Here is a 56608-nt window from a genome sequence, read left to right on the forward strand (position 1 = left end):
ACCAGGCCATTGCCGATTTCATCCGCGCGCACCAGCTGGCCGCCGATGTGGATGTGGTGGATGCGCCCTACTGGAGCGATGCGCAGCGCCAGTTCCTGGCCGAGCAGCTCAAGGCCGATGCCTCTTGGGCCATCGTGGTCGACCAGCTCAGCGAGTCGCTGCACGAGGACGCGGTCAGGCGGCGCGCCGAAGGCCTGAGCTGAAGCGAGGCTGCCTGTCCACCCCGATGGCCTGCATGGACGGCAGCCCCAGGCCGCGAACGGCCATGCCGCGCCAGGACGAAGGCTGTCGGCTCACAGTCCTCCAAAGAGGTGCCTGCCCCTCAGGCCCATCCGCGTCACAAAACTGAAACAGGGAAATCGTAACATTCCCTAACAATTTTGCGATGTGCATTCCATGGATGAGTCCCGCGCCTACCTGAGCGATTCCCGGCCCCGTTTCCGCCCACCCAGCGCCGCGGACCTGTGCACCCCCGTCCCCTGCATGACCGCCGACGAGACCAACGAGAAGGTGCTCGAGGTCTTCACGCGCCACCGCGATCTGGCCAGCCTGCCCGTGGTGGAGGGCGACCGCCCCATCGGCCTGATCAACCGCAGCATCTTCCTGTCGCAGTTCAGCAAACCGTTTCGCATGGAGCTGTACGGCAAGAAGAGCTGCATCGCCTTCATGGACAAGGAGCCGCTGGTGGTCGATGCCTCCACCGACATCGACACCCTGACCGTGAAGACCGTGGAGTACGGTGAAAAGGCGCTGACCGACGGCTTCATCATCACGCGCGGCGGCCTGTTCGCGGGCGTGGGCCACGGCCTGCAGCTGATGCGTGCGGTGGCGGACATGCAGGTGGCGCGCAACCGCCAGATCATGCACAGCATCGAATATGCCAGCGTGATCCAGCAGTCGCTGCTGCGCAGCTCGCGCGAGGCCCTGGCTCGCGCCTGCCCCGGCGCCGACCTGGTCTGGGAGCCGCGCGACGTGGTCGGCGGCGACTTCTACCAGTTCAGCCAGGACGGCGACGGCTGGTTTGCCACCGTGGCAGATTGCACGGGCCACGGCGTGCCCGGCGCCTTCATGACGCTGATCGCCACCAGCAGCCTGGGCCAGGCCATCAAGGAACACGGCCCGCGCGACCCGGCCGCGCTGCTGGGCCATGTGAACCGCAGCGTCAAGCAGATGCTGGGCCAGCTCGACGGCAAGGACGGCACGCCGGGCTCGGACGACGGGCTGGACGCGGCCTGCTTCTGGTTCGAGCCCGCGCACCGGCGCCTGCGCTTTGCAGGCGCGCGCCTGTCGCTGTTCCTGCTGCGCCCCGGCGCCGAGGCGGTGGAGGTGGTGGACGGCCAGCGCAAGGGCGTGGGCTATGTGGACAGCGAATTCGACTTCGCCTGGAACAACATCGACCTGGAGCTGCCCGCAGGCACCCTGGTCTTCACCACCACCGACGGCCTGATCGACCAGGTCGGCGGCCCGCGCGGCATCACCTTCGGCAAGAAGCGCCTGCGCGAGCTGCTGCTGGAGCAGGCCGGCCGCACGCCCGCCGAGATCAACCGCGCCCTGCTGGACGCCCTGCAGGCCTGGCAAGGCGAGCACCACCGCCGTGACGACCTGACCTTCTTCTGCTTCAGAACCTGAATGCCTCCCATGCCCCAAGCACAGATCGCCGACAAGTACGGCAGCTTCTTCCACCTGGCGCGCCAGCACCAGGTGATCTTCTACTACGTGGGCTACTTCTCGCAGAACATCGTCGCGGCCATGGCCGAGGCCGTGCGGCTGCAGCTGGAAGTGGCCGGCGTGCCCGGCCCCACGCGGCGCAAGCTGTTCTCGTCCTTCGTGGAGATGGCGCAGAACATCATCCATTACTCGGCCGATGCACTGACCCCGCCCCACCAGGACGATGGCGAGCTGCGCCACGGCGCGGTCTGCATCCGCCGCGAGGACGACGGCAGCTTCGTGCTGCTGTGCGCCAACCCCATCGAGCCCGGCATGGGCGAGGCGCTGCGCGCCAAGCTCGACGCCCTGCGCAGCATGACCCTGGACGAGATCAAGAAGGCCTGCCGCCAGTCGCTGCGCGACGACGCGCCCGAAGGCAGCAAGGGCGCGGGCATGGGTTTCCTGACCCTGGCCCGCGATGCGCGCGAGCCGCTGCAGTTCGACTTCGATCCCGCCCAGACCGTGGACGGTCGTCCCGTCTTCTACCTGAAAGCCACGCTCTGAGCCGCACCGGCCAGCCAGGAACGCTCCGGCACCGGACCTGGACAGGCCGGGCGCGCAGGCACGGACAACGCACCGAGATCACGCATGGACAACCTCTACATCGCTCCGACCCCCAGCTCCCCGGAAGTGGACTTCCGGTTCGACACGCACACGCTGCACCTGCGTGGCGAGTCCTATCCGGAGAACGCCGCCGCCTTCTATGGCGGCATCCTCACCCGCCTGCAGGACTACCTGGCCCTGGCGCAGCCCGCGCAGCAGCAGGCACCGATCCAGGTGCACATCGCGCTGGCCTATTTCAACAGCTCCAGCACCAAGATGCTGTTCAACCTCATCGAGGCGCTGAGCGAGGCCGCCGAGGCCGGCCGCACCGTGGCCCTGCACTGGTACTACGACGAGGAAGACGACACCATCTGCGAATTCGGCGAGGAGCTGCGCGACGACTTTGCCGCCATTGCCTTCACCGGCCATCCCGTGAAGGCCGCGTGATGGACACCGTGGCAGCACCCGCCGCCTGCGCCGCTCCTGCAGATCTTTTCGATGCCGAGCACCGGGCCCTGCTGGCGGCCCGCGCGGCCCACGAGCTGGGCGAGGAGGCCGGCGCCCGGGCCTGCCACCAGGCCCTGGGCGCGCTGCTGGCCGCCTATGACCGCCTGCTGCGCGAAACGCGCCGGCTGGTGCGCCGCAGCGACCGCGCCGAGCTGGAGATGACCCAGCTCAACCAGCGCCTGCAGGAGCTGGCCGGCGAGCTGGAGTACCGCGCCACGCACGACCCGCTGACCGGCGTGCTCAACCGCGCGGCCATCATCGAGCGCGTGAACCGCCACTTCACCCAGCAGGGCCTGGCCCTGATCGTGCTGGACATAGATCACTTCAAGCGCGTGAACGACAGCTTCGGCCACCCCGTGGGCGACAGCGTGATCCTGGGCGTGGTGCGCTGCCTCAAGGCCGCCGTGCCGGACACGGCCCACATCGGCCGCGTGGGCGGCGAGGAATTCACCGTGCTGCTGCCCCAGCACGACAGCGACGGCGCCGTGCGCGTGGCCGAGCAGGTGCGCGCAGCCATCGAGGCCCATCCCTTCGGCCTGCCCGACGCCAGCTGCATCACGGCCAGCTTCGGCGTGAGCTGGCGCCCGAGCGGCGGCCGCTTCGACGAGGCCTACAGCCTGGCCGACGAGGCGCTGTACGCCGCCAAGCGCAGCGGGCGCAACCAGGTCGTGCGCGCGGCAGACCATGCCACGGCCTGAGCGGCGCGGACACAGACAGGGCTGAGGCATGAGTTTCGTGATGCGCGCACGGGCGCCCAGGGCGCCCGCCCCTGCTTCCGCCCTCCTGCAGCCGGCTCTGCAGCCGCCCCCGCCATCGCCCGTGCCCGGGCCTGAATGGCGGGTGCTGATCGTGGACAGCGACCCCGATGTACACGCCGCCTTCCGCCTGGCGCTGGAAGGCCACAGCCTGTTCGGCCGGCCGCTGGTGTTCCTCTACGCCCGCTCCGGCACGCAGGCACGCAACCTGCTGCGCAGCGAGCAGGACCTGGCCGTGGTGGTGCTCGACGCCGTGACCGACGGCACGGGCGCCGGCCTGGACCTGGTGGACTTCATCCGCTACACGGCCGGCCTGCGCAACAGCCGCATCGTGCTGCGCACCGGCCGCCCGGGCCAGGCGCCCGATCTGGAAACCCTGCTGCGCTACGACATCAACGACTGCCGCACCAAGACCGAACTCACGCCCGACCGCCTGCTGGCCATCGTGGTGACCGCCGTGCGCTCCTACGAGCAGCTGTGCGCCATCGAGGCCAACCGCCGTAGCCTGGAGCTGATGGTGCGCTCCAGCGCCTCGCTGCTGGAGGAAACCAACCTGCACGCCTTCGCACGCGGCGTGATCACCCAGCTGGCCACCTTGCTGGGCGTGGCCAGCGAAGGCCTGGTCTGCTCGGAGGGCACGCACCCGGCCGAGCCCTACCGCGTGCTCGCGGCCACGGGGCCGTTCGCCCGGCTCATCGACCAGCCCATCGCCACCGTGCTGGCATCGAGCGGCCTGCGCCTGCTGCGCCAGGCGCTGCAGACCCGCCGCAACATCTATGGCGTGCAGCGCGGCGTGGCCCTGTACATAGGCCGGGGCGACGAGCAGGACATGGCCGTGTTCATCGACGCGCCGGCCTCGCACAGCGCACTGGACCGCCAGCTGCTCGAAGTCTTCTGCGCCAACCTGCGCACGCTGCTGCACAACCGGGGCCTGCTGGAGCGCCTGCACCAGTCCGCCTACTTCGACCCCCTGGTCTGCCTGCCCAACCGCGCCCACTTCGTGGAAAAAGTGGACGAATGCGTGTGGCGCGGCACGCAGGACCATGTGCTGGCCCTGGTGGACATCGACGACTTCAGCGCCACCAACGACGTGATGGGCCACCGCTTCGGCGACCGCCTGCTCGAAGCCATGGCCCGCCGCCTGGCCGGCGCCCTGCCCGCCGGCGTGCTGCTGGCGCGCGTGGGCTCGGACACCTTCGGTATCCTGGGCCCCACAAGGGAAGTGGCACTGGGCCAGTTGCTGGACTGCGCGCGCCAGCCCCTGGCCGTGGACGGCGTGCCGCACAAGGTCTCGCTGACCTGCGGCTACGTGCACCTGCCCCGTGAACGCCAGGCCGGCACCGACCTGGTCAAGGACGCCACCATCGCCCTCAAGCGCGCCAAGCGCGACCACCGGGGCCAGCTGCTGGAGTACTCCGAGCACATGGGCATGGAGGCACGCGACCGCGCCCTGCTGCTGTCCGACCTGCGCGCGGCCATCGACGGCGCCCAGCTCTTCCTGGTCTACCAGCCCCAGGTGGACCTGGAAACCCATGCCCTGGTCGGCCTGGAGGCCCTGCTGCGCTGGCCACGGCAGGACGGCAGCTTCGTGCCGCCCGACCGCTTCATTCCCGTGGCCGAGCATTCGGGCCTCATCGTGCCGCTGGGCCAATGGGTGCTGGCCACGGCCTGCCGCACCATGCGCGAACTGCTGGACGCCGGCCGCGCGCCCCGGCGCATGGCCGTCAATGTCTCCACCGTGCAGCTGCAGGACCCGGGCTTTCTGCAGACCGTAAGCAACGCCCTGGCAGAGCACGGCCTGCAGGGCGCGCAGCTGGAGCTGGAGATCACCGAATCCGTCGCGGTCCTGCCCACCCAGCTGCTGCAGGCCACGCTCAGCGCCCTGCGCACGCTGGGCGTGACCATTGCCATCGACGACTTCGGCACCGGCTACTCCTCCCTGAGCTACCTGGAGCGCCTGCCGCTGGACCGCATCAAGATCGACCGCAGCTTCGTGCGCCAGCTTGGCGAATCACAGGAGGCGCGCATCGCCGAAATGATCGCCCAGCTGGGCCGCAAGCTCGGCCTGCAGGTCCTGGCCGAAGGCATAGAGGACGCCAGCGCCTGGCAGGCCCTGCGCGCCATGGGCTGCCAGGAGGGACAGGGCTATCACATTGCCCGGCCGATGGACAAGGGCCAGTTGCTGGGCTGGCTGGGCCAGCGCAATGAAGCGCTTCAGCGGCAGCCTGGCACCTCTCAGTTCCCCTGAGGCGGGCAGGCCGCGTCCTGCTCCCTCCCTACCTACCTGCACACCGCAGGGAACCCATGCCGCCTGGCCGCCCACACCACGGCCAGCGATGCGCCCAGCAGCGCCAGCAGCACGGGCGTGAAGGCGCCCACGCCCATGCGCGCCAGCAGCAGGCCGCCCACGATGCCGCCGCCGGCAATCGCCATGTTCCAGGCCGTGACCAGCATGGACTGCGCCACGTCGGCGGCCTCGCCCGCCGTGTGGGCAATGGCGGTCTGCAGCAGCGTGGCGGCGCCGCCAAAGGCCAGGCCCCAGACGGCCACCGCCGCATACACCAGGGCCGGCGCATCTGCGGCCACGCCCAGCATCAGCGTGGACAAGGCGAACAGCGCAATGCTGGCCAGCGTGAGCGCACGCAGGTGGCGGTCGATCAGCACGCCGGTGATCCAGATGCCCAGCACGGAGGTGGCGCCGAACACCAGCAGCACCAGGTCCGTGCGCGCGGCCATGCCCGCCTCCGCCAGGAAGGGCGCGATGTAGGTGTAGAGAATGTTGTGCGCCAGCACGAAGGCCAGCACCACGAACAGCACGGGGCGCACGCCCGCCAGGGTGAACACGCGCCGCAGCGGCAGGTGGCGGCCTGCCGCCTGCCCTGCAAAGTCGGGCAGGCGGGCACGCACCCAGACCATGAGCGCCAGCGCCAGCACGCTCATGAGACCGAAGCACAGCCGCCAGCCCACCCACTGGCCCAGCACGGTGCCGGCCGGCACGCCCAGCGACAGCGCCAGCGGCGTGCCCACCATGGCAATGGCGATGGCGCGGCCCTTGAGATGGCCGGGCACCATGCGTGCCGCGTAGCCGGCCAGCAGCGCCCAAAGCAGCCCGGCCGAGACCCCCGCCAGAAAGCGCGCCACCAGGGTCAGCGCAAAGTGCGTGGACAAGGCCGTGACCGTGTTGGCGACGACAAAGCCCGCGATCGCCGCCAGCAGCAGGGAGCGGCGGCGCATGCCCTGCGTGGCGGCCGTCAGCGGTATGGCGGCCACCAGGGAACCTATGGCGTAGAGGGTGACGGTCTGGCCTACCCAGGCCTCGGTCACGGCCAGGCCCTGGGCCATCTGCGGCAGCAGGCCCGCCGGCAGCGCCTCGGTCAATATGGTGATGAAGGCTGCCATGGCCAGCGCCAGCAGGGAGGCAACGGGAAGGCGGTCCTGGCGTGTTCCGGTCATTGCGGCTCTCCCGAAACCCCTTGGACCTCACAAACCCCGTAGACCGCGTCGCGCAAATCGTTGACGAAGCGCCCCGACATGCCCTCGTACAAGGTGTTGGTGAAGGCCACGACACTGAGCTCCTGCGCCCGGTCCACGAACCAGGAATGCCCATAGGCCCCGCCCCAGCGCCAGGTGCCCACCGACTCCGGCGATGCCGCCTGCGCCGCATCGCGCAGCACGGAAAAGCCCAGGCCAAAGCCGAAGCCCGGCGCATTGGGCAGGGCCAGCCCGCCGGTCTGGTCCCGCGCCATCTCGGCGACCAGGGCGTCGGGCAGCAGGGTGTTGCCGCCCTGGCGCAGGGCTTCCAGCAGCCGCAGGAAATCGCCTGCCGTCCCCGCCATGCCGGCGCCGCCGGAGGCAAAGGCCTGGGCGTCAAAAATGCGCGAAGGGCTGAAGGCAATGCCGATGCTCCCCTCGAAGGGCGACACGGTCTCGCCCTCGGCCAGCGGATGGGGCTGCGGCACATCGCTGACATAGGCCGTGGCCACGCGCTGCGCGGCCAGCGCATCGGTGACGGCAAAGCCGGTATCGGTCATGCCCAGCGGCCCGGTCACCAGCTCGCGCACGGCCTGGTCCAGCGGCCTGCCGTGCACCTGTTCAATGAGGGCGCCCAGCACATCGGTGGCCAGCGAGTAGCCCCAGGCCGTGCCAGGCTCGTACCGCAGCGGCACGCTGGCGATGCGGCGCAGGTTCTCCGCCAGGCTGATGCCCGAGCCATCCATGCCGTCCGATACACCGGCCAGCGCATAAGGGCCCTGTGCGTCGGCCTCGAAGAAGCGGTAGCCCAGCCCCGCCGTGTGGCTGAGAAGCTGCCGCGCGGTGATGCGCGCCGGCCGGCCATCGGCCAGCCGGGGCCGGAACTGCGGCAGCCAGCGGTCCACGCCCTCATCCAGACCGAGCCGGCCCTGCGCCACCAGCACCAGGGCCGCCGCCGAAACAATGGGCTTACTCGCCGAAGCCAGGCGAAACACCGTGTCCACGGCCATGGGCAGGCCGCGCTCGCGGTCAGCCCAGCCGGCAGCCTGGCGGTGGACCAGGGCGCCGCCACGCGCCACCAGCACCACGGCGCCGACCAGGCGCTGCGCCTCAAGCGCCTGCCGGACCACGGCCTGGATGCGGTCGGACAGGGGCGAGTTCAACGGGGCTGCAGGCAGCGCAGCGGGTGCAGCAGATGCCGCAGAAAGAGCAATCGTCATGGGAATTCCCGGGATCAATGAACAGGGTCCTGACGATAGAAACCCCTCGATTAAAGAAAAAGTGGGGTAGATTTCCGGGTTATGCGGAGCTTTCTGTCCGCAATGAAGGAGTGGCCTTGGACAGCCTCAACGGTTTCCTGGTGTTCGTGCAGGTCGCCGAGACCCGCAGCTTCGTGGCGGCAGGCCGGCTGATGGGAGTCTCGGCATCGGCCATCGGCAAGAGCGTGGCAAGGCTGGAGGACCGGCTGGGCGTGCGCCTGTTCCACCGCAGCACGCGCAGCATCACGCTCACGGCAGAGGGCGCGCTGTTCCTGGAGCGCAGCCGCCGCATCCTGGCCGAGATCGAGGCCGCGCAGCTGGAGCTGTCGCAGGCCAGCACCGCGCCGCGCGGCCGGCTGCGGGTCAGCCTGCCCCTGGTCAGTTCGCTGGTGCTGCCGGTGCTGGGCGAGTTCATGCGAGCCTATCCCGAGATCGAGCTGGACCTGGACTTCACCGACCAGCTGGTCGATGTGATCGAGGAAGGCTTCGATGCCGTGGTGCGCACGGGCGCACCCGCCGACTCACGCCTGTCCGCGCGCCGGCTGGGCGCCTTCGGCTACCTGCTGGTGGCCTCGCCCGGCTACCTGGCGCAGCGCGGCACGCCCCGGGTGCCCGAGGATCTGCTGCAGCACAGCTGCCTGCACTACCGCTACCCCCACAGCGGCAAGCTGGAGCCCTGGGTGCTGCGGCGCGCAGCGGGCGCGCCCGAGCTGCAACTGCCCACCTCCATGATCTGCAACAACATCGAAACCCGGCTGTGCTTTGCGCTGCAGGGCCTGGGCATCGCCTACCTGCCGGAGTTCTCCATCCGCGAGCCGCTGGCCGACGGCCGGCTGCAACCCGTGCTGGCGGACTGCATGGAGCACACCAATGTCTTCCACGTGCTGTGGCCCGCCAGCAAGCACCCCTCGCCCAAGCTGCGGGCGCTGGTGGACTTCCTGTGCGCGCGGGTGTTTCCGCAGGCGCAACCCGGGCAGGCCCAGGACGCTGCCAGGACCGGCGCGCCCAAGACACCCAAGACACCCCAGACATCCGGGACGCGCAGATAGGCTGCCCGCCGGCTGCTGCCCTGACTTGCTGGCTATCGCGCGGGCCCCTATCTGAGTTAGCATGCTTATAGAGCGACGTATTCACAGAGTCATATCGGTTGCTCTGGCCCACCGGCAGGCAGGACCTGCGTCTCGAACGCTGTGGCGTGCGGGGCGCTGTATCGGTGGGCCATTGCGGTTGACAGCTGGCGTTGCAGATCTTTTTTCTTGTCTCGCTGCGTTGCATGTCTTCTCGTTCCACCGCTATCCATCGTCCCGCCCTTTCCTCGCGCTCGCACGCAAGAACATCGTTGGCCGTCATTGCAGGCGTCTGCTTGATGGCGCTCGCAGCGGGGCTGTACTGGGCCGCGTTGCTGGCCAGCCACCAGTACATGCAGCGCTACACACAGGATCAGGCATGGCTGCGCGTCTCGCAGATGTCCCAGGCGGTTTCCGCGCAGGCCGGGACCATGCTGTCGGGCCTGAACTATTCCCTGCGGGACCTGGCCCAGGACTACGAGTCGGGTGACTCCGAGGCGTTCGGGCGGGCCGTCGCCAGCGTCCAGGAGGCCTATCCGCCCGGCACCATCGTCCAGGTGGCCGTGGCCGATGCGAAGGGCCAGGTGGTGTATTCGAGCCTGGCAGCCTCGGAGCCGCCTGCGCAGGGCGTGTCCATTTTCGACCGCGAACATTTCCAGGCGCATCTGAAGGGCCTGACGCAGGGAACCTTCATCGGCCGTCCGGTACAGGGACGGGTTTCCGGGCAATGGGGTATCCAGCTGAGCCGCGCCCTGCACCACCGTGGCGCGTTTGCGGGCGTGCTGGTGGTGTCGCTGTCGCCGCAGTACCTGTCACGGCAGTTGCAGGCCATCTTCGACAGCCCGCGCGACGTGATCTTGCTGCTGCGCGAGGACGGCACCTATCTTGCACGCTCGCAGAACCAGGACCGGGTGCTCGGGCGCCAGTTGCCCGCGAAGCGGGTGGCGCTGTTTGCCCCCGATGTCACGCATGGCACCTACGAGGTGCTGGCGAGCACCGACGGAATACAGCGCATGTATGCCTGGAGCCGCGTCAGCGGCTTTCCGATACTGGTGAGCACGGGGCTGGACCACGAGGCCGTGTTCGGCCCGCTCAACGAGACCATACGGCAGAGCCTGTGGCGCAACGGCATAGGCACGCTGCTGATTTTTCTGGGCGGGATGCTGACGGCCTGGCTGGCGTTCCAGCGCTGGCGGGAGGAGGACCAGCGGGTCCAGTCCGAAGAGCGCTTTCATCTCCTGTCGCAGGAAGTGCCGGGCGGCCTGTTCCAGTACAGCTGGGACCCTGCCGGCCACTACGCTCTGTCGTTTGCCAACCCCGGCTTTTATGCCATGCACTGCATCGATCCGGATACGGCCGACACTGCCTTGCAGGACCTGGCACAGCGGGTTCATCCGGAAGATATCTCCGCGCTCAGGCGGTCCATCGACGAAGCGATGCGCAGCCAGGGGGACTGGGCCTGCAAGTACCGCGTGCAGTCCGCCGATGGCTCCGTGCGCTGGCTGCAGGGCCATGCACGCCCGCAACGCACTGACGACGCAACCGTGCTCTGGCATGGCTACATCCTCGATGTCACCCAGGACGAAAGCCTGCGCAAGGCGCTTCACGAGAGCGAGGAGCGGCTGCGGCTGACCATCGGTGCCGTGCGTGACGGACTTTGGCAGTGGGACCGCGAACACGACCAGGTGCTGTGGGATGCCCGCTGCTACCAGATGCTGGGCATGCCGGACCAGGCACTCGGTTCGTTCACCGTGGCCGGCTTCATGCATCTGCTGCACCCACTGGACCAGCCTCGCGTCCAGGAACGGCTCAGGCGCCACCTCGAACACGGCGACCCATTCCGTGTCGAGATGCGCATAAGGCAGGCCGATGGCTCCTGGCGATGGATCGAATCGCGCGGGGAAGTGACCCTGCGCGATGCCGACAACAAGGCAATGCGCATGCTGGGAATGCACACCGATATCCAGGAACGGGTGGAGCAGACCCATATGGTGAGCGCCCTGCTGGAGCGCGGAAGCGCCCTGGTGCTTGTCGCCAGCCATCGCCGCAGCATCGTCTACGCCAATGCCCGGGCAGCCGAGTGCTTCGGCCTTGCCGCGGGCGCGCTCGAGCCGCAGTGCTCATTCCAGCAGCTGCATCCGTCCAGCGACAGTTTCGACAGCTTCGCATCGCTGTACGAGCGCCTGAGCCTGAAGGGCACGGTGCGTACCGAGTGGGCACTGAAGGTCAAGGGCGGACACATGCGCTGGTTCGACATGCAGGGGGCACTGCTGGACCCCGAAGACCCCCAGGGCAATGTGATCTGGACACTGTTCGACGTAGATGCCCGCCATCAGGCGGAAAGCGCATTGCACCAGGTACAGCAGCGGCTGGAGGCCATCATCGAGAAATTTCCGTCGGGCATCCTGGTGACCGACGATGCGGGGCAGTGCATCAGGGCAAGCAACGCAATGCTGGTGGACCTGTTCGAGCTGCCGCTGTCCGCCACGGACCTTGTGGGGAAAAGCCTGCAGACCTTGCTGTCCTATTTGCCCCCGGCCATGGCAACGGCCTTGCAACCTGCACCGCAACCGGGGGGAGGTGCCCTGTCGCAACGAACGATCTTTGCCCTGTCCAACGGCCGCCATATAGAAACGGAGCTGCTGCCGCTTCGCAGGCAGGAGCGGCTGCTTGGCTACTGCTGGGTATTCCACGACGTGACCGACTACAAGAGGCGCGAAACGCAGCTCGAAGCCCTGGCATTGACCGATGCGCTCACGGGTGCCAGCAATCGGCGGGCCTTCATCACGCGCATGGAGTCGGAGCTGGAGCATCTGCGCCTGGGACTGAGCCATCCGTCGGCACTGATCATGCTGGATATCGACCATTTCAAGCGCGTCAACGACAGCTTCGGCCATGGCGTGGGCGACGAGGTGCTCAGGCATCTGGTGATCGCGGTGTCCAAGCAGCTGCGCCAGGGAGACATGCTGGGCCGCCTGGGCGGCGAGGAATTCGCCGTCTTGCTGACGGACGTGGACGCCCCGACCGCACTGCGGCGCGCGGAGAACCTGCGTGAGGCCGTGGCGGCGCTGGCCGTGTCCGTACAGGGCCAGGACAGCCCGATCCGCTTCACCGTGAGCCTGGGCGTATGCCTCATGGACGAGGGCGAGGCATCGGTCGAGCGCTGCCTGGAGCGGGCCGACGCCGCCATGTACTTCTCCAAGCGCAATGGTCGCAACCGCACCACGTGCTGGACGCCCGATACCCCCGTGATTTCAGACGCCAAGTGAACGCGATGCCAGTGCCGCGACACGCCCGTGCGACCGGGCAAGGCGATGTGTCAGCTACCCGGCCGCCTCATTCATCTCCCGGCACTCCGTAGCTGGGCGCGGCCGTGGGATCGATGGCGCGCGTCTGGTAGTCCTGCATCTGCGGCGCGTAGGCGGCCCAGAGGCCTTGCAGCGCGCCGATGGGATCGTGCTCCGACCAGTCCACGCGCAGGTCCGCCATGGGCCAGCTGTGCTCGCCCGCCACCTTGAGCGCGGCCGAATGCACGGGCCCGGCCTCGCCGCCCGCGGCCATGGCGGCCTGCATGGCGGCCAGCAGGCGCTCGGCCAGCGGCAGCGCCGCGCTGCGCTCGAAGGCCGGCACCATGGCCTCGATGGTGCGTTCGCTGGCCAGCAGGTTGCCGGCCGCCACGCACTGCCGCCCCACGGCGCTGGTGAAGATGCCCAGGGCCTGGCTGCCGCTGAAGACGCCGGCGCGGCCCTGCGCGTCCACCACGGTGACCTGGCGGTACTGCGGCCAGCTGCCGTCGTCCAGCGCCTGGCGCAGCGCGGCCTGGGGGTCGGCGCCCTGCTCCAGCAGGTCCAGCACGCGCGGGCCCAGGGCGGGCAGCGTGATGTTCTGCGTGGACACCACGCCCACGCCCGCGCGCACCCAGGGGCAGCGCGCGCCCACCGCAATGCTGGACGAGCTGATGGCCACGCCCAGCTGCCCGGTGCGCTCGCAGCGCCCCACAATCGAAAAAGTCATGGTTTCTTCCTCCTGCCGATGCGGCTGTACCAGGTGCTTGCTGGGGTTGACGCTCAGGCGCTGGCCGGCGGCTGCCAGTCATCGGGGATGACCGCGATCACGTCGATCTCCATCAGCCACTGCGGCTGCCCCAGGGCCGAGATGCACAGCCCCGTGGAGATGGGAAACACGCCCTTGAGCCACTTGCCCACTTCCCGGTAGACGGGCTCGCGGTAGCGCGGGTCGATGATGTAGGTGGTGGTCTTGACGATGTGCGACAGGTCGCTGCCCGCTTCCTCCAGCAGCTGCTTGACGTTCTTCATCGCCTGCTCGGCCTGCTTTTGCGGATCGCCCAGGCCGACCAGGTTGCCCTCGAAATCGGTGCCGATCTGGCCGCGCACATAGACGGTGTTGCCGGCGCGCACGGCCTGGCACAGGTCGTTGTCCAGCGACTGGTTGGGATAGGTGTCCTTGGTGTTGAACATGCGGATGCGGGTATGGGTGGGCATGGTCTGGCTCCTGCAGGGGGTGGATGGGAAGGTGTCTCAGAGCGCGCTACCTGCTACCTGCTGCGGGCGGCGGCGTCGTAGTCGCTGTAGCGGCGCTGCTTGGCGATGTGGTCGGCCACGAACTTGGCGTCATGCCACACGCCCCAGATGAAGGACGAGCCACGGCGCGACAGCCAGGGCAGGCCCAGGAAGTAGATGCCGGGCTCATGGCCCACGCCGCGGTGGTGGCGCGGCTTGCCGCCGGGCTCGAAGCTGTCCACCTGCAGCCAGCTGAAATCCACCCTGTAGCCCGTGGCCCAGATGATGGATGTGATGCCTGCGGCAGCCAGGTCGAGTTCGCGCAGCGGATGGCGCACGCACTCGGGATCGGGCAGGCGCCTGCGCGCCTCGGGCTCCTCGGGCAGGTCCAGGCCGTTGCGGCGGATGTAGTCGTCGGCCGCATCCAGCATGGCCAGGTAGTTGGCGTCGCCGTTGGCGATGTTCTCGGCCAGGTCGTCCCGGAAGCGCACACTGCCATCGGCGAAGGACTCGGTCAGCCCCACCAGGGTGATGCCCTGGTGTCCCAGCGCGCGAAAGTCCACGGTGTGGCCGCCGCGCGCGCCGCTGACGGCAATGGTCACATGCTCGCGGCCGGGCTTGGCAATGGCCGCATCCCATTCGCCCAGCACGCCCAGCCACCAGCAGAAATCACGGCCGCGGTAGGCGCGCGGCGGCCGGTCATGGGCGCCCACCGACAGGAACACCTTGCGGCCCGCGCGCTGCAGTTCATCGGCAATCTGCACGCCCGAGGAGCCTGCGCCCACCACCAGCACGGCGCCTTCGGGCAGCTGCGCGGGGCGGTGGTAGTGCGCGGAATGGATCTGCAGCAGGCGGCCATCGGCGGGCGCAGCCGGCACTATCGGCGGGATCACCGGCACCTGGAACGGCCCCGTGGCCGCGATCACGTTGCGGGCCTCGATCACGCCCTCGGACGTTTCCACCGTGAAGCCCGGCCGGCCCTGGTTGCGCGTGACCCGCCTGACCTCCACGCCGGTGCGCACGGGCGCCTTGATCTGGCGGACATACTCCTCGAAGTAATCGGCCACCTCGTCCTTGCCGGGAAAGCCGTCGCGGTCGCCCTTGAACTCCAGGCCCGGAAAGCGGTCATGCCAGGCCGGCCCGTTGGCCACCAGCGAGTCCCAGCGCCCCGTGCGCCAGGCCTGGGCGATGCGCTGGCGCTCCAGCACCAGGTGCTCTACGCCAAGCTGGCTCAGGTGTTCGCTGGCCGCAATGCCGGCCTGCCCGGCGCCGACCACGAGCGTATTGATGGTTTGGATTTCAGCTGTCATGGTGTGGGTCTCTCAGGAAAAAAAGGCGCAGGCCGTCCCGCATCGGCGCGGTGCCGACTGCCTTGGTGTGGTCCGCAACAAAAAAGGGAAGGAGGTGAAGGCCGCCCGTGCGGCGCTACAGGTACAGGTGCTTCACCACGTCGTTGGCCAGCAGCTCGCTGGCCGTGCCCGAGGCCACCAGCTGGCCCTTGAGCAGCAGATAGCCCGTGTGGGCGATGGACAGCGCCGCCTCGGCGTTCTGCTCGATGAGCAGCACGGTGATGCCTTGGCTGTGGATGCGCTGCACCGTCTCGAAGTACTCCTCGATGAGCTTGGGCGACAGGCCCAGCGTGGGCTCGTCCATCACCACCAGGCGCGGCTCGCCCATGAGCACGCGGCCCAGCGCCACCATGGCCTGCTCGCCGCCAGACAGCGTTCCCGCGGCCTGCGACAGGCGCTCGCCCACCCGGGGGAACAGGGCCACCACGCGCTCCAGCGCCTGGGCAAAGCCCTGCTGCGGGCGCAGCGCGTCGTGGCCGATCTTCAGGTTCTCCTGCACGGTCAGCTCGGCAAACAGGCGCCGCCCTTCGGGCACGAAGCCCACGCCCAGGCCGGCCAGGTCCTCGGTGCGCATGCGCGCCAGCGGCTGGCCCATGACGCGGATGGCGCCGTGGTGCACGGGCAGCAGGCCCGCGATCGCCTTGAAGGTGGTGGTCTTGCCCGCGCCGTTGGGGCCCAGCAGGCAGACGATGCTGTGCTCGGGCACCTGCAGCGAGACCTGGTTGAGCATGTTCACCACGCCATAGCGCGTGCTGATGGAGTCCAGTTCAAGCATGGCTGGCCTTTCTGCCCAGATAGGCTTCCTGCACGCGCGGCAGCCGGCGCACCGCCTCGAAGCTGTCGTCGCCGATCTTGCGTCCGTAGTCCAGCACCATCACGCGGTGCGGCAAGGTGGCGATGAGCCGCATGTCGTGCTCGATGATGATGAAGCCCAGCGCCGGATTGCCTTCGCGCAGGCGCTGGATGTCGGCGATCAGCGCATCGGTGTCGCGGTCGTCCATGCCGCTGGAGGGCTCGTCCAGCAGCACGATACGCGGCTCGGCGGCCAGGGCGCGCGCAATCTCCAGGCGGCGGCGGTCGGCCTGCGGCAGGCTGCTGGCCAGCACGTTGCGGCGCTGGTGCAAGTCGCTGGACACGCTTTGCAGCAGCACGCAGGCGCGCTCGGCGCAGCGCTTCATCTCGGCGCGCGAGACGGCCGGGCGCAGCAGCGCGGTGAGCACGCCGCAGCGGGTGCGCGCGTGCATGCCGATGATCACGTTGTCCAGCACGCTCAGCGAGCCGAACAGCCGGCTGGTCTGGAAGGTGCGCGCAATGCCGGCGCCCGCGATGTCGTGCGCGGCCATGCCCTTGAGCGAGCGGCCTTGCAGCAGCACCTCGCCCTCGGTGGGCTGGTAGATGCCGGTCAGCAGGTTCAGCAAGGTGGACTTGCCAGCGCCGTTGGGCCCGATGATGCCCAGCACCTCGCCCGCCGCCAGGTGGATGTCCACGCCCTGCACCGCCGTCAGGCCGCCGAAGCGCATGGTCAGGCCATGCCCCTCCAGGACCAGCGGACCTGCGGGCGCGGCATGGTGGGTGGGATGGGAATCAATGCTCATGGTTGCGCACCCGTTGGGGGAAGATGCCGCGCGGGCGGATGATGAGGAAGGCGATCACCACCAGGCCGTAGAACAGGATGCGGTAGTCGGAAAACGCCCGCAGCTTCTCCGGCAGCATGGTCAGCAGGAAGGCGCCGACGATCACGCCCAGCGTGTTGTCCATGCCGCCTGCGATCACCAGCGTCATGATGGTCACCGACACCAGGAAGGTGAAGTTGTCTGGCGAGATGAAGCTCACATAGAACGCATACACCGTGCCCGCGAAGCCCGCCAGGAAGGCGTCCACCGCAAAGGCCTTGACCTTGAACCAGGTGACGTTGATGCCGCAGGCGCGTGCGGCGATCTCGTCGTCGCGCAGGGCATTCCAGGCCAGTCCCACGCGCGAGCTGTGCAGGCGCTGCGCCGAGACGATGGCCAGCCCCAGCAGGGCGACGGCCACGTAGTAGAAGTTGGCCTGGCCCGGCAGGCTGTGGCCCCACAGCGTGATGGAGTCGTTGAACGAATGCCCGAACAATGTGGGCGAAGGAATGCCCACCAGGCCGTTGGCGCCGCCCGTCCACTCCAGGTTCATCAGCAGCTGGTGCACGACGATGCCGAAGGCGATCGTCACCAGCGCCTGGTAGCTGTCGCGGGTGCGCATGGACGGCAGGCCCAGCAAAAAGCCGAAGACCGTGGCCACGGCGGCGGCCACCAGCAGGCAGATCCAGAAGCTCACGCCGAAGTGGATGGCCAGCAGGGCCGACGCGTAGGCGCCAATGCCGTAGGACGCGCCGGTGGCGAAGTTCGGTATGTTGGCGCTGCCCAGCTGGAAGTTCAGCGCCAGCGCCAGCACCGCGTACAGGCAGGCGATGATCATCAGGTGCATGGCGTAGCTGTCACCGCCCAGCACCCACGGAAACACCAGCGCCAGCACCACGCCCGTGCCCACGGCCAGCGGCCTGCACTGGCCGAAGGCGGCCACGATGCGGTCCTCCACCACCGGGCGTTTCTGCACCGCGACCAGGGCCACGGCAAAGCAGGCCAGCAGCGCCAGCACCGTGATCCAGCTTTCGGCCAGCAGGAACTGGCGCAGCAGCACGGCGCCCGCCAGGGCCACGCCCAGCACGATGGCGGCCGAGCCCGCACTCCGTGGTGCCGCCCGCGGCGGCGCCTGTATCGTCGTTGTCTGCATCACACCTTCTCCATTTTCTGAACGCCGAACAGGCCGGCGGGGCGAAAGATCAGCACCAGGATCACCAGGGCGAACACGAACACCAGGCGGTACGAGGTGCCGTTGGGCACATAGCCCTGCACGATGGTCTCGATGGCCGCAATCAGCAGGCTGCCGACAATGGCGCCCCCGAGCCGCCCCAGGCCGCCGACCACTGCGGCGGAAAAGCCGATCAGCCCCGCCTGCACGCCGAAGTCAAAGCGCACCACGCCCGCATAGCTGGCCAGGAAGATGCCGCCCACCGCGCCGGTGGCCGAGGCAATGAAGAAGGTGTTGCGAAACACCGGCCCCGGCGCAATGGAGAACAGCCGCGCGGTTTCGCGGTCCTGCGACACGGCGCGTATGCGCATGCCCATGGGCGTGTGGTGCAGCACATAGAGCAGCACGCCCACCAGCGCCATGGCCACCAGCACCGAGACCACGCTGATCAGGGGCAGCGGCCCGAACGGGGTGGGAACGGCCCCCTGCGTAATCGCCGGGAACGCGTGCGGATTGCTGCCCTGCGGGTACAGGTGGCGGATCAGCTCGCGGATCACGATGCCCAGCGCCACCGTGGCCACCAGCGGCATCATGGCCGGCGCATTGCGAAAGCGGCTGATCACCAGCCGGTCCAGGGCGACGCCCAGCCCTCCCACCGCCGCAATGGCCACCAGGCAGGCCAGGCCCAGCACCAGCCAGGTGGCCGAGCCGCCCAGCGCGGCGGCCAGGGCCTGCACGGCCGCCAGGGCGATGAAGGGGGCGACCATGGCCACGTCGCCATGGGAAAAGTGAATCACCTGCAGCACGCCAAACAACAGGCTGAAACCCAGGGCAAGCAGGCTGTAGATGCAGCCCAGGGTCAGCCAGTTGATGAGTTGCTGGAACAGCGCGTCATGCATCGATAGGGTTCCTCTTGTGTCGGGTTCGGCCGGGTTGGCGGGGCTTCGCTTGTCTCCATGTCACGCAACCATTGAAGCAAGAAACCGCACAAAACCTGCGTCGCTTTTGCCGAGGCGCTGCTTCGGAAAACGCGATCCAGTCCCGGGCCGGTGCGGCGATACATTGATCCGGCGGCGTTGCCAGACAGCGCCGGCCAGCCCGCCATGCACCGTGGCGCCCCGCCGCCCCGGGCCCCGCCCGGGCCGCCATGGCTGCCCCTCGTCTTCACCTGAACAGGACCGACCGACCATGCAAGCCTTCACGACAACCACCGCCCTCCTGCCATCGCGCAGGCGCCTTGCCGCATCCGCCCTGGCGCTGGCCGCCGCCACGCTGGCCTGCGGCGCGGCCTGGTCCCAGTCCACCGTGAAGCTGGGCTTCATCGGCCCCGTCAGCGGCGGCAACGCACAGCAGGGCCTGGGCGCGAAGAACGGCTTCCTGCTGGCCATAGACCAGTGGAACGCCACGGCCGGCGTGCCGTTCAAGGTGGAGGGCGTGGTGCTGGACGATGCCTCCGACCCGCAGACCGGCGTGTCCGCCGCGCTCAAGCTGGTCAACGACCGCGACGTGGTGGGCGCCATAGGCCACTGGAACAGCCCCGTGGCCCTGGCCACGCTGCCGGTGTTCAACCGCGTGCAGATGCCCTTCATCGTCTGGGGCGCCATCGGCCCCAAGATCACCGACCAGAACTTCGCCAACACCACGCGCGTGACGCCCACCCTGGTCAACGAGAACAAGCCCCTGGCCGCCTGGGCCGCCACGGGCCTGGGCGCAAGAAAGATCGCCATCATTGCCGACACCAGCGACTACGGGCGCGCCAACCTGGCCTCGTTCGGCAGCTTCTACAAGGCAGAAAAAGGCAGCGTGGTGGCCGAGGAAAGCTACCCCGTGGGCACCACGGACTTCCGCTCCATCCTCACCAAGATCAAGAGCCTGAACCCCGACGCGGTCTACTTCGGCGGCGTGATCACCGAGGCCGGCATCCTGCGCAAGCAGATGGCCGAGCTGGGCATGAAGCAGCCCATGCTGGGCATCAGCGGCATCTTCGATCCGCAGCTCATCCAGATCGCCGGCCCGGCCGCGGACGGCACCATCGTCGGCACGCCCAAATCGCAGACCAACCCCCGGCTGGACGCCATGAGCCGCGCCTATGCCGCCAAGGGCTATGCCGACTCCGAGAGCCCGTACACCAAGTACGCCTACGACGCCACCGGCATCCTTTTGCAATCGCTCAAGACGGCAGGCACCAAGGACCGGCAGGCCGTGGCCAAGGCCATCCGCGCCATACGCTACGACGGCGTGACCGGTACCGTGACTTTCGATGCCAACGGCCAGACGCAGGTGCCCGTGGAGCTGCAGCTGCACGAGGTCAAAGACGGCAAGTGGGCCAGCCGCTGATGATCAGGACAGGCAGCCAGTACCGCGACTCCATCCGCGATGGCCGGCGGGTCTGGATGAACGGCGAGCGCGTCAACGACGTGACCACCCACCCCATGTTCAAGCCGCTGGTGGACATCCGTGCACGCATGTACGACCTGCAGCACGAGGCCGCGCTGCGCGACGCGCTCACCTACGACGAAGGCGACGGCGAGCGCCACCCCATCGCCCACAAGCTGCCGCTGACGCGCCAGGACTGGTGGGACAAGCGCCGCGCCACCGATCTGCTGCTGGAGGACATGGGCGGCGTGGTCATGCGCGTGGGCGACGAGAGCGTGGGCGAGATGTGGTCGCTGTTCGACGGCCAGGACGTGCTCAACGAGCTGGACCCGCGCTTTTCCGCCAACATCCGCACCCACATCCGCCGCGTGGTGCGTGGCGACCTGTTCCACGTATCGGCCAACACCGACCCCAAGGGCGACCGCTCGCGCCTGCCGCAGGACCAGAACCCCGACGTGCTGCTGCATGTGGTGAAGGAGACCGATGCAGGCGTCATCGTGCGCGGCGCCAAGTACGAGACCGCCGCCGCCTATGCCAACCAGGCCTTCACCAAGCCGGGGCTGGCGCACTGGGGCGACGCTGCGCAGTCCGAATACGCCATAGGCTTCATCTGCGACCTGGGTGCGCCCGGCCTGCGCTTCATCTGCCGCCCGGGCCTGGCCGCCCGCGCATCGGCCCAGGACCATCCGTTGAGCCATCGCTTCGACGAAGTGGATGCCATCGTGGTCTTCGACGACGTGCTGGTTCCCTGGGAGAACGTGCTGTTCTACCGCCACACCCGGGCCGCCCATTTCCTGCGCGAGACGCTGCACCGCTACTCGGCCTTCACCTTCCTGCAGCGCAGCCTGAAGCTGGCCGACATGCTGATAGGCACGGCCCTGCACAACGCGCGCCAGACCGGCGTGGAGAAGCTGCAGGCCGTGCAGGACAGGCTGGCCGGCCTGGCCTGCTACCGCGAAGGCATCAACGCCCACCTCACGGCCGCCATCGCGCTGGCCGAGCGCAGCCCGGCCGGGCTGATGATGCCCAACCAGTCGCTGCTGTTCACCGGAAGGTCGCTGGCCACCGGCCAGCTGCACCACATGATGAACACCGTGCGCGAGCTGTGCGGCGGCCAGGTCTGCCTGACGCCGGACCACGCCAGCTTCGAGAACGAGGAAACCGGCCCCTGGCTGCGCAAGTTCTACACCCTCGGCCCGCAATGGCAGGCCGACGACCGCCGCAGGCTGCTGGCCTATGCGCGCGACCTGCTCGACTCCGACCACGCCGGCCACCGGCTCAGCTTCCAGCTGTTTGCGCAATGCCCGCCCTACGCCCAGACGGCGGCCGTGTACCGGCACTTCAACTGGGATGCGCCGCTGGACTTCGTGGGCAAGTCCGCCGGGCTGACGGACCGCGTGAAGGCCACGCAGGCGCCGGCCCAGGGCGACGGTGCGGTGGCGCAATGGTTTCGCAATCACAACGCCAGCGACTGAAGGCTGCCGGGGCCCGACCGCCGCACAATGCAGGAGCCTTGCGGGAAGGGCCTCTTGCAGCGCGGTCCGCCGCTTGCTCAACTACGCGGCGGATCACCCTGGCCGCCCTCCCCCTCTCCACCTCTTGCACACCGTGCTGACACGACTGACCTTCAGACAATTGGAATACTGCGTGGCAGCGGGCGAGTTCGGCAGCATTGCCGAGGCCGCCAACCGCATCCACGTCTCGCCCTCGTCCATCTCCTCGGCCATCACCCAGGTGGAGGCCGAGCTGCAGGTGCCGCTGTTCGTGCGCCACCATGCGCAAGGCCTGTCCGTCACGCCCGCAGGCGCCGAAGTCCTGCGGGAGATCCGCGGCCTGCTCGACCAGGCCATGGCCTTGTACGACGTGGCCAGCAGCGCGCAAAGCCAGGTGCGCGGCCCCGTGCGCGTGGGCTGCTTCACCACGCTGGCGGCCATGGTCGCCCCCGAGCTGTGCCAGGGATTCGCGCGCGCCCACCCCAAGGCCACGGTGACACAGATCGAGGACCACCAGGAAGGCCTGATCCACAAGCTGCGCACCGCGCAGATCGATGTCGCCATCACCTACGACCTGCTGGTGGCCGAATCGGACATCTGCTTCGAGCCGCTGGCCCAGCTGCCGCCCATGGTCATCGTCAGCGAACTCAATCCGCTGGCCAACCACCGCTCCACCACGCTGGAGGCGCTGGCCCAGCTGCCCATGGTCCTGCTGGACCTGCCCCTGAGCCGTGAATACTTCATGTCGCTGTTCCGCGAAGCCGGCGTCTCGCCCCTGATCGCGGCCCGCAGCGCCAGCCCCGACGTGGTGCGCTCCCTGGTCGCCAACGACGTGGGCTACTCCCTGGTCAACGTGCGCCCGCGCAACTCCCATGCGCTGGACGGCAAGAAGATCGTCAACCTGCACCTGAACGGCAACCACCGCCCCATGAAACTCGGCCTGGCCTGGGCCCGCGAACAAAAGCCCCGCCATGTGGTGGAAGCCTTCATGCACCGCTGCCGCAGCTTCATCTCCAATGAATACATTCCGGGGATGACGGCGCCTGGGCGCGGGGAGGCGAACTGAGCGGCGCGCAGACCGAATCAGGGGGCCTGTCAGCTCGTGCTCTTGCGCACCTCGTAATGCAGCACCGCCATGCCCTCGCCAATCTGCCGAACCGACAGCAGGCGCAGCACCGGATGTAGCATCCGGCGCGGAAACAGCGGCTTGCCCCGGCCCAGCGTGGCCGAGCCCACGCTCAGGATCATCTCGTCCAGCAGGCCCGCGTCGTAGAACTGCCCCGCCAGGTCTCCGCCCCCCATGATCCAGAGATTGCCCCCGCCGGCCGCAGCCTGCATCTGCGCATGCACGGCACGCACATCACCGCTGACAAACCGGATATCGGCACCCGGGATACCAGGCAGCGTGCGGCTGGAAAACACCCAGGCAGGCTGCGTATAGGGCCACGCCGCCCCGGTCTCCCTGGCCACCGTCTCCGCGTGGCGCAGCATCCATTCGTAGGTGGCCGACCCCATGGCCAGCGCGCCCACGCCGGCAATGAACTCCGGGTAGCCCGTGGCCTGCATGTCGCCCAGCGGGAACAGCCAGTCCAGGGAGTCGTCCTCGGTGGCCAGGAATCCGTCGAGTGAGGTGGCGGCGAAGTATTGGGTTTTCATGGGGGGGATGGTAGCCAGGCAGGCGCGGCAAGGCCATCCGCCCGGGTGTCGCGCAGGCCGCACCTGGACCCCATCGTCAAATTTCTTTTGAAGCCGCCTTCAGTCTTGCGGGTCTTTTTCAATTGAAACGCCCAGGTCAACATCGCTCCATGCCCAGACGACTTGCGAACCGGGTTTCCACCACCGCCCCAACACCTCAACAGCTCCGCCAAGGAACCGAATGACCACCGCCTCCACGCCCCTGTTTCGCCCCCTGCAGCTCGGCCCGCTCAGCCTGCCCAACCGCATGGTGATGGCCCCCATGACGCGCAGCCGCACCAGCCAGCCAGGCGACGTGCCCAACGCATTGATGGCCACCTACTACGCACAACGCGCCAGCGCCGGCCTGATCGTCTCGGAAGCCACCCAGATCTCCCGCCAGGGCCAAGGCTACAGCTTCACCCCCGGCATCTATTCAGAGGCGCAGGTGGACGGTTGGCGCCGCGTCACGGACGCGGTGCACGCCGCCGGCGGGCGCATGGTGCTGCAGCTGTGGCACGTTGGCCGCATGTCGCATGCCAGTTTTCACGCCGATGGCCTGCCGGTCGCGCCTTCGGCGCTGTCGCCCCAAGCGCAGGTCTGGGTGGTCGGCGACGACGGTGTCGGCCGCATGGTCGACTGCCCCGTACCGCGCGCACTGAGCGCACAGGACATCCAGGACGTGATCGGCGACTTCCGCAGGGGCGCGGCCAATGCGATGCGTGCCGGTTTCGATGGCGTGGAAATCCACGGCGGCAACGGCTACCTGATCGATCAGTTCCTGCGCACCACCTCCAACCACCGCACCGACGCCTACGGCGGCGGCATCGCCCAGCGCACGCGCTTCGCCGAAGAGGTCGCGGCCGCCGTGGCGGGCGAGGTCGGGGCCGAGCGCACCGGCATTCGCCTGGCGCCCTTCATCACGCAGCGCAACATGAACTGCCCGCAGATCATCGAGACCATCCTGCATCTGGCCAGCAGGCTCGACGAGATCGGCCTGGCCTACATCCACCTGTCGGAAGCCGATTGGGACGATGCGCCCGAGATTCCGCAGGACTTCCGCCACGCGCTGCGCCGCGCCTACCAGGGCAAGGTGATCGTTGCGGGCAAGTACGACGCGGAGCGCGCCCAAGCCATCCTGCACGAGGGCCTGGCAGACCTCGTCGCCTTCGGCCGCCCCTTCATTGCCAACCCGGACCTGCCGGCGCGCTACGCCGCCCAGGCGCCGCTGGCCGCATTCGATCCGAAGGCCCTGTTTGGCGGCGACGAGCGCGGCTACTCGGACTACGCAGCCCTGGCCACCGCCTGAAGCCCTCCTTGCTCTCACTTCTTCCTCTCCCCTCTTCCTCAACCGTTGAAAGCACGACCATGAAAGCCGTTGGATACCAGAAGCCCCAGGCCATCAGCCAACCCGAATCGCTGATCGACATCACCCTGCCCGATCCCGTGGCCACCGGCCGCGACCTGCTGGTCGAAGTCAGGGCCGTGTCCGTCAATCCGGTGGACACCAAGGTGCGCGCCAGTGGCGCGCCCGCCGAGGGGCAAACGCACAAGGTGCTCGGCTGGGATGCCAGCGGCATCGTCAAGGCTGTGGGCCCCGAAGTCACGCTGTTCAAGCCGGGCGACCGCGTCTGGTACGCCGGCTCCATTGCGCGCCCTGGCACGAACAGCGAACTGCACCTGGTGGACGAGCGCATCGTGGGCCACGCGCCCAGGTCGCTGGACTTTGCACAGGCGGCGGCCCTGCCCCTGACCGCCATCACCGCATGGGAGATGCTGTTCGACCGCCTGGGCATCGCGCCGGGCAAGCACCCCAGCCACAAGACACTGCTCATCATCGGCGCCTCCGGCGGCGTGGGCTCCATCCTCACGCAGCTGGCCACGCGGCTGACCAGCCTTACCGTCATCGGCACCGCATCGCGGCCCGAGACGCAGGCCTGGGTCAAGGAGCTCGGCGCCCACCACGTGATCGATCACAGCCAGCCGATTGCCGACGAACTCAAGCGCATCGGCTTTCCCACGGTGGACCTCATCGTGAGCCTCACGCAGACCGACCTGCACTTCGCACAGATCGTCGAGGCGATCGCGCCCCAGGGAAAATTCGGCCTGATCGACGATCCCGCGTCGCTGGACATCACCAAGCTCAAGCGCAAGTCGGTGTCGGTGCACTGGGAATTGATGTTCACCCGCGCCCTGTTCGGCACCGACGACATGATCGGCCAGCATCGCCTGCTCAACGAGGTTGCCGCACTGGTCGATGCCGGCCTGATCCGCACCACGCTGGCCGAGCGCTTCGGCAGCATCAACGCCGACAACCTCAAGCGCGCCCATGCCCTGATCGAGTCGGGCAAGGCGCGCGGCAAGGTGGTGCTGGAGAACTGGGGCTGAGCCATGAAGACAGAGACCATTTTCAACCTGGCCATCCTTGAAGCGAAGGCCGGCCAGCAAGACCAGCTGCGCGACGCCCTGCGCGCGCTGGTGCCATTCACCCGGCAAGAGGCCGGATGCCTGGACTACACGCTGTTCGAGCTGGCGGACAAACCCGGCACCTTCTACATGCGGGAGTCATTCAGGGACCAGGCAGCGCTGGATGCGCATTTCAGCATGCCGTACTTCAAGGCGTTCGAGAAACGCTTCGACGAACTGCTGGCACGCCCCCTGCAACTGGTGGGCCTGAAGGAAGTGCCCTGACGGGCGGTACGGATCCGGTCGACGACTAGCGCGCGGCTGCAACGCGCCGCCCCCACGCTGGCGGCAGCGTGGGGGTTGCCGCCGAAAGCTCGTCCCATACGTACTGGGCGGCAAAGCCGTGGTGACGGCTGCGTGAGCGCACCAGGCAGGCTTGCCGGCCCAGATTTCTTTCGGCCAACGGGACTGCGTCCTGCACGTCCAGGCTCATTGCCGCGGCACCGTTGAGCAGCGCAACCATGCCGTTTTCACGGGCGGCATGCACCAGGTCCTCCAGCGTATCGGACTCCAGATGCACGCCCGGCTTCAGCCCCTGCGCCGCAAAGGCGTTGTCGAGCTGGCGCCGCATGGCGTATTCGCTTGGCAGCAAGGCCAGGGGGTGGTTCGCAACCTCGCTGAGCTCCAGCAGGCGTCGCCGCCGGCGGGGCTTCAATCCCACGGCCACCACCGGCTCGTCGAAGCAGGCCAGGATCTCCAGATCGGCATGCGGCTCCGGGTCGAAGCTGACGGCGAGATCGAAATCGCCACGCAACACGCCCTCCACCAAGGCCTGTGCGGTGCGCCTGCGCAGTGCGATCGCCAGCTGCGGCCACTGCGCCTGGGCCCTGCGCACGACGGGCAGTACCCAGCATCCCGCGTAGGACTGCACCAGGCCGATGCGCACCAGGCCCGCCACGGTGCTCGCACGCGCCTGCACGTCGCGCAGCGCCGCCTGCAGCTCCCTGAGGCAGGCCGACACCCGGCGGTCGAGCTCATGTCCGGAGGCCGTGGCTACGGCGCGCCCGCTCGCACGGTCGAACAGCTGCACGTCCAGGGTCGATTCCAGCAAGGCGATCTGCTCCGACAGCGCCGCCTGCGAGATCGAGGCATCGCGCGATGCCGCACTGAAGCTGTGCGCCCGCATCGCCGACACGAAGTAGCGCAACTGGCGCAATGAGACGAGATCGAGGGGGTCGCGGCTGCGTGCGGACATGGCCATCGGATTATCCGATAGGCGCGGCCAGAAAATGCGAATTGCGAAGAAACAAGGGCCTGCCGACACTACGGCCACGAGACAACTCTGGTCACGAGAGCACCGATGAAACGACGCAACTTCCTTCAGTACGCCAGCACGGCGACGGCCATTTCAGCCATGGGCGCAAGCCCCTCGGCGCGCGCACAGGCATTCCCTTCCAAGCCCATCCGCATCATCTGCCCCTATCCGGCAGGTGCGACCACCGATGCCGTCTCCCGCCTGATGGCGAATGCCTTGCAGACGGACAGCGGCAGCACGGTGATCGTGGACAACCGCAGCGGTGCGGGCGGCAACATCGGCACGGAGGCGGCGGCACGCGCAGAGGCCGACGGCTACACGCTGCTGCTGGGCGCACTCGGCCCCATGGCCGCGAACCCGGCGCTGTACTCCAGGCTCAACTTCGATCCGGCCAAGGACTTCACACCGCTGGCATGGGCCGCCTCGGTGCCGTTGATCTGGGCCGTGCATCCCTCCTTCCCGGCGACCACGGCCAAGGAGGCGCTCGAATGGCTGCGCAAGAACCCGGGCAAGTTCTCCTACGCATCCGCCGGCAACGGCACGCCGCAGCACCTGGCGGGAGAACTCGTCAAGCGCCAGACCGGCACCTCGATCCTGCACATTCCCTACCGCGGCTCCGCGCCTGCACTCAACGACGTGCTGGGCGGCACGGTGCAGATGGTGTTCGAAGCCACGCCGGCCATCCTGCAGCATGTGCAAAGCGGGCGCCTCAAGGCGCTGGCCGTGACGTCCGCCAGGCGCATTCCCGCGCTGCCCGGCGTGCCCACGCTCAAGGAATCGGGTGTGGACGCCGAGATCAGCGGCTGGTACGGCTTCCTCGCGCCCGCCGCGACCCCGGCCGACCGCAAGGCCTGGCTGATCAAGCACATGGGCTCGGCGCTGGCGGCCAAGGCCACGCAGGACAGGCTGGCCGAACTCGGCTCGGTGCCCATCGACAACTCGCCCCAGGCATTCGCACGCCTGCTGGACAGCGAACGGGCACGCTGGCAGACGCTGATCCGCGAAGTCGGCATCAAGCTCGACTGAAGGCGCCGCCCCATGCCGCACATCGCCATCGAGGTATCGCCATCCTTGCTCCCGTCGATCCAGTGGGAGCCGGTCCTGCACGCCATGCACCTTGCGCTGGCCGAGCGCGGATGGGCACGGCTCGCGGACCTGAAGTCGCGCGTGGCCCCCATCGCCGTCGGACTGTGCGGCGACGACCCCCAAGCGCAGCAACTGATCGCCACCCTGACGCTGACCAACCCGCGCCCGCCGCAGATGTGCTCGGCCATGGCCGAGGTCGTGCTCGGGCATCTCTCGCGTGCGATCGGTGCGATCGGTGCGATCGGCCCGATCGACGCGCCCCCGGAGTCAGCGGTGTGGGTGCAGTGCTGCGTGTTCCTGCAGGAGCACCCGAAGTCGCACTACCTCAAGCGGCAATGGAACGCGCCGCAGCCCGCTCCCCCAATTCCATGACAACGGGAAAAGCGCCATGTGTTGCGGTTGGCCGCTGGCCGCTGGCCGCGCGCTGCCGGCTCAGCCCGCCAGGCCTGCGGCCAGCTGCCGCACGGCCCGGGCACTGGCGCCCTTGCCGGTGATGGCCACCGCTGGGGGGTGGGCCAGCATGCGCTCGAAGACCTTGCGCACTTCCTCGGCCCCGATGCCGTCGATCATCGCCAGCGTTTCGGCCACGGACGTCACGCTGCCATGGGCAAAGAGGTCCTCGACAGCCCGCTCCATGGTGGCGTAGGTCCGCTCGCCCGCACGCACCCGCGAGACCGCCAGCTGGTTCTTGGCCCGTTCCAGATGCACGGGGTCAATGCCGGCAGCCTGGGCGCGCAGCAGGCCGCCTGTCGCGGCCACCAGCGCTTCGAGCTTGTCCGGCGTCGTGACCGCATGCACGATGAAATTGGCCCAGACGTCACCGCCCTCCATCGCCGCATAGGCCGTATAGGCCAGTCCGAGCCGCTCGCGCACGGTATCGACCAGGGGCGACGACATCCCCTCGCCCAGCAGATGGGCCGCCAGCGAGGCCACGAGACGCGCACGCTGCGGATGCTCGCCCTGCAACTGCTCGAACACCAGGGGATAGGCCAGGTTCACGAACACCTGGGACACCTGCGTGAAGCGTTGCGCCAGGGCCTGCCCCACATACTTTGCGGGCTGAGGGGGCAACGCCACAGCGGGATCGGCCGACGCAGGCATGCCGGCGAACAGCTGCGCCGCCTGCTCCAGCCAGGCCGGCACATCGAAGTTTCCGGCCGCGACGACGACGGTCTTTTCTCCCACGTAATGGGTTTGCACATGGCGCACCAGATCCTGCCGGGTGAAGCCTTCGATATTGGCCACCGTGCCGATCACCGGCATGCCCATGGGGTCGTCGCCCCAGATGGCGCGGTCCAGCAGATCGCCGGCGCTGTCCTCCGGGTCCTCTTCGTACTCGATGGCCTCCTGCCGGATCACCTGCAGCTCCCTTTGCAATTCATGCTCGGGAAACACGCTGTTCAGGACGATGTCCGCAATCATTCCCAGCAAGGCCTGCGCATGCCAGCCCAGGCCGGTCATGAAATAGCCGGTGATGTCCTTCCCGGTGAAGGCGTTGACCTCCGCGCCCAGCCGCTCCGCATCCAGGTTGATCTCCTGCACGGAACGCGTGTGCGTGCCCTTGAACGCCATGTGTTCCAGCACATGGCTGATGCCGTTGCTGGTGGAGGTCTCGTCGCGGGAGCCCACGCGCAGGAACACGCCCACGCTGACGCTCTGCAGGTGCGGCATGGGCAGCGCCAGCAGCCGCACTCCGTTCGCAAGAGTGCGCAAGGCCATGGCAGGCCGCTCTAGTTCGGTTGCCGCCAGGGGCTTTTCTTGAATCATGGGCTATTGTCGTAGCGCTCCAGAGGATGCGCAGGGCAGCCCTCTTCAGCCCTCTTTCATGTGCCTGTGATCAAAGCTGCGGGGAGCTCTGGCCCGGCCGACCTGCGCGTTACCCCACCAGGCGCCGGAACGACGCCCGAAAATCGATGGGCTCCAGGTGCAGCTGGTCCGCCAGCGGCCCGTTCAGGATGTAGAGCCTTGGTTCCTCCCGGAACTGAAAAACCCGGTAGAGATGGAAGGCATCCCCGGCCTCTGCTGCGAAATCCAGTTCGTTGCGGCTGATGATGAAGGACGAGGCATGCCCGCCATTGGTGGTCTTGACCTCGATGAAGCGATGCTCGCCGGGCCGCTCATGCGAGAGGATGTCGTAGCCGCTCCCGTCGCCGAGCCGGTCAGACACCCAGTCCAGCTGCTGGAAAAGCTCCGGATACCCGGCATGGACAAGTCGCCGCTGCTCGAATCCGATGACCCACTGCTCTCCGGCACGGCCAAGATGCCGGTTGGCTTCATCCCGCTGGGCCCAGTTCGTCTTGCGTGGAAATCTGACCTTGGCGCCGTCTTTCGCTAACTGCGCCACTGTCTCCAGCGCAGGCGGTTCAACCAGGCAGGCATGAAAACTCTGCTCAGCAGACGTCTTGACCTCCTCCATCGCATCCACCACACGGGAAACCAGGCCCGGCTGATTCAGGACGAACTGCTGCACCGCCTGACGCAACAGAAGCTGAGCGTTGCTCCGGGGCTTGTAGCCGCGGATGAAGGGCAGCTCCAGGTCATGCAGGACGGCGCTGATGTTCTGGAACTTCAGCTCCACCGATCCCTTGCTGCGCTCACGCAGCCGCTGGCGCAACTGCGCATTGAATTCGGTCTTGGTGTAGCGCTGCTGCTCGGCCTCCAGCAAAAGCATCTCGAAATATGACGCGACCGTGGCCTGCACCTCATCGAAGGTCCAGTCTTCACCAATGCGCACGACATCGAAGCCCAGATGCTGCAATCGAGGAACGACGGTGGCCTCTCCACCGGAGAAATCAGTCGGCTTGAGCGGTCCCTCCTGCGGGAACTGATGGCCGAACGCAGCTCCGACGATGGCCTTGGAGTCGCATAGCTGCCCGGTTCTTGCATTGCGAACCAAGAAATCGCGCGATTTTCCAAATCCGTATCGCTTCAGGAATGCCGTCCGACCAAGACGTGAAAACTCGTCCAACGCCGCCTGAACGGCCGCAGGACTTTGAAGGCGAGAGATTTCAACAGCCATCAGCGTTTGGGAGAAGTATCTTCATGCGGAATCAATACCCACGGGCTAGGTCCGCAGCAGCACACAGCAAATTGCAAAGAAATAGTACTTTACGTTACAAACGCATGCTTGGTCTGGTAGCAGCCATGTCTTTCATGGGGAACACTGGACTTCGTCTGTCTGCGCGCAAGTGCTTGCACCTGGCCTGGGAATCAGGCGGCTAGTTCTTACATCCAAGCCTCGCCCGGGCTCAGAATCTTCCTAGGCGCAGCGATACTTCAGGTCTCTGAGTCCTAGGAACTGCAGAATAGGTAACAATCCGTTCCGAAAGGGTCTGGATGTGGACAAAAGTCTGATTGACGTGACGGGCGCGGTACACGCGCTGAGGCAGTTTGCGCAAGAGCGGGAGTGGCAGCAATTCCATTCACCCAAGAATCTGGTCATGGCTCTCTCGGGCGAGGTGGGTGAGTTGACCGAAATATTCCAATGGATGACCGAGGCCGACTCTCATTCGGCCGCCTCGAATCCTAAAACCGCCTCGGCGGTACGCGACGAACTGGCCGATGTCGCCCTGTACCTCATCCGCTTGGCGGATGTGCTGGACGTGGACCTCAACGCAGCCATCGCCAGCAAGCTGGCTTCCAACGCCGCCAAATACCCTGTCGAGGCGTCGCGCGGCGTCAGCACCAAATACGACCAGCTGCCCGAGCCATGATCGTTTATCAGGCCGAGAAGACACAATTCCTGCTCGACTACGACGAACGCGATATTGAAGACGTCATCTACGCGAAGTACCAGGCAGCGACTCACCGCAAGGTAGCCAAGGCGGAGATCCGATCATGGCGCGAGTCGCTGGGCTACATTGCCCGCCTTCTGCGTGACCCGGAAATCGCACCCGACATCGGGGTCGCTGTCGAATTCATCCTGCCGCAATCGTCAAAACGCATCGATGTCATTCTTGCCGGACATGCCGACGACGGCTCTCGACGGCTGGTGGTGGTCGAACTCAAGCAATGGTCATCGGTCGGCGCCACCGACCGCGATGCCATCGTGCTTTTGCGCGGTGGAATGCGCCCTGACCAGGCGCGCATTCACCCCAGCTACCAGGCGTGGTCGTACACGGCATTTCTGGAGGGGTTCAACGAGGCCATCTATGACGGCGGGCTGCAGCTGAAGCCTTGCGCCTACCTGCACAACTATGCCGCCGATGGCATCATCGACTCCCCCCAGTACCAGCCCTATATCGAGCGGGCACCTTTGTTCCTGAAAGGCGATGAAGACCGCAAGAAACTCCGCGAGTTCATCAAACAGCACATCCGGCATGGCCGAGGCCGCCAGGTGCTGTTCGATCTTGAACGAGGAAGGATGCGGCCATCCAAAGCGCTGGCGGATGTGGTCGGCAAGCTGCTGAAGGGCAACAGCGAGTTCGCGCTAATCGACGACCAGAAGGAAGTGTTCGAGGCTGCGAAGGCGGCATGCCGCCAGGCCAGCGCCAGCGGCAGGCCTCGCGTCTTGATCATTGAGGGCGGTCCTGGAACCGGCAAGTCGGTGATCGCCGTCAACCTGCTTGCGGCTCTGCGCGAAGGCTTGACCGTCAAATACATTTCCAAGAACGCTGCCCCACGCGCTGTCTATAGCGACAAGCTGATACAGACGCGCGACAACGCACATCTGGTCAATCTTTTCGGCGGATCAGGCTCCTTCACGGAAACCGTGCAGGATGCCTTTGATGTCTTGGTCGTGGACGAAGCACATCGCCTAACCGAAAAAAGCGGCTTCTATGGGAATCTGGGCACCCATCAGGTCAAGGAGCTGATAGAAGCTGCCAAGTGCAGCATCTTTTTCATCGACGAAGACCAGCGCGTGACTCTCAAGGATGTAGGTTCCAAGGAGATCATCCGCAAGTTTGCAGCCGAGCGGAATGCTGAGGTAGAGGAATATTCGCTGACTTCCCAATTTCGGTGCGCCGGCTCCGACGGCTATCTGGCCTGGGTAGACCATACGTTGCAGATCCGAACTACCGCCAACCCTAGCCTTGCAGATATTCCGTTTGACTTTCAGGTGTTTGACGACCCCTCGGATCTGCACAAGGCCATCGAGACGAAGAACGCCAACAACCGGGCACGCGTTGTGGCTGGTTACTGCTGGCCATGGAACAGCAAGAAGAATCCCAAGCTTATGGACGTAGTCATCGGAGACTACGAGCGCCAATGGAATCTGGACCAGGACGGCAGCCTCTGGATCGTGGCACCGAACTCTGTGGCACAGGTCGGCTGCATACACACCTGCCAGGGGCTGGAAGTGGACTATGTGGGAGTCATCATCGGGCCAGACCTGGCCATCATGGGCGACACGCTGGTGGCAGTGCCCCGAGCCAGGGACAGACATGACAAGACCATGAAGGGATTCGTGAAGATGACGAAGGAGCAGCCTGCCGAGGCCCCACGGCTGGCGGAAAGCATCATCAAGAACACCTATCGCACCTTGATGACCCGTGGCATGAAGGGGTGCTATGTGTATGCCACGGACGCGAAGCTGAGGGCATACCTGCGCGAGCATTCGGCTATTCCAGCATCCCACTGAACAACGGCGGGCGGGCAGAAAAAAGCCCGCAGTGCCGCGGGCTTGATTCGGAAATACGGCCGGACGACCCCGGCCGTTTCCTATTGCGCAATCATTCCCACTCGATTATCTATAGTCACAAAACCATGTTAAATATCAATGACTTACAATACGGCAACCAACTAATGCCATGAATAATGCCATGCTCAGATCAAGAGGATGAACACTGCCTTCGCTGTTGACGGGCAATGGCCTGCTCCAGAGTCTCCCCAGGCTGCCATCCGTACAGGTCGCGGACGCTCTTCGTTCTGGCATGGCCGGGAGGCTTGAACTCGTAGCCGGCAGCAGCCATCTCGGCGGCCATGTCCTCGGTGATGAAGAACGGTTCGTTTTCTTCGTTCAGTTTCATGCTGACACCATAGCGACGTTCTAAAAACCAGAAGTCTATCCACCTCCCTCCCAGCCGATCAGTCAAGGGGTCGCCTCAGAAAACGGAAAATAAAGCACGCTAAGCCGGTTGCAGCGGTCGTAGCGGCCTGAACTTGCCCGCGCCGATCTTGGCGCTGCTGCGCCAGAGGTAATCGCCGGTGAGGTTGATGTGCTCCCAACCGAGCGGCGACAGGTACTGCAACAGCGCGTCATCAACGGCATGGCCGTTGCCACGCAGCGCGTGCGCAGCCCGTTCCAGATAGACCGTGTTCCACAACACGACGGCAGCCGTTACCAGATTGAGGCCGCTAGCCCGGTAGGGGTCTCCTCGTTTTCAGTGCAATAAGTGACGGTACGAAAAGCTAGCACTGGCGCGGAGGTGGTGTTGGTAGATCGTTGATTTCATTGACTTTCCTGTTCACTTTCAAATCTGCGATTCGTGGCGTCAAACCGTGGTCGGTTTCATCCATTGGTGCCAGTTATCGATGCATTTGGCCGCGAAGGCAGGATTTGGTCAGCATAGCGGTCAACCGGGAAGCGAAACACACCCCGCAAGTTGATGCTCTCCAGCCTGGTGGGCGCAATCTTCCCGATCAGTTCCGGTGGAATGACCTGGCGGCGGTTCGACCAGCGATCCAGGACCGCCTGCATCTGTGAGGTATTCCACGCCATCACGATGTTGGCCATCAGGCTCAACGCATCGGCCACAGCCTGCATTTCATCGACACGTTTGGCCTGCGCCGGGCTGATCCGGCCGGTATAAATGGCGCGCTTGAGGGCGTTAACAGCCTCGCCCCGATTGAGCACCCGGCGCAACTCGTTCCTGAAAGCGTCCTTGACAAAGTAGTCAGCCAAAAACGCCGTACGCAGCAACCGCCCCAATTGCACGCCAGCCTCATAGATTGGATCGCCCTGGGCGGCAGAACCGAACCGCGCAAGAGCTGCCACCGCACTGGCATGTCCGCTCATGACCGAGGCTGCCAGGTGCACCAGACTATCCCAATGCTTTTCGATCAAAGCGACGTCGACATTGGCTTCGCACACCGCAGCGATTTCTGCGGGCACTTTGGTGCCGCGTGGCACAAAGAGGTGGCGCTGTTTGAGTTCCTTCAACCGCGGGCAAAGATCAAAACCAAGCAAACGGGCATGTGACATGGCAAAGTCGGTGTAGCCATGGGTATCCACAGCAAGCTGGCTGGTCTCCAGCTTTTCTTGGCGGATGACACCTTCAATGGCCACGCCCGCCTGGCGCTCATTGAGCACAAAGGGCTGCGCATGGAAGATGCCCCACCGGTCTTTTACATGGGAGTAGATTCCAATGGAAGGTGTGTTGCGCCGAGGATCAAGCCGGGCTTGCCACACCCGTTTGGTGGTCTCCATGCTCATCATGTCAGAAGATGCCAAATCGGACCGCCCCCAGGTGGCGGCAATCGGGTGTCGCTGCATGAATTCCAGCACAGCCTGGCAGGCCTGGCTCAGACGCCGTTCGTCCCGCGCCCAGCGCATGGCCTGGCGAATGCTGGTGGCAGACAATTGCGGAATCATGCGCGCGCATTCGACCGCAGTCAGACTGGTGCCGTGGGCCATGATGCCGGCATAGACCATCAGCAGCTCGTCGGTAGAGCGCGGCTCACGTCCGAGCATGATCCAGCTAAAGCGCACCTGGGCGTCAACGGCCAGAATCACTTCCGGCAATTGAACCTCACCGATGCGGTGATCCAAAGCCGCGCGCAGCTTGGTCACTTCTGGGTCTTCGTCCTCTGCGGGCAATGGCGACAAATGGAGTTCATCATCCACGCGCAGTACGCCACTGCGGGCTGCAGCGGCCACCGCATCGACACCGGCAGTTACTCTGGCCAGCAAAGGCTTCAAGAAAGTGGCAGCCTTGCTGGGTAACGATAGACGGGCATAGTGTTTCTTGGACTCTGCCTGCCAACGCTCGTCCGTGAAGAACAAGCGCGCACGACCCCGAAAGCTCAGGCTGTGCTCAATCCAGACCGAGCCATTGCGCACCGCGCGGCGCAGGGCAAACAGGGTGGCCACCTCCAACGCCTGAAACGCCCGTTCCCGGTCTGGGCTGGAGATCGAAACCTGCCAGATCATTCCCAGACTTGGTGCCACCACTTCAACTGGCAGCTTTCTGGATCCTTTGAGATATAAAGCTTGCAGCTTGGCAAGGTACTCGATGGCAGGATGCTCGCCGGTGGCCTGCCAGGGCAGCTTTGCAATGGCGACGAGCAACGACCGCACGGGGCGAATTCCATCAATCAATCCCTCGCGGACCAGGGAGGCCCTGCTCGGTGGTTTGCGTTTCTGGGTTTCGGTGATCAAGGCTTCAAGACGGGCACGCAACTCAGCATCTGGCACCGCACCTTGCGCGCTCAAGGCAACAAGTTCGCCGAGCAGCGTTTTGTACATTGCGGCCCAATTGACGGTAGCGGGGACATCGGCGGCAGCCTGACGCCACAGATCGGCGATCCGGCGCTGCACCATAAGGATCAACTGGTCTGTGGTGGTGAACAGGCAATACCGAAGAAAGCATGCGACCTCCACGGTGCGCGCTGGCTCTTTGATCTTGGCTCCGGCTGAGGGCGGCCTGGAGACAAGTCGGCGCGCGTAGCGGCGCAAGATGAGATCGGGGATGTCTGCCAGGTGCTTATGAACGTCCAGCGTGTAAAGCAGGTCGATGCGCTCCAGTACCTCGCTGATTTGGCGGGTTGAGTGTTTCGCCGGTGCAGCCCATAGCCAACTCTGCTGGGTTTGTCCATCTGGGCGCAGCTCTGAAACTGAGGCTCGCCAGCGATCAAGTGTTGCTGGATCAACGCTGGCGGCGATGGCGGTGCCTGTTTCAACTTCAAGCTGGGCAAGTGCCGCCGCAATCAGTGTCCGAATTGCCCGCTCGTGCACGATCACCAGCTTGTTCTTGTACAGCCATTGACGCGCCCGCACGAGTAGCTGATCGCGGTCGGCGCAGCGCGCCACTTCGTCGCGCAGTTCACGTACCAGTGAGCGGCGCTGGTGCTCGCTCATCCACTGGAATCCAAGGACCGTGCAGGCTACTTGTTGGTGATCGAATAGCGTGCGCCCGCGTTCATACATGGCTCTCAGCGAGGCGACTTCTGGTGCTGCAATGCCAAGCTCGTTGCCAAGGTGGCGCCACAAGGCTACTGGAATTACCCGAAAGGCACCGAGCAAACGCCCACTCATGCGCAGGAAACCAATATGGAGCGCCAGACCAAGCTTGTGGGAATCACCTCGGCGTGCATTGATTGCGTCGCGCTCGGCACCATCGAAGGTGAAAAATGCCTTCATCTCGAAGTCGCTGATATCGCGGGGGAGCCCACGCATCCCCAAAAACGTTGTGTGCCAACCCTGCATCGTGAACCTCAAAAGTGGGAGGCCACCATACCCGTTTACAAAGCGAACAGGAAAGTCAATGAAATCAACGGTCTACCCAGACCACCCCCGCGCCAGTGCTAGCTTTGCGTACCGTCACTTATTGCACTGAAAACGAGGAGACCCCATGCTGCTGATCGCCGTGTGTGCGATTGCGCTGCTGATTGCAGGCATCTACGGCCGCTTTGTGATCCGCTCCATCGTCTCGCCCCTGTCAAAGGCCGTGAATGTGGCCCAGACCGTGGCGCTCGGTGATCTGACGTCGGTCATTCAAGAGCAGCCCACCAATGAAACCGGGCAACTGCTCTCCTCGCTCAAAGCGATGCAAGACAGCCTGCGCTCCGTCGCATCCAACGTCCGTACCGGCTCCGACAATGTGGCGGCGGCCAGTACCCAGATTGCACAGGGCAATCAAGACCTCAGCGTGCGTACCGAAACCCAGGCCGCCGCACTGCAAGAAACCGCCTCGTCGATGGACCAGTTATCGTCCACCGTTCGACAAAATGCAGACAGCGCACTGCAGGCCAACAAGCTTGCCCAGCAAGCGACCCGCGTGGCCCAGCAAGGCGGCCAAGCCGTCAGCCAGGTCGCAGAGACCATGAGCGGCATCCGCGAGTCAAGCCACAAAATCCAGGACATCGTCTCGATGATCGACAGCATTGCCTTCCAAACCAACATCCTCGCCTTGAATGCCGCTGTAGAGGCGGCCAATGCAGGCACGCAAGGCCGTGGGTTTGCGGTGGTGGCGACCGAGGTACGGGGCTTAGCCGCCCGCTCGGCCGATGCAGCCAAACAAATCAAGGGCCTGATCGAAGAAAGCGTAGCGCGGGTAGACAACGGTTGCGAACTGGCCAACCAGGCCGGCAAGACCATGAGCGAAATCGTCGGCAGCATCAGCCGCGTGACCGATGTGGTGGGCGAAATCACTGCCGCCAGCGAAGAACAAAGCAAAGGCATCGCACAGGTGGCCCAAGCGGTCAACCAAATGGACCAAACCACGCAGCAAAACGCGGCCCTGGTCGAGCAAATGTCTGCAGCGGCCCTCAGCCTTAACGAGCAGGCCCAGGAACTGGTCAACGCTGTCGCAGTTTTCCAGACAGAGACGGCCTGAACAACTGCAGCGTGGGCAAGCTAACTTTGCCTATTAGCTAGGTGACCCGTTGCACATCGACGCCGTACCGAGCCCTTCACACACAACCTACTGCGGCTGGCAAGGCAGCCCCAGGGCCCCCATCCACGGCAAGAAACAGCAAGAACACACGCATCTTTAAGAGGGCGAGTACCTCACAAGAATTACCGCGCCGCAGGCCGCCAGATGCATCTGCTGAATCTATTCAATTTCCCAAAATGGGAACACAACGAAAAAATCGCTATTGTTTTGTGAGCACTAGGGCTTTATCTTATTTTGGGTCGCTGATGGCGAGCCACTGGCCGAATTCAAATCCAAGCTTGGTGTGAGTTCCCAAAGGTTGTTACACAGCCATGTGTGACAACCAGGTAACAGGCGGAGTTATCGGTACAAGCCCCTCAGCGACGAACGAAGAAAGCACACGTCCACCCTGCGCCTGCTGTTTTTGAACTACGCCGGCCACCCCGATGCCGTCATGGGCCCCATCCTCGTGTGGCTGCGTTCCCACCAAAGCGACCTGCTGCACAACCCCCAAAACCAGGGCCAGGCCATCACCTTCGATGCCGAATACCTCAACACCCTGGCAATGGACCTGGCCATTGATCTCAAGCTGACCGAAAGCGTGGCTGCCCGACCGCTGCCCGGCGGCCCAGTCGGCGCCATGGAACTGCTGCACCGCAGCGAGCCACCCGGCCCGCACCTGCTGCCGCATGACCCCATTACCGCGCTGTATCTGAACGGCCAGCACCACAGACAGCACAGGCAGCGCACAGCTAAATGCATTGCACAACACCATGGCCGATGACCTGCAACGTCTGAGTGACTGGGTGGCTCCCCTGCTGCACAAACTGCAGCCGGCCGAGCGCCGCCAACTGGCGCGTCAAGTGGCGGTCATGCTGCGCCGCGAAAACCAGCGCAGCATCGCTGCCCAGCACGGCCCACTGGGCGAAGCCTGGGCCCCCCGCAAAAGCCGAAGCCGTGACCAGCGCGGCAAGCTGCGCGCCGGCTCCATGTTCCGCAAGCTTCGCACTGCCCGCCACTTACGGGCCCAGACCTTCACCGATGCCACCGTGCTGCGCTTTGTGGGTTATGCCCAGCGCATCGCTCAGGTGCACCACTTTGGCCTGCAAGACAAGGTCAGCAAGACCGGCGCCCAGTACAACTCCCCGCCCGGCCCCTGCTGGGCATCAGCCCACAGCAGATGGAATTGCTGCGGGATTTGGTGCTGAATTACCTTGTGCGTTAGTAGCTTCCAGAGACAACTTTAGTTGCTAATTTTTCATCATCCCAGTGAGTTGATATTCATTTTCGGCATACCTGCTAGCAGACTCCGCCCCTTACCACCTAACAAACGGGGGGGCAGAATTCTTACCTGACACTTACTCATAATCTTCCGCTCCGGAGACAAGTTACCATGCAATGGCAAAAATTAATCGCAACCACGATTTGCTCTTTGGGGCTCGTAGTAGCCAATACAGCAACGGCACAAGACATATCTGACAAACCACTCAAAATAGTGGTTCCATTCGCTGCTGGAGGAATTGCAGATGTTTTGGCTAGGGCCCTTGCGGAGGAAATGCGCCCCAAGTTCCCCAAGGGGGTTTACGTTGAAAACAAGACCGGAGCTGGCGGCAACTTGGGTGCTGCTGAAGTGTTTAACCGGTCAAAACCTTCAGAAAATACCCTGCTGATTTCATCGCCCGGCCCCATAGCTGTTAACCAAGGCCTGTATCCCAAGTTGCCATACGATCCCTCAAAGTGGGTCGCCATCAGCACCATTGCTTCCGTGCCTAACGCGCTGATTGTCAGTCCAAAGCTTGCCGTTACATCCGCTCAAGAGTTCGTCCAACTTGCAAAGCGTGGCAAGAACACAATTTCCTATGCATCTCAAGGCAACGGAACAACTTCCCACCTTACGGCGGGATTGTTTGAAAGTATCACGGGCGCTTCTATGCTTCACGTTCCGTACAAAGGCGACACGCCTGCGCTCACCGATCTAGCCGGTAGCCAGGTGGACTCCTTTTTTGGCAATGTCGGTGCTGCTCTGAATTTGCACAAAGCGGGCAAGGTTCGGATCTTGGCTGTCGCTGACGCAAAGCGCTCAGCAGCACTGCCTGATGTACCTACTTTTGCGGAGGTAGGTTTGCCCGCAATGCAATCGGTCACATGGTATGCCGCCGTATCAGCACCTGGCACCTCTACCGCAGACATCACGTTATTGAACAGGGCTGTAAGCGATGCAGTTAACCGCCCATCCATGCACGACAGGTTTGTCAATCTGGGCCTGGATGCAATGCCGAAAACAGCGGTTGACAGCGCAAACTTCATCAAACAACAGACCCAGCTGTGGCAAAAGGTCATTCGAGACGCGCACATAACTATTGAGTGACCCAGAATGACTCGAAGACTTGCTCTTGCCATTGGAGATCCGAACGGCATCGGACCAGAAATTGCGATCAAAGCGCTAGCAATTTTGTCGCCAAACGATAGGCAGCGGATTACGGTTTTTGGACCAGGCAATGTACTCGCACAGACCGCAACCGTGTGTGGCCTCTCTCACGTACTTAACGAAATCAACCACGTTGAAGTGGGAACGCTGGACAGAGCTGCTCGATTTGGCACGATTGAGGCTGATGCAGGACACTCTGCCGTTGCATCGGCAACAGCTGCAATTGAAGCGTGCAAGCGCGGGGTGGCTGATGCAGTCATTGCATGCCCGCATCATGAGACATCTATACACCTAGCTGGCATACCTTTCTCTGGATACCCATCACTGGTAGCCCGCGTATGTGGCGCTCGAGAAAGTGAAGTCTTTTTGATGCTTGTAGGCGCAGGTTTTCGAATCGTGCACGCCACACTTCACGAAAGTGTGCAAAGTGCACTGAATCGGTTGACTCCACAACTTGTGAAGAGTGCTGCTTTGGCCGGCATAAAAGGCTGTGCGTTGTTGGGTGAGCCAGCACCCAAAGTCGCACTTTTTGGAATAAACCCACACGCTTCTGAGGGCACGCTTTTTGGTGAGGAAGATGCTTCGATCACGCTGCCTGCAGCGCAGCTCTTGCGAGATGCCGGCCATAAGGTTGATGACCCTGCTGGTGCAGATGTACTTCTTGGGCAACGCCGGCATGACCTTTACGTGGCGATGTTCCACGACCAAGGGCACGTCCCCATCAAGCTCCTGGCACCCAATGCTGCAAGCGCGATATCGATTGGGGGAGACGTGCTCTTGTCGAGTGTCGGTCACGGAAGTGCGATGGATATCGCAGGTATGGGCACAGCGGATCCAACAGCACTTTTGAGAACAATTCAACTTCTCTCAGGCACCACCGTTTCAGTAACTTAATAGCTAACTGCGGGGCTCCTGCACGGGGGTCTTGTTTAGGAAGCCTAGACGCCGGTAACGAGTAGAGATTCGCTCCTCAGCCTCACGCTTCAAACCACTGTTGGACTGCCCCTGGTCCGGTAGACAAGCCCGGCCTATCCTTTGAGCATAGGAGGGAATGTCATGAGCACCCAGAGGTTTACGCCGGAATTCAAGGAGGAGGCGGTCAAGCAGGTCGTCGCACTCGTGCTGCTTCTTCTCAAACTCAGCGTCAATGCGCTGCAGCTCTGCACGCGCACGCACCTTCCCTTCTCGGAGGTCAGAAGTGCCAAGGCTCAGGTGATGTGTGTTTGCTTTAGCGGGTACGCCAAACGTATGGCGTCAGGGATACGGCGTCGGACGTAGAGGATTCCGCGCTTACCGCGTTGATAGATGTGTTCGGCTACTGCTTTCATGGTCTTTCTCACTGCGTGTGACAGACCGTGTAACAACCAAATTTATCGCACCAACGAAAACGGCTTGATTTCTAATGAAATCAAGCCGTTATAACGTTTCTATCGAATTTTGGGGTGGCTGATGGGGCTCGAACCCACGACAACAGGAATCACAATCTACTTCTGCAATCGCGGCCCGGCACGGCCTGCGAGCCAGTTTCTGGGAAATTTTCGCGCTTTTCCCCATAGGCTCCATGCGGCTGTCCGGCCACCTGTTCCCGCAATTTCCGTTGATTTTTCGATGCAGGCGTGTTCGATCAGCGACCGCCGCGCACGCCCCCGGCCCTCTTTCGCGTGGCCTTCAAATCTCGTCAAATCCCGTCATGTGAAAGCGCACTAGCTCTCGCGCAAGGCCCGCGCCGGGCTTTGCGCCGCGTCCGGCCGTCGCCGCCGTCGAAAGCGGCACAAGAAGCGCGCGGGCGCGGCGGGGTCTCGACCGCGCGCTGGCGGTCTCTGTCGTCTGACCTGGCGCGCGGCTTGGGTGACCCGTGGGTGTGGTCCGGTACTGGTTGGTCGCTCACGCCCAGGAGCAACTCCGGGCACGGCACTACCCCCTCCCCGCACAGCAGACATGATCGTTGCCCGACCCAACCACTGGTTGGGGTCTCCTCGTTTTCAGTGCAATAAGTGACGGTACGAAAAGCTAGCACTGGCGCGGAGGTGGTGTTGGTAGATCGTTGATTTCATTGACTTTCCTGTTCACTTTCAAATCTGCGATTCGTGGCGTCAAACCGTGGTCGGTTTCATCCATTGGTGCCAGTTATCGATGCATTTGGCCGCGAAGGCAGGATTTGGTCAGCATAGCGGTCAACCGGGAAGCGAAACACACCCCGCAAGTTGATGCTCTCCAGCCTGGTGGGCGCAATCTTCCCGATCAGTTCCGGTGGAATGACCTGGCGGCGGTTCGACCAGCGATCCAGGACCGCCTGCATCTGTGAGGTATTCCACGCCATCACGATGTTGGCCATCAGGCTCAACGCATCGGCCACAGCCTGCATTTCATCGACACGTTTGGCCTGCGCCGGGCTGATCCGGCCGGTATAAATGGCGCGCTTGAGGGCGTTAACAGCCTCGCCCCGATTGAGCACCCGGCGCAACTCGTTCCTGAAAGCGTCCTTGACAAAGTAGTCAGCCAAAAACGCCGTACGCAGCAACCGCCCCAATTGCACGCCAGCCTCATAGATTGGATCGCCCTGGGCGGCAGAACCGAACCGCGCAAGAGCTGCCACCGCACTGGCATGTCCGCTCATGACCGAGGCTGCCAGGTGCACCAGACTATCCCAATGCTTTTCGATCAAAGCGACGTCGACATTGGCTTCGCACACCGCAGCGATTTCTGCGGGCACTTTGGTGCCGCGTGGCACAAAGAGGTGGCGCTGTTTGAGTTCCTTCAACCGCGGGCAAAGATCAAAACCAAGCAAACGGGCATGTGACATGGCAAAGTCGGTGTAGCCATGGGTATCCACAGCAAGCTGGCTGGTCTCCAGCTTTTCTTGGCGGATGACACCTTCAATGGCCACGCCCGCCTGGCGCTCATTGAGCACAAAGGGCTGCGCATGGAAGATGCCCCACCGGTCTTTTACATGGGAGTAGATTCCAATGGAAGGTGTGTTGCGCCGAGGATCAAGCCGGGCTTGCCACACCCGTTTGGTGGTCTCCATGCTCATCATGTCAGAAGATGCCAAATCGGACCGCCCCCAGGTGGCGGCAATCGGGTGTCGCTGCATGAATTCCAGCACAGCCTGGCAGGCCTGGCTCAGACGCCGTTCGTCCCGCGCCCAGCGCATGGCCTGGCGAATGCTGGTGGCAGACAATTGCGGAATCATGCGCGCGCATTCGACCGCAGTCAGACTGGTGCCGTGGGCCATGATGCCGGCATAGACCATCAGCAGCTCGTCGGTAGAGCGCGGCTCACGTCCGAGCATGATCCAGCTAAAGCGCACCTGGGCGTCAACGGCCAGAATCACTTCCGGCAATTGAACCTCACCGATGCGGTGATCCAAAGCCGCGCGCAGCTTGGTCACTTCTGGGTCTTCGTCCTCTGCGGGCAATGGCGACAAATGGAGTTCATCATCCACGCGCAGTACGCCACTGCGGGCTGCAGCGGCCACCGCATCGACACCGGCAGTTACTCTGGCCAGCAAAGGCTTCAAGAAAGTGGCAGCCTTGCTGGGTAACGATAGACGGGCATAGTGTTTCTTGGACTCTGCCTGCCAACGCTCGTCCGTGAAGAACAAGCGCGCACGACCCCGAAAGCTCAGGCTGTGCTCAATCCAGACCGAGCCATTGCGCACCGCGCGGCGCAGGGCAAACAGGGTGGCCACCTCCAACGCCTGAAACGCCCGTTCCCGGTCTGGGCTGGAGATCGAAACCTGCCAGATCATTCCCAGACTTGGTGCCACCACTTCAACTGGCAGCTTTCTGGATCCTTTGAGATATAAAGCTTGCAGCTTGGCAAGGTACTCGATGGCAGGATGCTCGCCGGTGGCCTGCCAGGGCAGCTTTGCAATGGCGACGAGCAACGACCGCACGGGGCGAATTCCATCAATCAATCCCTCGCGGACCAGGGAGGCCCTGCTCGGTGGTTTGCGTTTCTGGGTTTCGGTGATCAAGGCTTCAAGACGGGCACGCAACTCAGCATCTGGCACCGCACCTTGCGCGCTCAAGGCAACAAGTTCGCCGAGCAGCGTTTTGTACATTGCGGCCCAATTGACGGTAGCGGGGACATCGGCGGCAGCCTGACGCCACAGATCGGCGATCCGGCGCTGCACCATAAGGATCAACTGGTCTGTGGTGGTGAACAGGCAATACCGAAGAAAGCATGCGACCTCCACGGTGCGCGCTGGCTCTTTGATCTTGGCTCCGGCTGAGGGCGGCCTGGAGACAAGTCGGCGCGCGTAGCGGCGCAAGATGAGATCGGGGATGTCTGCCAGGTGCTTATGAACGTCCAGCGTGTAAAGCAGGTCGATGCGCTCCAGTACCTCGCTGATTTGGCGGGTTGAGTGTTTCGCCGGTGCAGCCCATAGCCAACTCTGCTGGGTTTGTCCATCTGGGCGCAGCTCTGAAACTGAGGCTCGCCAGCGATCAAGTGTTGCTGGATCAACGCTGGCGGCGATGGCGGTGCCTGTTTCAACTTCAAGCTGGGCAAGTGCCGCCGCAATCAGTGTCCGAATTGCCCGCTCGTGCACGATCACCAGCTTGTTCTTGTACAGCCATTGACGCGCCCGCACGAGTAGCTGATCGCGGTCGGCGCAGCGCGCCACTTCGTCGCGCAGTTCACGTACCAGTGAGCGGCGCTGGTGCTCGCTCATCCACTGGAATCCAAGGACCGTGCAGGCTACTTGTTGGTGATCGAATAGCGTGCGCCCGCGTTCATACATGGCTCTCAGCGAGGCGACTTCTGGTGCTGCAATGCCAAGCTCGTTGCCAAGGTGGCGCCACAAGGCTACTGGAATTACCCGAAAGGCACCGAGCAAACGCCCACTCATGCGCAGGAAACCAATATGGAGCGCCAGACCAAGCTTGTGGGAATCACCTCGGCGTGCATTGATTGCGTCGCGCTCGGCACCATCGAAGGTGAAAAATGCCTTCATCTCGAAGTCGCTGATATCGCGGGGGAGCCCACGCATCCCCAAAAACGTTGTGTGCCAACCCTGCATCGTGAACCTCAAAAGTGGGAGGCCACCATACCCGTTTACAAAGCGAACAGGAAAGTCAATGAAATCAACGGTCTACCCAGACCACCCCCGCGCCAGTGCTAGCTTTGCGTACCGTCACTTATTGCACTGAAAACGAGGAGACCCCGACAGAAGAAACATGCTTCGGGCATGGGCGATCGGCGTTGGCTTGTCGGCGTTGTCCGGGGTCGTGGCGGCTCAGCCCGTCGCCCCGCCTGCATCGCCGCGGCCGCAGCCTTTGCCCCCCGATCCGCGGGTCGGGCAGCGGACCTACCGTTTCGGTCCCACCGGGGAGGACTTGCCCTACGCGGTGTTCGTTTCCAGCAAGGTCAGGAAAGACAAGCCGGCGCCTTTGATCATCGCGCTGCATGGACTGAACGGGAACCACAACACCCTCATGCGCGGCGCGCTGCTCGACCTGGCCGAGAAGGGCGGCTATGTCGTGGTTGCGCCCATGGGATACAACCCGCGGGGCTGGTATGGCATCCCCGGCGAGTACAGCCCCCGCGCAGGCCTTGGCCGCACCCCCGATCCTGCAGCGGCCCACGATCCCCCGAACCTGAGGGCGTTGAGTGAGCAGGACGTCATGAACGTGCTGGCCCTGGCGAAGCAGGAGTTCCGGACGGACCCGGCGCGCACGTTCCTAGTCGGTCATTCCATGGGAGGCGCCGGCGCGCTCTACCTCGCATCCAAATATCCCAAGCAGTGGAACGCCGTTGCGGCCATCGCGCCGGCGACCCGACGAATGGTCCCCCGGATGCAGGAAGTTCTCTCCAAGATCACCGTGCCTGTGATGATCACGCAGGGCGTGGTCGATCAAGCGGTTCCCGTCGACATGACCAGGACGTGGATTGATGCCATGGAAGAGCGAAAGATGATCTTTCGCTACGAGGAGATTCAGGACGCGGATCACCGCACGGTCATCGACAGAAGCATGCTTGGCGTTTTCGCCTTCCTCGAGAGGCCCGACAAGCCTTGACGCCGAGAGTGCGACTGGACGCAAGATGGCGCCCAGGGATTCGCGTAAAGCCCTGGCTGGAAATCGAGGCGACGCACTGTCGGCGACGCCGGGGTTTGTCTTAGCAGAAGAGTGGGTTGCCATGACGCAGTCGTTGCTGCCCAAGGACGTGCCTGAAGGATTAACCCAAGGAGACTGACCAGACTCCGCACGTGGTCCTCGACATCATCCCATGTCAGTTTGAGGGCTGGACGGGGTTGGATTTTCGTGGTTTCTGAAGGATCTTGAAGCAGTCCAACCCCGGTAGTCTTCGCGTACAGCCAGTGTCTCTGAGTTGAGCGCGGGCGTAGTGCGCAGGGTGTAGCGGGCCGTCCTCCTTCACTCGGGATAAAGCCGCTCGCCCAACGTAGTGCCGGCCTTGCGCAGGGCGGCCAGGAAGGCCTCGCGGAACTCGGCGAAGCTCATGCGCTCGGCGCGCACTGCGATGCTCATGGCACCCACCAGCGAGCCGCTGCGGTCGTGCACCGGCACGGCCATGGAGCGCACGCCCAGTTCCAGTTCGCCGTCGCTGCCGGCGAAGCCCTGCTCGCGGCAGCGGGCGATCAGCTCCAGCACGGGGCGCACCTCGTACACCGTGCGCGGCGTCAGCGGCTGGCGAGGCATGGCGCGCACGCGGCGCTCGGCTTCGCCCGGGGGCAGGCTGGCCAGCAGCACGCGGCCGATGGCCGAGCAGTAGGCCGGCAGGCGCGAGCCGATGCCCAGCCCGATGCTCAGGCTGCGCCGCGCCGTAGAGCGCGCGATGATGATCGCGTCGTCGTCCAGCAGCTTGCCCAGCGAGGCTGACTCGCGCGTGCGCTCCGACAGCGCATCCAACAACGGCTGAGCCAGCGCCGGTGTGGCGCGCGAGGCGAGGTAGGCGTGCGCGATCAGCAGCGCCTTGGGCAGCATCCAGAAGCGCTTGCCGTCGCTGTCGAGGTAGCCAAGAGCCTGCAGCGTGAGCAGCGAGCGCCGCGCCGAGGCCGGCGTGCTGCCGGTCAGGCGCGCCGCCTCCGAGACTGTCAGTCGCGCGTGCTGCCGGCCGAAGCAGCTCAGCACCTGCAGACCCTTGTCGAGCGAAGTCACGAAGTTTTTGTCTGTCATCGCGTCTTGACCCTGCTTCCAGGACCCGATCGTCAAGTACGCAGCATGAAAACTTCACCTTGCCGGAGCAATCGTGCAAGGCGCCACGCTACGTGGCCCCTTTCAGGGCGGCGCCGCGCAGGCGAAGTTCGCTTCGGTGTTGATGTCTCCACTACCCTTGTAGCGGGCGATTTGGGGATACGGGCAAAGTGGCCGCGTGCGTGCCGCCACCCCGAAGTACCCTGGCGTGCCCGACCAGGCGGAGATCTGATCCGGCGCCTCGCCGCGCTCGACCCAGGCGACCAAGGGCGTCAGCATGTCGAACCGGTCGGTCCCGGGACCGCCGCTGCAATGATTCATACCCGGCACCAGAAAAAGGCGCGCGAATCCAGCAGCACCTGGCATCGCTGCGCTAAGTCTCTCGTAATAGTCGGCCGTGTCCAGGGCTGAGAACGCGGCGTCGGACATGCCGTGGTACAGGATCATCTTGCCGCCGCGATCGCGGAAGGCAGCAAGGTCAGTAGAAGTTGCACCGTGCCAGTCCATGCTGGATTGGGTGAACTGTCCGCTGGTCGCCCAAATCTTCAACGGATCGATGTCGAAATCGAATTTCATCATCCGCGCGGCAACCTGCGTCATGGGCATCGGTTCGGGCGGTGTGGCGAAATCGACCAGCCAGGAGCGCGCCGAGAAGCCGCTCACGCGCTGGGCGTTGTTGGCACTGCTGTTGAAGCTACCGAGCCACCACGAGCGCCACCCCTGGTTATAGGTCGTGCCACTCAGTCCGCTCATGCCAGCGTCCCAAGGCCATCTGTTGTACAACGGCGTTCCCGCCGAATTCACGGGCCCCGCCATCGCGCGCTTGATCGCAGTGACCTGGACGGGGCTCAGGCAATCCGCAGTCTTGGCGCCAACGCACTGGAGCGCCTGGCCGTTTGCAGGATTGGCTGCCGTGGCGGGGTCAAAGGCTGCCTGGCAGGCCCGGTAATTGTCAACGATGCCATCCGCAAGGCCGTCGAGGGCGTCACATGTGCCCAGGATTGCCTGTGAAAGAAGGTGCAGGTCGGCGTCAGAGAAAGACTTATTGATAAGCGGCACGCCTTGTGCATCCAAACCGACAGCGGCGGGCGCAAGGGACTGTGTGGTCCACGCACCGCTGATCCCGGCCTTCGGCAACTGGTAGCCTGGTGCACCGGCAACGATGCCGTCGTAGTGGGAAGGGAAGCGCTGCGAGAGCATCATGCCCTCGCGGCCGCCCTCCGAACAGCCGATGAAATAGGACTTGTCGGCAGCGCGTCCGTAGAACCTGGCCACCGCGGCCTTGCCTGCCTGCGTGACCTGATCGTACGAGTTGTAGCCCATATCGAGACGGGCCTGCGGATCCAATCCGAAGGCAACGGTGCCGAGCGCGTCGGGATTGTCGTTCACTGCGTTGTCGTGACCTCCATCCGTTGCGATGGTGGCGAAATTGCGAGACAGCGCGCTTTCGATCTGTCCCCCACCAATGCTGCCGGTAGCCGCGGACAGCGAGCCGTTAGTTCCGCTGCCGCCTTCCATGAAGAAACGACCGTTCCATTCGGCGGGCATCCGGAGGCGGAATTTGATTTCGTAGGGATAGCCGTCGATCCCGGTGCGCTTCGCGATGGCGCCGGACACCTCGCAGTGTTCGGGCAGCGCAGCCGCAGATGCGGTGGCGGGCGCGGCGTCACGCCAGGCAGCGACTTCCACGACCGTCGCGGCATTTGGCCACACCATGTCGCCATTTCCGTCCTTCAGAGCCTCGCATGCGGCGCGCGAAGCCAAGGGCACCGGGGGCGGCGGAGGCTCCTGCTGCGGCGGCTGCTGCTGCGGCAGCGGCAGCGGCGTGGATCCGCCGCCAACGCACGCGGCTAGGGCCACCGACGCCAGCAGCATCGTGGTGACTGTTGTCTGCATCTTATGTCTCCTTCGACTGGTTCGCGGCATTGATTTGCAGCCGCGGGCGCGATGGTATGACCGAAGGCTTGATGTAGCGTCAGGATATTTGCGCATCGCGAAAGAAACTTGGTCGTTCCAGGGTTTCCCCTACGACGCTTTGCATCGAAGTACCGAGATGCCCGCCGCAGCGGCTCCACTGCGCCCGGCCCGGGTGCGCACAATCCGCCGGCAAGCGGGTCGCCAGCGCATCGCGCGCACGACGCAGCGCCGGCAGCATGGTCGAACGGAATCCGCCATCGTCATACGGTCGGCCTGGACCGCGATGCTCATGGCGCCGACGGTATCGCCCGCACGGTCGAACACCGGGATGGCCATCGACCGCACGCCGAGTTCCAGTTCTTCATCGCTCTCCGACCAGCCCTGCTCGCGGCAGCGGGCCACCTCGGCCACGACGTCGTTGCTACGCCAGAGGGTGCGCGGTGTCAGTGCAGCGCGCTGCATCTGGTCGACACGTCTGCGTGCTTCCAGGGGCTCGAACGCGGCGAGCAACACCCCGCCGAGCGCCGAGCAATAGCTCGGGCTCTGTTGCAAAAATCGTGAAGCTTGAGCATGCTTGGCGGAGATTGGACGGACGGAACGATGACGGATTTCAAGTGGCGCCATTTCCAGGGTGATGTGATCCTGTGGGCGGTGCGCTGGTATTGTCGCTATCCGATCAGCTATCGCGACCTTGAGGAAATGCTGGCGGAACGCGGCATTTCGGTCGACCATACGACGATCTATCGCTGGGTCCAGTGCTACGCCCCGGAGATGGAGAAGCGGCTGCGCTGGTTCTGGCGGCGTGGCTTTGATCCGAGCTGGCGCCTGGATGAAACCTACGTCAAGGTGCGGGGCAAGTGGACCTACCTGTACCGGGCAGTCGACAAGCGGGGCGACACGATCGATTTCTACCTGTCGCCGACCCGCAGCGCCAAGGCAGCGAAGCGGTTCCTGGGCAAGGCCCTGCGAGGCCTGAAGCACTGGGAAAAGCCTGCCACGCTCAATACCGACAAAGCGCCGAGCTATGGTGCAGCGATCACCGAATTGAAGCGCGAAGGAAAGCTGGACCGGGAGACGGCCCACCGGCAGGTGAAGTATCTCAATAACGTGATCGAGGCCGATCACGGAAAGCTCAAGATACTGATCAAGCCGGTGCGCGGTTTCAAATCGATCCCCACGGCCTATGCCACGATCAAGGGATTCGAAGTCATGCGAGCCCTGCGCAAAGGACAGGCTCGCCCCTGGTGCCTGCAGCCCGGCATCAGGGGCGAGGTGCGCCTTGTGGAGAGAGCTTTTGGCATTGGGCCCTCGGCGCTGACGGAGGCCATGGGCATGCTCAACCACCATTTCGCAGCAGCCGCCTGATCGGCGCAGAGCGACAGCCTACCTCTGACTGCCGCCAATCTTTGCAACAGAGCCCTTGATATCAATGAACACCCAGCGTGTGGCCCGATCAATGGCAACAAAGACATAGCGGCGCTTGTCCTCATCTTGCATCTGGGGCAGGTACTTCACATCTACATGCACATAGCCAGGCTCATACGCCTTGAAGGGTTTGTGCTCGCTCTCAGGCTTGGGCTTGCCGGGTCCGATCAGGAACAACTGCACGCCCCGCGCATGCGCCCGACATCGGAAGGACGGCGCAAACCCGAGCCTCAGCCGCTGCGCTAGGCAAAGACATGGTGGCGCATTACATCCCTTGCGGATACAACTTTTTTTCCAACTCATTGCGAGCGCGCTTCAGCGGCATCAAAAAAGTCTCTTTGAACTCGCTCATGCTGAGTCTCTCTGCTCTAACTGCAATGCTCATGGCAGCAATTGTGTTGCCTTGAGGGTCGCGCACTGGCGCCGCCATGGAGCGCACACCCAGCTCCAACTCTCCATCGCTGCATGACCATCCGGATTGCCGGCAAGTATCAAGCAGACCCAGCAACTCCTCCAAGTCAGTCACTGTCTGATGGGTCATAGCCATCCGCTCAATCATCTCCAGCCTTGCACGCGCCTCCTGCTGGGGGAGTCCTGACAACAGCACCCGACCAATCGCAGAACAGTACACCGGCAACCTGGATCCTATTCCTAGGCCCGTGCTCAAGCTGCGCCGTGCGGTCGAACGGCCAATGATGATGGCATCGTCTTCCAACAAAGTACCAAGCGAAGCGGACTCTCTGGTGCGCTCCGACAGTGCGTCCAGTAGCGGCTGGGCCAACGCAGGCATGGGGCGCGATGACAGAAATGAATAGGCGATCAGCAGCGACTTGGGCTGCATCCAGAACAGCTTCCCGTCACTCTCTAGATAGCCAAGCTGTACCAGCGTGCTGAGTGAACGTCTGGCCGATGCTGGTGTGGACTGCGTGAGCCTGGCCACTTCCGACAGCGTGAGCCGGGTATGCCGACGGTCAAAGCAAGTCAGTACCCCCAATCCCTTGCGCAGCGATTCCACAAAGTTCTTGTCCTGCATAGCGATCAAATCAAGGTGTTTTCAACATTTTTGCGCATAGCGCAAAAACAGGTTTAACACTAAGTACGACATCCCCATACTGCAGTTCCCCACACAAGAAGGAGACAAGATGCGCAACGCATCCATTCGCAGACGCGAAGCATTGATCGGCATTGCCGCTGCGGTCGCCGCAACAGGTAGCCTGGCTCAGTCAAATCAACCTCTCAAGATCGTCGTGCCTTTCTCAGCGGGAGGTACCGCCGATGTACTGCCGCGCCTAGTAGCCGAAAAAATCCGCGCGGACTACGCAGGTGGCGTGATCATTGAAAATAAGCCCGGGGCTGGTGGAAACATCGGTGCCGATCTAGTGTTCCGGGCACCGCCGGACGGAATGACTGTGCTGGCCTCCCCTCCGGGGCCCATCGCCATCAACCACAACCTCTATCAGAAGCTCAGCTTTGACCCGACTAGCTGGGTACCGGTGACGATTTTGGCCACAGTGCCCAACGCCCTGGTCATCAACCCGAAGCTGCCTGTTAAGTCACTTGGCGAGTTCATTGCATACGCCAAAGCCAATCCCAAAAAAGTGACTGTGGCGACGCAAGGCGACGGCTCCACATCTCACCTGACTGCTGCCATGTTTATGCAGCTGACTGGCACTGAACTGACTGTCATCCCTTACAAGGGAACAGCCCCGGCACTGATTGACCTGATCGGTGGCAATGTGGATGTGTTTTTCGACAACATCAGCTCGTCGGCCACCTACCACCAGGCCGGCAAGGTGCGCATTCTGGCCGTTGCCGACGAGCAGCGCTCTCAAATATTGCCCCAGGTCCCCACCTTCGCCGAGCAGCAATGGCCCGCCATGCAAGCCTTGACTTTCTTTTCTGTTGTGGCTCCCCCAGGCACGAGTGCAGAAATCGCACAGAGGCTTCAGAAGCAGATGGCCCAGGCTCTGTCATCAAATGACATCCGCAAGCACTTTCTGGAACAGGGTGCCGTGCCCTGCGGTTGGGATCCCACCAAGACTGCTCAGTTCATCCGCCAGGAAACCGAGAAGTGGAAGAAGGTGCTGAAGGCCGCCAACGTCAAGCTCTAACCCTTAGGAATCAACATGCAAGAATCCATCATCCAGTGGCATGGGGCCACTAATACGCGCGTGCCTTTCGGTATCTATACCGACACAGCCAATGCTGATCAGGAACAGCAGCGCATCTATCGCGGCGAGGTCTGGAACTACCTGTGCCTGGAATCTGAAATCCCCGAGGCGGGTGATTTCCGCACGACCTTTGTTGGTGAAACACCGATAGTTGTCGTGCGGGATGCCGACCAGGAAATCTATGCCTTCGAGAACCGCTGCGCGCATCGCGGCGCGCTCATCGCGCTGGAAAAATCGGGCCGTGCGGATAGTTTCCAGTGCGTCTATCACGCCTGGAGCTACAACCGACAGGGAGATCTGACCGGCGTTGCCTTCGAGAAAGGCGTCAAGGGCCAGGGTGGCATGCCGGCCTCGTTCTGCAAAGAAGAGCATGGCCCGCGCAAGCTCCGTGTAGCTGTCTTTTGCGGTTTGGTCTTTGGCAGTTTTTCCGAGGATGTACCCAGCATTGAGGATTACCTTGGCCCTGAGATTTGCGAGCGCATAGAGCGCGTGCTGCACAAGCCCGTAGAAGTCATCGGTCGCTTCACGCAAAAGCTGCCTAACAACTGGAAGCTCTACTTCGAGAACGTGAAGGACAGCTATCACGCCAGCCTCCTGCATATGTTCTTCACCACCTTCGAGCTGAATCGCCTCTCACAAAAAGGCGGCGTCATCGTCGACGAGTCGGGTGGCCACCATGTGAGCTATTCCATGATCGATCGTAGCGCCAAAGACGACTCGTACAAGGACCAGGCCATCCGCTCCGACAACGAGCGTTACCGGCTCAAAGATCCCAGCCTTCTAGAGGGCTTCGAGGAGTTCGAGGACGGCGTGACTCTGCAGATCCTTTCTGTGTTCCCTGGCTTTGTGCTGCAGCAGATTCAGAACAGCATCGCCGTGCGTCAGTTGTTGCCCAAGAGCATCTCCAGCTCGGAACTCAACTGGACCTATCTCGGCTATGCAGATGACAGTCCCGAGCAGCGCAAGGTCAGACTCAAACAGGCCAACCTCATCGGCCCGGCCGGATTCATTTCCATGGAAGACGGAGCTGTCGGTGGATTCGTTCAGCGCGGCATCGCAGGTGCGGCCGACCTTGACGCGGTCATCGAGATGGGCGGAGACCACGAAGGCTCTAGCGAGGGCCGCGCCACGGAAACCTCGGTACGCGGCTTTTGGAAAGCCTACCGCAAGCACATGGGACAGGAGATGCAAGCATGATCAATGAAATTCAAATCGCGGCCTTCAATGCCGCTTACGCGAAGACCATAGACAGTGACGCCATGGAGCAATGGCCAACCTTCTTCACGAAGGATTGCCACTATCGCGTCACCAATGTCGACAATCATGCTGAAGGGCTTGCTGCCGGCATTGTCTGGGCGGATTCACAGGACATGCTCACCGACCGAATTTCTGCGCTGCGCGAAGCCAATATCTACGAGCGCCATCGCTATCGCCATATTCTGGGTCTGCCTTCGATCCAGTCAGGCGATGCAACACAGGCCAGTGCTTCCACGCCGTTCATGGTGCTGCGCATCATGCATACAGGGGAAACAGAGGTCTTTGCCAGCGGTGAGTACCTCGACAAATTCACCACGATCGATGGCAAGTTACGCCTGCAAGAACGCATCGCGGTTTGCGACAGCACGGTGACGGACACACTGATGGCATTGCCGCTATGACAATAGTGCACCGTAGATTGGCTTTGGCCATCGGCGATCCCCACGGTATTGGCCCTGAAATTGCACTGAAAGCTCTTCAGCAGTTGTCTGCCGCCGAAAGATCCCTGATCAAGGTCTATGGACCGTGGAGCGCTCTTGAACAAGCAGCGCAGATCTGCCAAATGGAGCCCCTTCTTCAAGACCTCATTCACGAGGAAGCCGGCTCGCTGGCACAACCAGTGCAATGGGGAGAGATCACCCCGCAGGCAGGCCTATCCACGGTGCAATCTGCAACAGCAGCCATCCGGGCGTGCGAAAACGGCGAAGTCGACGCCGTCATCGCCTGCCCCCACCATGAAACGGCCATTCACCGCGCGGACATAGCGTTCAGCGGCTACCCATCTTTGCTCGCCAATGTTCTTGACATGAACGAAGACCAGGTATTCCTGATGCTGGTAGGGGCTGGCCTGCGCATAGTGCATGTCACTTTGCATGAAAGCGTGCGCAGCGCATTGGAGCGGCTCTCTCCTCAGTTGGTGGTCAACGCGGCGCAGGCTGCCGTGCAGACATGCACCTTACTCGGGGTACCTAAACCAAAAGTCGCTGTATTCGGGATCAACCCTCATGCATCTGAAGGACAGTTGTTCGGCCTGGAGGACTCCCAGATCACCGTTCCCGCTGTCGAGACACTGCGCAAGCGCGGCCTAGCAGTAGACGGCCCCATGGGAGCTGACATGGTTCTGGCACAGCGCAAGCACGACCTGTATGTAGCCATGCTGCACGATCAGGGCCATATCCCCATCAAGCTGCTGGCACCTAACGGAGCCAGCGCACTCTCCATCGGTGGCAGGGTGGTGCTTTCCAGTGTGGGCCATGGCAGCGCCATGGACATTGCAGGCCGTGGCGTGGCTGACTCCACGGCCCTCCTGCGCACGATCGCCCTGCTCGGAGCCCAACAGGTCTGAGGCCCTTCCATGAATCACCAAATCCATATCCACGACTCTGATATCGCGTTCCCCTGCG

51 protein-coding genes and 2 pseudogenes (2 of these 53 only partly in view) are annotated in these 56608 nt (G+C 64.1%); 31 read left to right on the plus strand and 22 right to left on the minus strand.

The genetic code is table 11. From position 1 onward, the window contains the following. From AAN986_RS17115 to AAN986_RS17140, 6 genes are all read left to right on the plus strand, one after another. Nucleotides 1-203, plus strand: the 3' portion of a protein-coding gene (locus tag AAN986_RS17115) for a DUF2789 domain-containing protein (RefSeq protein ID WP_034364437.1). 61 nt of this gene lie to the left of the window's left edge; 203 of the gene's 264 nt are visible here — the last part of the coding sequence; its start codon lies off the left edge, out of view; its stop codon occupies nucleotides 201-203. Between the two features lie 193 nt (nucleotides 204-396). Then, nucleotides 397-1629, plus strand: coding sequence for a SpoIIE family protein phosphatase (locus AAN986_RS17120; RefSeq protein WP_016448189.1), 1233 nt, complete (start codon nucleotides 397-399; stop codon nucleotides 1627-1629). A gap of 9 nt (nucleotides 1630-1638) precedes the next feature. Continuing rightward, a complete protein-coding gene (locus AAN986_RS17125; RefSeq protein ID WP_016448190.1) occupies nucleotides 1639-2211 on the plus strand; it encodes a SiaB family protein kinase in 573 nt (190 codons plus the stop codon). Between the two features lie 84 nt (nucleotides 2212-2295). Continuing rightward, nucleotides 2296-2697, plus strand: a complete 402-nt coding sequence (locus AAN986_RS17130; RefSeq protein WP_016448191.1) for a DUF1987 domain-containing protein — start codon at nucleotides 2296-2298, stop codon at nucleotides 2695-2697. Continuing rightward, nucleotides 2697-3455: a GGDEF domain-containing protein gene (locus AAN986_RS17135; RefSeq protein WP_016448192.1), complete on the plus strand. Its 759-nt coding sequence runs from the start codon at nucleotides 2697-2699 to the stop codon at nucleotides 3453-3455. Before AAN986_RS17130 ends, AAN986_RS17135 begins: the two co-directional genes overlap by 1 nt. 28 nt (nucleotides 3456-3483) lie before the next feature. Further along, a complete protein-coding gene (locus AAN986_RS17140; RefSeq protein ID WP_047217253.1) occupies nucleotides 3484-5760 on the plus strand; it encodes an EAL domain-containing protein in 2277 nt (758 codons plus the stop codon). 32 nt (nucleotides 5761-5792) lie between these two features. Here AAN986_RS17140 and AAN986_RS17145 read toward each other — a convergent pair whose 3' ends face one another. Then, the gene (locus AAN986_RS17145) at nucleotides 5793-6965 is read right to left on the minus strand and encodes an MFS transporter (protein ID WP_047217252.1); all 1173 of its coding nucleotides are present in this window, start codon (nucleotides 6963-6965) and stop codon (nucleotides 5793-5795) included. Next, a complete protein-coding gene (locus AAN986_RS17150; protein ID WP_047217251.1) occupies nucleotides 6962-8203 on the minus strand; it encodes a serine hydrolase domain-containing protein in 1242 nt (413 codons plus the stop codon). The genes AAN986_RS17145 and AAN986_RS17150 overlap by 4 nt, the downstream gene beginning before the upstream one ends. Before the next feature lie 116 nt (nucleotides 8204-8319). Here AAN986_RS17150 and AAN986_RS17155 point away from each other — a divergent pair, with 116 nt between their 5' ends. Beyond that, entirely contained in the window at nucleotides 8320-9291 is a 972-nt protein-coding gene (locus AAN986_RS17155) for a LysR family transcriptional regulator (RefSeq protein WP_047217250.1), read from the plus strand. Between the two features lie 317 nt (nucleotides 9292-9608). Beyond that, entirely contained in the window at nucleotides 9609-12578 is a 2970-nt protein-coding gene (locus tag AAN986_RS17160; protein ID WP_349335414.1) for a diguanylate cyclase, read from the plus strand. Nucleotides 12579-12645: 67 nt separating this feature from the next. Here AAN986_RS17160 and AAN986_RS17165 read toward each other — a convergent pair whose 3' ends face one another. The 7 genes from AAN986_RS17165 to AAN986_RS17195 form a co-directional block, all read right to left on the minus strand. Next, nucleotides 12646-13323, minus strand: coding sequence for a DUF1028 domain-containing protein (locus AAN986_RS17165; protein ID WP_034364380.1), 678 nt, complete (start codon nucleotides 13321-13323; stop codon nucleotides 12646-12648). Nucleotides 13324-13376: 53 nt separating this feature from the next. Then, nucleotides 13377-13811 carry a RidA family protein gene (locus tag AAN986_RS17170; RefSeq protein ID WP_012204875.1) on the minus strand — a complete coding sequence of 145 codons (435 nt, stop codon included), beginning with the start codon at nucleotides 13809-13811 and terminating at the stop codon, nucleotides 13377-13379. Between the two features lie 53 nt (nucleotides 13812-13864). Next, nucleotides 13865-15139, minus strand: a complete 1275-nt coding sequence (locus AAN986_RS17175) for an NAD(P)/FAD-dependent oxidoreductase (protein WP_047217249.1) — start codon at nucleotides 15137-15139, stop codon at nucleotides 13865-13867. 115 nt (nucleotides 15140-15254) lie between these two features. Then, entirely contained in the window at nucleotides 15255-15953 is a 699-nt protein-coding gene (locus AAN986_RS17180) for an ABC transporter ATP-binding protein (RefSeq protein ID WP_016448200.1), read from the minus strand. Next, nucleotides 15946-16773 carry an ABC transporter ATP-binding protein gene (locus AAN986_RS17185; RefSeq protein ID WP_047217248.1) on the minus strand — a complete coding sequence of 276 codons (828 nt, stop codon included), beginning with the start codon at nucleotides 16771-16773 and terminating at the stop codon, nucleotides 15946-15948. The genes AAN986_RS17180 and AAN986_RS17185 overlap by 8 nt, the downstream gene beginning before the upstream one ends. After that, entirely contained in the window at nucleotides 16763-17944 is a 1182-nt protein-coding gene (locus AAN986_RS17190) for a branched-chain amino acid ABC transporter permease (RefSeq protein WP_047217247.1), read from the minus strand. Before AAN986_RS17190 ends, AAN986_RS17185 begins: the two co-directional genes overlap by 11 nt. Next, nucleotides 17944-18861, minus strand: a complete 918-nt coding sequence (locus tag AAN986_RS17195; protein WP_349335415.1) for a branched-chain amino acid ABC transporter permease — start codon at nucleotides 18859-18861, stop codon at nucleotides 17944-17946. Before AAN986_RS17195 ends, AAN986_RS17190 begins: the two co-directional genes overlap by 1 nt. A 289-nt stretch (nucleotides 18862-19150) precedes the next feature. Here AAN986_RS17195 and AAN986_RS17200 point away from each other — a divergent pair, with 289 nt between their 5' ends. The 3 genes from AAN986_RS17200 to AAN986_RS17210 all read left to right on the plus strand — a co-directional run bounded on the left by AAN986_RS17200 (nucleotide 19151) and on the right by AAN986_RS17210 (nucleotide 22897). Beyond that, complete coding sequence (locus AAN986_RS17200; protein WP_047217245.1) at nucleotides 19151-20299, plus strand: branched-chain amino acid ABC transporter substrate-binding protein; 1149 nt, start codon at nucleotides 19151-19153, stop codon at nucleotides 20297-20299. Continuing rightward, nucleotides 20299-21813, plus strand: a complete 1515-nt coding sequence (locus tag AAN986_RS17205; protein ID WP_047217332.1) for a 4-hydroxyphenylacetate 3-hydroxylase family protein — start codon at nucleotides 20299-20301, stop codon at nucleotides 21811-21813. The genes AAN986_RS17200 and AAN986_RS17205 overlap by 1 nt, the downstream gene beginning before the upstream one ends. Nucleotides 21814-21946: 133 nt before the next feature. After that, nucleotides 21947-22897: a LysR family transcriptional regulator gene (locus tag AAN986_RS17210; protein WP_034398359.1), complete on the plus strand. Its 951-nt coding sequence runs from the start codon at nucleotides 21947-21949 to the stop codon at nucleotides 22895-22897. Nucleotides 22898-22926: 29 nt separating this feature from the next. Here AAN986_RS17210 and AAN986_RS17215 read toward each other — a convergent pair whose 3' ends face one another. Continuing rightward, a complete protein-coding gene (locus tag AAN986_RS17215) occupies nucleotides 22927-23487 on the minus strand; it encodes a dihydrofolate reductase family protein (RefSeq protein WP_047217244.1) in 561 nt (186 codons plus the stop codon). Between the two features lie 220 nt (nucleotides 23488-23707). Here AAN986_RS17215 and AAN986_RS17220 point away from each other — a divergent pair, with 220 nt between their 5' ends. Genes AAN986_RS17220 through AAN986_RS17230 form a run of 3 tightly spaced genes read left to right on the plus strand, consistent with a single transcriptional unit; the run spans nucleotide 23708 to nucleotide 26196 of the window. After that, nucleotides 23708-24814: an alkene reductase gene (locus tag AAN986_RS17220; protein ID WP_047217243.1), complete on the plus strand. Its 1107-nt coding sequence runs from the start codon at nucleotides 23708-23710 to the stop codon at nucleotides 24812-24814. Between the two features lie 59 nt (nucleotides 24815-24873). Then, complete coding sequence (locus tag AAN986_RS17225) at nucleotides 24874-25893, plus strand: zinc-binding alcohol dehydrogenase family protein (RefSeq protein WP_016448208.1); 1020 nt, start codon at nucleotides 24874-24876, stop codon at nucleotides 25891-25893. A 3-nt stretch (nucleotides 25894-25896) separates the two neighbouring features. Then, nucleotides 25897-26196, plus strand: a complete 300-nt coding sequence (locus tag AAN986_RS17230) for a putative quinol monooxygenase (RefSeq protein ID WP_016452308.1) — start codon at nucleotides 25897-25899, stop codon at nucleotides 26194-26196. Nucleotides 26197-26221: 25 nt separating this feature from the next. Here the strand turns inward: AAN986_RS17230 and AAN986_RS17235 are convergent, their stop codons facing one another. Continuing rightward, nucleotides 26222-27166 carry a LysR family transcriptional regulator gene (locus tag AAN986_RS17235; RefSeq protein WP_227469613.1) on the minus strand — a complete coding sequence of 315 codons (945 nt, stop codon included), beginning with the start codon at nucleotides 27164-27166 and terminating at the stop codon, nucleotides 26222-26224. 105 nt (nucleotides 27167-27271) lie between these two features. Between AAN986_RS17235 and AAN986_RS17240 the strand changes: the two genes are divergently transcribed. Together AAN986_RS17240 and AAN986_RS17245 are read left to right on the plus strand one after the other, a co-directional pair. Then, nucleotides 27272-28252: a tripartite tricarboxylate transporter substrate binding protein gene (locus AAN986_RS17240; RefSeq protein WP_016452310.1), complete on the plus strand. Its 981-nt coding sequence runs from the start codon at nucleotides 27272-27274 to the stop codon at nucleotides 28250-28252. Nucleotides 28253-28264: 12 nt separating this feature from the next. Continuing rightward, entirely contained in the window at nucleotides 28265-28684 is a 420-nt protein-coding gene (locus AAN986_RS17245; protein WP_047217242.1) for a hypothetical protein, read from the plus strand. A 60-nt stretch (nucleotides 28685-28744) separates the two neighbouring features. Here AAN986_RS17245 and AAN986_RS17250 read toward each other — a convergent pair whose 3' ends face one another. Beyond that, a complete protein-coding gene (locus AAN986_RS17250) occupies nucleotides 28745-30031 on the minus strand; it encodes a pitrilysin family protein (protein WP_047217331.1) in 1287 nt (428 codons plus the stop codon). 157 nt (nucleotides 30032-30188) lie between these two features. After that, nucleotides 30189-31331, minus strand: coding sequence for a DUF3883 domain-containing protein (locus AAN986_RS17255; protein WP_016448214.1), 1143 nt, complete (start codon nucleotides 31329-31331; stop codon nucleotides 30189-30191). A gap of 319 nt (nucleotides 31332-31650) precedes the next feature. Here AAN986_RS17255 and AAN986_RS17260 point away from each other — a divergent pair, with 319 nt between their 5' ends. Beyond that, the gene (locus tag AAN986_RS17260; RefSeq protein ID WP_016448215.1) at nucleotides 31651-32025 is read left to right on the plus strand and encodes a nucleotide pyrophosphohydrolase; all 375 of its coding nucleotides are present in this window, start codon (nucleotides 31651-31653) and stop codon (nucleotides 32023-32025) included. After that, nucleotides 32022-33893, plus strand: a complete 1872-nt coding sequence (locus tag AAN986_RS17265) for a DUF2075 domain-containing protein (RefSeq protein ID WP_047217241.1) — start codon at nucleotides 32022-32024, stop codon at nucleotides 33891-33893. Before AAN986_RS17260 ends, AAN986_RS17265 begins: the two co-directional genes overlap by 4 nt. A 190-nt stretch (nucleotides 33894-34083) precedes the next feature. On the opposite strand, the gene AAN986_RS17270 is transcribed toward AAN986_RS17265, so the two are convergent. The 3 genes and pseudogenes from AAN986_RS17270 to AAN986_RS17280 all read right to left on the minus strand — a co-directional run bounded on the left by AAN986_RS17270 (nucleotide 34084) and on the right by AAN986_RS17280 (nucleotide 37679). Next, nucleotides 34084-34281: a hypothetical protein gene (locus AAN986_RS17270; protein ID WP_063570105.1), complete on the minus strand. Its 198-nt coding sequence runs from the start codon at nucleotides 34279-34281 to the stop codon at nucleotides 34084-34086. A 99-nt stretch (nucleotides 34282-34380) separates the two neighbouring features. Beyond that, nucleotides 34381-34608: pseudogene (locus tag AAN986_RS17275) on the minus strand (Tn3 family transposase); the annotation flags it as partial. 155 nt (nucleotides 34609-34763) lie between these two features. Beyond that, nucleotides 34764-37679, minus strand: coding sequence for a Tn3-like element IS1071 family transposase (locus tag AAN986_RS17280; RefSeq protein WP_003049965.1), 2916 nt, complete (start codon nucleotides 37677-37679; stop codon nucleotides 34764-34766). Nucleotides 37680-37824: 145 nt separating this feature from the next. Here AAN986_RS17280 and AAN986_RS17285 point away from each other — a divergent pair, with 145 nt between their 5' ends. The 6 genes from AAN986_RS17285 (at nucleotide 37825) to AAN986_RS17310 (ending at nucleotide 42553) form a co-directional block, all read left to right on the plus strand. Then, nucleotides 37825-38808 carry a methyl-accepting chemotaxis protein gene (locus tag AAN986_RS17285; RefSeq protein WP_349335416.1) on the plus strand — a complete coding sequence of 328 codons (984 nt, stop codon included), beginning with the start codon at nucleotides 37825-37827 and terminating at the stop codon, nucleotides 38806-38808. 457 nt (nucleotides 38809-39265) lie between these two features. Then, entirely contained in the window at nucleotides 39266-39631 is a 366-nt protein-coding gene (locus AAN986_RS17290; RefSeq protein ID WP_349335731.1) for a phage tail protein, read from the plus strand. Then, nucleotides 39621-40055: a phage virion morphogenesis protein gene (locus tag AAN986_RS17295; protein WP_349335417.1), complete on the plus strand. Its 435-nt coding sequence runs from the start codon at nucleotides 39621-39623 to the stop codon at nucleotides 40053-40055. The genes AAN986_RS17290 and AAN986_RS17295 overlap by 11 nt, the downstream gene beginning before the upstream one ends. Nucleotides 40056-40240: 185 nt before the next feature. Further along, nucleotides 40241-41215 carry a tripartite tricarboxylate transporter substrate binding protein gene (locus AAN986_RS17300; protein ID WP_349335418.1) on the plus strand — a complete coding sequence of 325 codons (975 nt, stop codon included), beginning with the start codon at nucleotides 40241-40243 and terminating at the stop codon, nucleotides 41213-41215. A 6-nt stretch (nucleotides 41216-41221) separates the two neighbouring features. After that, nucleotides 41222-42169, plus strand: a complete 948-nt coding sequence (locus AAN986_RS17305; RefSeq protein ID WP_349335419.1) for a 4-hydroxythreonine-4-phosphate dehydrogenase PdxA — start codon at nucleotides 41222-41224, stop codon at nucleotides 42167-42169. A 162-nt stretch (nucleotides 42170-42331) separates the two neighbouring features. Then, a complete protein-coding gene (locus AAN986_RS17310) occupies nucleotides 42332-42553 on the plus strand; it encodes a hypothetical protein (protein ID WP_349335420.1) in 222 nt (73 codons plus the stop codon). A gap of 832 nt (nucleotides 42554-43385) precedes the next feature. On the opposite strand, the gene AAN986_RS17315 is transcribed toward AAN986_RS17310, so the two are convergent. After that, nucleotides 43386-46301: a Tn3-like element IS1071 family transposase gene (locus AAN986_RS17315; RefSeq protein WP_003049965.1), complete on the minus strand. Its 2916-nt coding sequence runs from the start codon at nucleotides 46299-46301 to the stop codon at nucleotides 43386-43388. A 157-nt stretch (nucleotides 46302-46458) separates the two neighbouring features. Here AAN986_RS17315 and AAN986_RS17320 point away from each other — a divergent pair, with 157 nt between their 5' ends. After that, nucleotides 46459-47298: an alpha/beta hydrolase-fold protein gene (locus tag AAN986_RS17320; RefSeq protein WP_349335421.1), complete on the plus strand. Its 840-nt coding sequence runs from the start codon at nucleotides 46459-46461 to the stop codon at nucleotides 47296-47298. A gap of 357 nt (nucleotides 47299-47655) precedes the next feature. Here the strand turns inward: AAN986_RS17320 and AAN986_RS17325 are convergent, their stop codons facing one another. From AAN986_RS17325 to AAN986_RS17335, 3 genes are all read right to left on the minus strand, one after another. Next, nucleotides 47656-48417: an IclR family transcriptional regulator C-terminal domain-containing protein gene (locus AAN986_RS17325; protein ID WP_349335422.1), complete on the minus strand. Its 762-nt coding sequence runs from the start codon at nucleotides 48415-48417 to the stop codon at nucleotides 47656-47658. A 102-nt stretch (nucleotides 48418-48519) separates the two neighbouring features. Beyond that, on the minus strand, nucleotides 48520-50331 hold the full coding sequence (locus tag AAN986_RS17330) for a mono(2-hydroxyethyl) terephthalate hydrolase (protein ID WP_349335423.1): 1812 nt from the start codon (nucleotides 50329-50331) through the stop codon (nucleotides 48520-48522). A 129-nt stretch (nucleotides 50332-50460) separates the two neighbouring features. Next, nucleotides 50461-50976 carry an IclR family transcriptional regulator C-terminal domain-containing protein gene (locus AAN986_RS17335; RefSeq protein ID WP_349335424.1) on the minus strand — a complete coding sequence of 172 codons (516 nt, stop codon included), beginning with the start codon at nucleotides 50974-50976 and terminating at the stop codon, nucleotides 50461-50463. On the opposite strand from AAN986_RS17335, the gene AAN986_RS17340 reads away from it, so the two are divergent. Continuing rightward, the gene (locus tag AAN986_RS17340; RefSeq protein ID WP_001389365.1) at nucleotides 50953-51717 is read left to right on the plus strand and encodes an IS6-like element IS6100 family transposase; all 765 of its coding nucleotides are present in this window, start codon (nucleotides 50953-50955) and stop codon (nucleotides 51715-51717) included. The two genes, AAN986_RS17335 and AAN986_RS17340, sit on opposite strands and share 24 nt — an antisense overlap. Nucleotides 51718-51774: 57 nt before the next feature. Here the strand turns inward: AAN986_RS17340 and AAN986_RS17345 are convergent. Then, nucleotides 51775-51918, minus strand: a pseudogene (locus AAN986_RS17345) (IS481 family transposase); the annotation flags it as partial. A 124-nt stretch (nucleotides 51919-52042) separates the two neighbouring features. Continuing rightward, on the minus strand, nucleotides 52043-52810 hold the full coding sequence (locus AAN986_RS17350) for an IclR family transcriptional regulator C-terminal domain-containing protein (RefSeq protein ID WP_103739194.1): 768 nt from the start codon (nucleotides 52808-52810) through the stop codon (nucleotides 52043-52045). A gap of 109 nt (nucleotides 52811-52919) precedes the next feature. On the opposite strand from AAN986_RS17350, the gene AAN986_RS17355 reads away from it, so the two are divergent. The 5 genes in view from AAN986_RS17355 to AAN986_RS17375 are tightly spaced (at most 15 nt apart) and all read left to right on the plus strand, a layout consistent with a single transcriptional unit that may run on beyond the window. Then, on the plus strand, nucleotides 52920-53888 hold the full coding sequence (locus tag AAN986_RS17355) for a tripartite tricarboxylate transporter substrate binding protein (protein WP_154165079.1): 969 nt from the start codon (nucleotides 52920-52922) through the stop codon (nucleotides 53886-53888). Nucleotides 53889-53903: 15 nt separating this feature from the next. Then, nucleotides 53904-55145 (plus strand): aromatic ring-hydroxylating dioxygenase subunit alpha, encoded by a 1242-nt coding sequence (locus tag AAN986_RS17360; RefSeq protein ID WP_047219860.1) that lies wholly within the window; start codon nucleotides 53904-53906, stop codon nucleotides 55143-55145. Beyond that, nucleotides 55142-55606, plus strand: a complete 465-nt coding sequence (locus AAN986_RS17365) for a nuclear transport factor 2 family protein (protein WP_034369201.1) — start codon at nucleotides 55142-55144, stop codon at nucleotides 55604-55606. The genes AAN986_RS17360 and AAN986_RS17365 overlap by 4 nt, the downstream gene beginning before the upstream one ends. Next, nucleotides 55603-56550 carry a 4-hydroxythreonine-4-phosphate dehydrogenase PdxA gene (locus AAN986_RS17370; RefSeq protein ID WP_047219859.1) on the plus strand — a complete coding sequence of 316 codons (948 nt, stop codon included), beginning with the start codon at nucleotides 55603-55605 and terminating at the stop codon, nucleotides 56548-56550. Before AAN986_RS17365 ends, AAN986_RS17370 begins: the two co-directional genes overlap by 4 nt. 9 nt (nucleotides 56551-56559) lie before the next feature. After that, nucleotides 56560-56608: the 5' portion of an FAD-binding oxidoreductase gene (locus AAN986_RS17375; RefSeq protein ID WP_034369195.1), read on the plus strand. It continues 962 nt past the right edge of the window; 49 of the gene's 1011 nt are visible here — the first part of the coding sequence; its start codon is at nucleotides 56560-56562; the stop codon falls past the right edge of the window.

Source organism: Delftia sp. DS1230 (assembly GCF_040112715.1).
Classification (GTDB): domain Bacteria; phylum Pseudomonadota; class Gammaproteobacteria; order Burkholderiales; family Burkholderiaceae_C; genus Comamonas; species Comamonas tsuruhatensis.

Coding starts and splice junctions, on each gene's coding strand:
- AAN986_RS17180 (WP_016448200.1), bottom strand. CDS start 15,953: ATGCTTGAACTGGACTCCATCAGCACGCGCTATGGCGTGGTGAACATG.
- AAN986_RS17190 (WP_047217247.1), bottom strand. CDS start 17,944: ATGCAGACAACGACGATACAGGCGCCGCCGCGGGCGGCACCACGGAGT.
- AAN986_RS17315 (WP_003049965.1), bottom strand. CDS start 46,301: ATGCAGGGTTGGCACACAACGTTTTTGGGGATGCGTGGGCTCCCCCGC.
- AAN986_RS17355 (WP_154165079.1), top strand. CDS start 52,920: ATGCGCAACGCATCCATTCGCAGACGCGAAGCATTGATCGGCATTGCC.
- AAN986_RS17140 (WP_047217253.1), top strand. CDS start 3,484: ATGAGTTTCGTGATGCGCGCACGGGCGCCCAGGGCGCCCGCCCCTGCT.
- AAN986_RS17200 (WP_047217245.1), top strand. CDS start 19,151: ATGCAAGCCTTCACGACAACCACCGCCCTCCTGCCATCGCGCAGGCGC.
- AAN986_RS17240 (WP_016452310.1), top strand. CDS start 27,272: ATGAAACGACGCAACTTCCTTCAGTACGCCAGCACGGCGACGGCCATT.
- AAN986_RS17185 (WP_047217248.1), bottom strand. CDS start 16,773: ATGAGCATTGATTCCCATCCCACCCACCATGCCGCGCCCGCAGGTCCG.
- AAN986_RS17370 (WP_047219859.1), top strand. CDS start 55,603: ATGACAATAGTGCACCGTAGATTGGCTTTGGCCATCGGCGATCCCCAC.
- AAN986_RS17245 (WP_047217242.1), top strand. CDS start 28,265: ATGCCGCACATCGCCATCGAGGTATCGCCATCCTTGCTCCCGTCGATC.
- AAN986_RS17285 (WP_349335416.1), top strand. CDS start 37,825: ATGCTGCTGATCGCCGTGTGTGCGATTGCGCTGCTGATTGCAGGCATC.
- AAN986_RS17195 (WP_349335415.1), bottom strand. CDS start 18,861: ATGCATGACGCGCTGTTCCAGCAACTCATCAACTGGCTGACCCTGGGC.
- AAN986_RS17250 (WP_047217331.1), bottom strand. CDS start 30,031: ATGGCCTTGCGCACTCTTGCGAACGGAGTGCGGCTGCTGGCGCTGCCC.
- AAN986_RS17150 (WP_047217251.1), bottom strand. CDS start 8,203: ATGACGATTGCTCTTTCTGCGGCATCTGCTGCACCCGCTGCGCTGCCT.
- AAN986_RS17300 (WP_349335418.1), top strand. CDS start 40,241: ATGCAATGGCAAAAATTAATCGCAACCACGATTTGCTCTTTGGGGCTC.
- AAN986_RS17340 (WP_001389365.1), top strand. CDS start 50,953: ATGACGGATTTCAAGTGGCGCCATTTCCAGGGTGATGTGATCCTGTGG.
- AAN986_RS17265 (WP_047217241.1), top strand. CDS start 32,022: ATGATCGTTTATCAGGCCGAGAAGACACAATTCCTGCTCGACTACGAC.
- AAN986_RS17255 (WP_016448214.1), bottom strand. CDS start 31,331: ATGGCTGTTGAAATCTCTCGCCTTCAAAGTCCTGCGGCCGTTCAGGCG.
- AAN986_RS17310 (WP_349335420.1), top strand. CDS start 42,332: ATGAGCACCCAGAGGTTTACGCCGGAATTCAAGGAGGAGGCGGTCAAG.
- AAN986_RS17170 (WP_012204875.1), bottom strand. CDS start 13,811: ATGCCCACCCATACCCGCATCCGCATGTTCAACACCAAGGACACCTAT.
- AAN986_RS17325 (WP_349335422.1), bottom strand. CDS start 48,417: ATGACAGACAAAAACTTCGTGACTTCGCTCGACAAGGGTCTGCAGGTG.
- AAN986_RS17175 (WP_047217249.1), bottom strand. CDS start 15,139: ATGACAGCTGAAATCCAAACCATCAATACGCTCGTGGTCGGCGCCGGG.
- AAN986_RS17350 (WP_103739194.1), bottom strand. CDS start 52,810: ATGCAGGACAAGAACTTTGTGGAATCGCTGCGCAAGGGATTGGGGGTA.
- AAN986_RS17220 (WP_047217243.1), top strand. CDS start 23,708: ATGACCACCGCCTCCACGCCCCTGTTTCGCCCCCTGCAGCTCGGCCCG.
- AAN986_RS17145 (WP_047217252.1), bottom strand. CDS start 6,965: ATGACCGGAACACGCCAGGACCGCCTTCCCGTTGCCTCCCTGCTGGCG.
- AAN986_RS17320 (WP_349335421.1), top strand. CDS start 46,459: ATGCTTCGGGCATGGGCGATCGGCGTTGGCTTGTCGGCGTTGTCCGGG.
- AAN986_RS17205 (WP_047217332.1), top strand. CDS start 20,299: ATGATCAGGACAGGCAGCCAGTACCGCGACTCCATCCGCGATGGCCGG.
- AAN986_RS17330 (WP_349335423.1), bottom strand. CDS start 50,331: ATGCAGACAACAGTCACCACGATGCTGCTGGCGTCGGTGGCCCTAGCC.
- AAN986_RS17235 (WP_227469613.1), bottom strand. CDS start 27,166: ATGTCCGCACGCAGCCGCGACCCCCTCGATCTCGTCTCATTGCGCCAG.
- AAN986_RS17165 (WP_034364380.1), bottom strand. CDS start 13,323: ATGACTTTTTCGATTGTGGGGCGCTGCGAGCGCACCGGGCAGCTGGGC.
- AAN986_RS17130 (WP_016448191.1), top strand. CDS start 2,296: ATGGACAACCTCTACATCGCTCCGACCCCCAGCTCCCCGGAAGTGGAC.
- AAN986_RS17295 (WP_349335417.1), top strand. CDS start 39,621: ATGGCCGATGACCTGCAACGTCTGAGTGACTGGGTGGCTCCCCTGCTG.
- AAN986_RS17365 (WP_034369201.1), top strand. CDS start 55,142: ATGATCAATGAAATTCAAATCGCGGCCTTCAATGCCGCTTACGCGAAG.
- AAN986_RS17335 (WP_349335424.1), bottom strand. CDS start 50,976: ATGGCGCCACTTGAAATCCGTCATCGTTCCGTCCGTCCAATCTCCGCC.
- AAN986_RS17215 (WP_047217244.1), bottom strand. CDS start 23,487: ATGAAAACCCAATACTTCGCCGCCACCTCACTCGACGGATTCCTGGCC.
- AAN986_RS17125 (WP_016448190.1), top strand. CDS start 1,639: ATGCCCCAAGCACAGATCGCCGACAAGTACGGCAGCTTCTTCCACCTG.
- AAN986_RS17160 (WP_349335414.1), top strand. CDS start 9,609: ATGGCGCTCGCAGCGGGGCTGTACTGGGCCGCGTTGCTGGCCAGCCAC.
- AAN986_RS17120 (WP_016448189.1), top strand. CDS start 397: ATGGATGAGTCCCGCGCCTACCTGAGCGATTCCCGGCCCCGTTTCCGC.
- AAN986_RS17230 (WP_016452308.1), top strand. CDS start 25,897: ATGAAGACAGAGACCATTTTCAACCTGGCCATCCTTGAAGCGAAGGCC.
- AAN986_RS17305 (WP_349335419.1), top strand. CDS start 41,222: ATGACTCGAAGACTTGCTCTTGCCATTGGAGATCCGAACGGCATCGGA.
- AAN986_RS17360 (WP_047219860.1), top strand. CDS start 53,904: ATGCAAGAATCCATCATCCAGTGGCATGGGGCCACTAATACGCGCGTG.
- AAN986_RS17270 (WP_063570105.1), bottom strand. CDS start 34,281: ATGAAACTGAACGAAGAAAACGAACCGTTCTTCATCACCGAGGACATG.
- AAN986_RS17135 (WP_016448192.1), top strand. CDS start 2,697: ATGGACACCGTGGCAGCACCCGCCGCCTGCGCCGCTCCTGCAGATCTT.
- AAN986_RS17280 (WP_003049965.1), bottom strand. CDS start 37,679: ATGCAGGGTTGGCACACAACGTTTTTGGGGATGCGTGGGCTCCCCCGC.
- AAN986_RS17225 (WP_016448208.1), top strand. CDS start 24,874: ATGAAAGCCGTTGGATACCAGAAGCCCCAGGCCATCAGCCAACCCGAA.